The 55,956-nt window shown below is 58.9% G+C and carries 52 protein-coding genes and 1 pseudogene (1 of these 53 running past the window's edge); 28 read left to right on the top strand and 25 right to left on the bottom strand.

Annotation, left to right across the window (positions count from 1 at the left end; genetic code table 11):
• Positions 1 to 288: 288 nt before the first annotated feature.
• From ATY79_RS02775 to ATY79_RS02715, 13 genes and pseudogenes are all read right to left on the bottom strand, one after another.
• Positions 289 to 1,062: pseudogene (locus ATY79_RS02775) on the bottom strand (IS5 family transposase).
• A gap of 92 nt (positions 1,063 to 1,154) precedes the next feature.
• On the bottom strand, positions 1,155 to 2,177 hold the full coding sequence (locus ATY79_RS02770; RefSeq protein WP_088703029.1) for an LLM class flavin-dependent oxidoreductase: 1,023 nt from the start codon (positions 2,175 to 2,177) through the stop codon (positions 1,155 to 1,157).
• Positions 2,178 to 2,307: 130 nt separating this feature from the next.
• On the bottom strand, positions 2,308 to 3,852 hold the full coding sequence (locus ATY79_RS02765) for a DHA2 family efflux MFS transporter permease subunit (RefSeq protein ID WP_088702982.1): 1,545 nt from the start codon (positions 3,850 to 3,852) through the stop codon (positions 2,308 to 2,310).
• 47 nt (positions 3,853 to 3,899) lie between these two features.
• Positions 3,900 to 4,277 carry a VOC family protein gene (locus ATY79_RS02760; RefSeq protein WP_088702981.1) on the bottom strand — a complete coding sequence of 126 codons (378 nt, stop codon included), beginning with the start codon at positions 4,275 to 4,277 and terminating at the stop codon, positions 3,900 to 3,902.
• Between the two features lie 330 nt (positions 4,278 to 4,607).
• Positions 4,608 to 4,829: a hypothetical protein gene (locus ATY79_RS02755; RefSeq protein ID WP_088702980.1), complete on the bottom strand. Its 222-nt coding sequence runs from the start codon at positions 4,827 to 4,829 to the stop codon at positions 4,608 to 4,610.
• A gap of 422 nt (positions 4,830 to 5,251) precedes the next feature.
• Positions 5,252 to 6,346: a helix-turn-helix domain-containing protein gene (locus ATY79_RS02750; RefSeq protein WP_245312304.1), complete on the bottom strand. Its 1,095-nt coding sequence runs from the start codon at positions 6,344 to 6,346 to the stop codon at positions 5,252 to 5,254.
• A gap of 123 nt (positions 6,347 to 6,469) precedes the next feature.
• Positions 6,470 to 6,808, bottom strand: a complete 339-nt coding sequence (locus ATY79_RS02745) for a hypothetical protein (protein WP_088702979.1) — start codon at positions 6,806 to 6,808, stop codon at positions 6,470 to 6,472.
• 18 nt (positions 6,809 to 6,826) lie between these two features.
• Complete coding sequence (locus tag ATY79_RS02740) at positions 6,827 to 7,381, bottom strand: ATP-binding protein (protein ID WP_088702978.1); 555 nt, start codon at positions 7,379 to 7,381, stop codon at positions 6,827 to 6,829.
• A gap of 4 nt (positions 7,382 to 7,385) precedes the next feature.
• On the bottom strand, positions 7,386 to 9,743 hold the full coding sequence (locus ATY79_RS02735) for a SpoIIE family protein phosphatase (protein ID WP_088702977.1): 2,358 nt from the start codon (positions 9,741 to 9,743) through the stop codon (positions 7,386 to 7,388).
• The gene (locus ATY79_RS02730) at positions 9,740 to 10,918 is read right to left on the bottom strand and encodes a class I SAM-dependent methyltransferase (protein WP_088702976.1); all 1,179 of its coding nucleotides are present in this window, start codon (positions 10,916 to 10,918) and stop codon (positions 9,740 to 9,742) included. The genes ATY79_RS02735 and ATY79_RS02730 overlap by 4 nt, the downstream gene beginning before the upstream one ends.
• Positions 10,915 to 11,373, bottom strand: coding sequence for a ubiquinone biosynthesis methyltransferase UbiE (locus tag ATY79_RS02725; protein ID WP_189637949.1), 459 nt, complete (start codon positions 11,371 to 11,373; stop codon positions 10,915 to 10,917). Before ATY79_RS02725 ends, ATY79_RS02730 begins: the two co-directional genes overlap by 4 nt.
• 59 nt (positions 11,374 to 11,432) lie before the next feature.
• Complete coding sequence (locus ATY79_RS02720; protein WP_088702974.1) at positions 11,433 to 13,175, bottom strand: EAL domain-containing protein; 1,743 nt, start codon at positions 13,173 to 13,175, stop codon at positions 11,433 to 11,435.
• A 246-nt stretch (positions 13,176 to 13,421) separates the two neighbouring features.
• Positions 13,422 to 14,300 carry a LysR family transcriptional regulator gene (locus ATY79_RS02715; protein ID WP_088702973.1) on the bottom strand — a complete coding sequence of 293 codons (879 nt, stop codon included), beginning with the start codon at positions 14,298 to 14,300 and terminating at the stop codon, positions 13,422 to 13,424.
• A 112-nt stretch (positions 14,301 to 14,412) separates the two neighbouring features.
• Here ATY79_RS02715 and ATY79_RS02710 point away from each other — a divergent pair, with 112 nt between their 5' ends.
• On the top strand, positions 14,413 to 14,637 hold the full coding sequence (locus ATY79_RS02710; RefSeq protein ID WP_088702972.1) for a DUF1127 domain-containing protein: 225 nt from the start codon (positions 14,413 to 14,415) through the stop codon (positions 14,635 to 14,637).
• A gap of 168 nt (positions 14,638 to 14,805) precedes the next feature.
• Positions 14,806 to 15,048, top strand: a complete 243-nt coding sequence (locus ATY79_RS02705; protein WP_245312300.1) for a hypothetical protein — start codon at positions 14,806 to 14,808, stop codon at positions 15,046 to 15,048.
• A gap of 53 nt (positions 15,049 to 15,101) precedes the next feature.
• On the opposite strand, the gene ATY79_RS02700 is transcribed toward ATY79_RS02705, so the two are convergent.
• Both ATY79_RS02700 and ATY79_RS02695 read right to left on the bottom strand, forming a co-directional pair.
• Entirely contained in the window at positions 15,102 to 16,310 is a 1,209-nt protein-coding gene (locus ATY79_RS02700; protein WP_088702971.1) for a 2-oxo acid dehydrogenase subunit E2, read from the bottom strand.
• A gap of 3 nt (positions 16,311 to 16,313) precedes the next feature.
• Positions 16,314 to 18,398: a transketolase C-terminal domain-containing protein gene (locus ATY79_RS02695; protein WP_088702970.1), complete on the bottom strand. Its 2,085-nt coding sequence runs from the start codon at positions 18,396 to 18,398 to the stop codon at positions 16,314 to 16,316.
• Positions 18,399 to 18,763: 365 nt separating this feature from the next.
• Between ATY79_RS02695 and ATY79_RS02690 the strand changes: the two genes are divergently transcribed.
• From ATY79_RS02690 to minE, 4 genes are all read left to right on the top strand, one after another.
• Positions 18,764 to 18,901 carry a DUF1127 domain-containing protein gene (locus ATY79_RS02690; protein WP_007797120.1) on the top strand — a complete coding sequence of 46 codons (138 nt, stop codon included), beginning with the start codon at positions 18,764 to 18,766 and terminating at the stop codon, positions 18,899 to 18,901.
• 355 nt (positions 18,902 to 19,256) lie between these two features.
• Positions 19,257 to 19,979, top strand: coding sequence for a septum site-determining protein MinC (gene minC / locus ATY79_RS02685; protein ID WP_088702969.1), 723 nt, complete (start codon positions 19,257 to 19,259; stop codon positions 19,977 to 19,979).
• Positions 19,980 to 20,013: 34 nt separating this feature from the next.
• Positions 20,014 to 20,832, top strand: coding sequence for a septum site-determining protein MinD (minD, locus tag ATY79_RS02680; RefSeq protein WP_088702968.1), 819 nt, complete (start codon positions 20,014 to 20,016; stop codon positions 20,830 to 20,832).
• Positions 20,829 to 21,089: a cell division topological specificity factor MinE gene (minE, locus tag ATY79_RS02675; protein WP_088690900.1), complete on the top strand. Its 261-nt coding sequence runs from the start codon at positions 20,829 to 20,831 to the stop codon at positions 21,087 to 21,089. Before minD ends, minE begins: the two co-directional genes overlap by 4 nt.
• Positions 21,090 to 21,148: 59 nt before the next feature.
• On the opposite strand, the gene ATY79_RS02670 is transcribed toward minE, so the two are convergent.
• The gene (locus ATY79_RS02670) at positions 21,149 to 21,742 is read right to left on the bottom strand and encodes a TetR family transcriptional regulator (RefSeq protein ID WP_088703027.1); all 594 of its coding nucleotides are present in this window, start codon (positions 21,740 to 21,742) and stop codon (positions 21,149 to 21,151) included.
• Between the two features lie 232 nt (positions 21,743 to 21,974).
• Between ATY79_RS02670 and ATY79_RS02665 the strand changes: the two genes are divergently transcribed.
• The 3 genes from ATY79_RS02665 to ATY79_RS02655 are packed head-to-tail and all read left to right on the top strand — an operon-like array spanning position 21,975 to position 25,719.
• Positions 21,975 to 22,448 (top strand): (2Fe-2S)-binding protein, encoded by a 474-nt coding sequence (locus tag ATY79_RS02665; RefSeq protein ID WP_088702967.1) that lies wholly within the window; start codon positions 21,975 to 21,977, stop codon positions 22,446 to 22,448.
• A complete protein-coding gene (locus ATY79_RS02660; protein ID WP_088702966.1) occupies positions 22,448 to 23,431 on the top strand; it encodes a xanthine dehydrogenase family protein subunit M in 984 nt (327 codons plus the stop codon). Before ATY79_RS02665 ends, ATY79_RS02660 begins: the two co-directional genes overlap by 1 nt.
• The gene (locus ATY79_RS02655) at positions 23,428 to 25,719 is read left to right on the top strand and encodes a xanthine dehydrogenase family protein molybdopterin-binding subunit (RefSeq protein ID WP_088702965.1); all 2,292 of its coding nucleotides are present in this window, start codon (positions 23,428 to 23,430) and stop codon (positions 25,717 to 25,719) included. Before ATY79_RS02660 ends, ATY79_RS02655 begins: the two co-directional genes overlap by 4 nt.
• Before the next feature lie 254 nt (positions 25,720 to 25,973).
• Here ATY79_RS02655 and ATY79_RS02650 read toward each other — a convergent pair whose 3' ends face one another.
• The 4 genes from ATY79_RS02650 to ATY79_RS02635 all read right to left on the bottom strand — a co-directional run bounded on the left by ATY79_RS02650 (position 25,974) and on the right by ATY79_RS02635 (position 28,758).
• The gene (locus ATY79_RS02650; protein WP_088702964.1) at positions 25,974 to 26,216 is read right to left on the bottom strand and encodes a helix-turn-helix transcriptional regulator; all 243 of its coding nucleotides are present in this window, start codon (positions 26,214 to 26,216) and stop codon (positions 25,974 to 25,976) included.
• A 304-nt stretch (positions 26,217 to 26,520) separates the two neighbouring features.
• On the bottom strand, positions 26,521 to 26,826 hold the full coding sequence (locus ATY79_RS02645; RefSeq protein WP_088702963.1) for a hypothetical protein: 306 nt from the start codon (positions 26,824 to 26,826) through the stop codon (positions 26,521 to 26,523).
• 384 nt (positions 26,827 to 27,210) lie between these two features.
• Positions 27,211 to 28,374 carry an IS110 family transposase gene (locus ATY79_RS02640; RefSeq protein WP_088702962.1) on the bottom strand — a complete coding sequence of 388 codons (1,164 nt, stop codon included), beginning with the start codon at positions 28,372 to 28,374 and terminating at the stop codon, positions 27,211 to 27,213.
• 174 nt (positions 28,375 to 28,548) lie between these two features.
• Positions 28,549 to 28,758 (bottom strand): cold-shock protein, encoded by a 210-nt coding sequence (locus ATY79_RS02635; RefSeq protein ID WP_088703026.1) that lies wholly within the window; start codon positions 28,756 to 28,758, stop codon positions 28,549 to 28,551.
• Between the two features lie 551 nt (positions 28,759 to 29,309).
• Here ATY79_RS02635 and ATY79_RS02630 point away from each other — a divergent pair.
• The 9 genes from ATY79_RS02630 to ATY79_RS02580 all read left to right on the top strand — a co-directional run bounded on the left by ATY79_RS02630 (position 29,310) and on the right by ATY79_RS02580 (position 37,929).
• The gene (locus ATY79_RS02630) at positions 29,310 to 29,600 is read left to right on the top strand and encodes a DUF982 domain-containing protein (RefSeq protein ID WP_088702961.1); all 291 of its coding nucleotides are present in this window, start codon (positions 29,310 to 29,312) and stop codon (positions 29,598 to 29,600) included.
• A 1,777-nt stretch (positions 29,601 to 31,377) separates the two neighbouring features.
• On the top strand, positions 31,378 to 31,575 hold the full coding sequence (locus tag ATY79_RS02620; RefSeq protein ID WP_088702959.1) for a hypothetical protein: 198 nt from the start codon (positions 31,378 to 31,380) through the stop codon (positions 31,573 to 31,575).
• A 97-nt stretch (positions 31,576 to 31,672) separates the two neighbouring features.
• A complete protein-coding gene (locus ATY79_RS02615) occupies positions 31,673 to 31,972 on the top strand; it encodes a DUF982 domain-containing protein (RefSeq protein ID WP_088702958.1) in 300 nt (99 codons plus the stop codon).
• A 533-nt stretch (positions 31,973 to 32,505) separates the two neighbouring features.
• The gene (locus ATY79_RS02605; protein ID WP_088702957.1) at positions 32,506 to 32,973 is read left to right on the top strand and encodes an MEKHLA domain-containing protein; all 468 of its coding nucleotides are present in this window, start codon (positions 32,506 to 32,508) and stop codon (positions 32,971 to 32,973) included.
• A gap of 135 nt (positions 32,974 to 33,108) precedes the next feature.
• The gene (locus tag ATY79_RS02600; RefSeq protein ID WP_088702956.1) at positions 33,109 to 34,254 is read left to right on the top strand and encodes an extracellular solute-binding protein; all 1,146 of its coding nucleotides are present in this window, start codon (positions 33,109 to 33,111) and stop codon (positions 34,252 to 34,254) included.
• A gap of 11 nt (positions 34,255 to 34,265) precedes the next feature.
• The gene (locus ATY79_RS02595) at positions 34,266 to 35,144 is read left to right on the top strand and encodes an ABC transporter permease subunit (RefSeq protein WP_245312299.1); all 879 of its coding nucleotides are present in this window, start codon (positions 34,266 to 34,268) and stop codon (positions 35,142 to 35,144) included.
• A complete protein-coding gene (locus ATY79_RS02590; protein WP_088702954.1) occupies positions 35,144 to 35,968 on the top strand; it encodes an ABC transporter permease subunit in 825 nt (274 codons plus the stop codon). Before ATY79_RS02595 ends, ATY79_RS02590 begins: the two co-directional genes overlap by 1 nt.
• A 37-nt stretch (positions 35,969 to 36,005) precedes the next feature.
• Positions 36,006 to 37,085, top strand: coding sequence for an ABC transporter ATP-binding protein (locus tag ATY79_RS02585; protein ID WP_088702953.1), 1,080 nt, complete (start codon positions 36,006 to 36,008; stop codon positions 37,083 to 37,085).
• Positions 37,078 to 37,929 carry a glycerophosphodiester phosphodiesterase family protein gene (locus ATY79_RS02580; RefSeq protein ID WP_088702952.1) on the top strand — a complete coding sequence of 284 codons (852 nt, stop codon included), beginning with the start codon at positions 37,078 to 37,080 and terminating at the stop codon, positions 37,927 to 37,929. Before ATY79_RS02585 ends, ATY79_RS02580 begins: the two co-directional genes overlap by 8 nt.
• Here ATY79_RS02580 and ATY79_RS02575 read toward each other — a convergent pair.
• Both ATY79_RS02575 and ATY79_RS02570 read right to left on the bottom strand, forming a co-directional pair.
• A complete protein-coding gene (locus ATY79_RS02575) occupies positions 37,920 to 38,765 on the bottom strand; it encodes an inositol monophosphatase family protein (RefSeq protein ID WP_088703025.1) in 846 nt (281 codons plus the stop codon). The two genes, ATY79_RS02580 and ATY79_RS02575, sit on opposite strands and share 10 nt — an antisense overlap.
• Positions 38,766 to 38,858: 93 nt before the next feature.
• Positions 38,859 to 39,440 (bottom strand): L,D-transpeptidase, encoded by a 582-nt coding sequence (locus ATY79_RS02570; protein WP_088702951.1) that lies wholly within the window; start codon positions 39,438 to 39,440, stop codon positions 38,859 to 38,861.
• Positions 39,441 to 40,147: 707 nt separating this feature from the next.
• On the opposite strand from ATY79_RS02570, the gene ATY79_RS02565 reads away from it, so the two are divergent.
• Positions 40,148 to 40,834, top strand: coding sequence for a LuxR C-terminal-related transcriptional regulator (locus ATY79_RS02565; RefSeq protein ID WP_088702950.1), 687 nt, complete (start codon positions 40,148 to 40,150; stop codon positions 40,832 to 40,834).
• A gap of 76 nt (positions 40,835 to 40,910) precedes the next feature.
• Here the strand turns inward: ATY79_RS02565 and ATY79_RS02560 are convergent, their stop codons facing one another.
• Positions 40,911 to 41,603 carry a hypothetical protein gene (locus ATY79_RS02560; protein WP_088702949.1) on the bottom strand — a complete coding sequence of 231 codons (693 nt, stop codon included), beginning with the start codon at positions 41,601 to 41,603 and terminating at the stop codon, positions 40,911 to 40,913.
• A 606-nt stretch (positions 41,604 to 42,209) separates the two neighbouring features.
• Between ATY79_RS02560 and ATY79_RS02555 the strand changes: the two genes are divergently transcribed.
• The 3 genes from ATY79_RS02555 (at position 42,210) to ATY79_RS02545 (ending at position 46,643) form a co-directional block, all read left to right on the top strand.
• On the top strand, positions 42,210 to 43,436 hold the full coding sequence (locus ATY79_RS02555) for a hypothetical protein (protein WP_088702948.1): 1,227 nt from the start codon (positions 42,210 to 42,212) through the stop codon (positions 43,434 to 43,436).
• Positions 43,437 to 43,575: 139 nt separating this feature from the next.
• Positions 43,576 to 45,300 (top strand): type I secretion system permease/ATPase, encoded by a 1,725-nt coding sequence (locus ATY79_RS02550; protein WP_245312298.1) that lies wholly within the window; start codon positions 43,576 to 43,578, stop codon positions 45,298 to 45,300.
• Positions 45,297 to 46,643 (top strand): HlyD family type I secretion periplasmic adaptor subunit, encoded by a 1,347-nt coding sequence (locus ATY79_RS02545; protein WP_088702946.1) that lies wholly within the window; start codon positions 45,297 to 45,299, stop codon positions 46,641 to 46,643. The genes ATY79_RS02550 and ATY79_RS02545 overlap by 4 nt, the downstream gene beginning before the upstream one ends.
• Positions 46,644 to 47,299: 656 nt before the next feature.
• Here the strand turns inward: ATY79_RS02545 and ATY79_RS02540 are convergent.
• Positions 47,300 to 47,890: a sugar O-acetyltransferase gene (locus ATY79_RS02540; RefSeq protein WP_088702945.1), complete on the bottom strand. Its 591-nt coding sequence runs from the start codon at positions 47,888 to 47,890 to the stop codon at positions 47,300 to 47,302.
• A gap of 850 nt (positions 47,891 to 48,740) precedes the next feature.
• Here ATY79_RS02540 and ATY79_RS02535 point away from each other — a divergent pair.
• The 3 genes from ATY79_RS02535 to ATY79_RS02525 are packed head-to-tail and all read left to right on the top strand — an operon-like array spanning position 48,741 to position 53,290.
• Entirely contained in the window at positions 48,741 to 50,492 is a 1,752-nt protein-coding gene (locus ATY79_RS02535; protein ID WP_088702944.1) for a type I secretion system permease/ATPase, read from the top strand.
• On the top strand, positions 50,489 to 51,796 hold the full coding sequence (locus ATY79_RS02530; RefSeq protein WP_088702943.1) for an HlyD family type I secretion periplasmic adaptor subunit: 1,308 nt from the start codon (positions 50,489 to 50,491) through the stop codon (positions 51,794 to 51,796). Before ATY79_RS02535 ends, ATY79_RS02530 begins: the two co-directional genes overlap by 4 nt.
• Before the next feature lie 57 nt (positions 51,797 to 51,853).
• The gene (locus ATY79_RS02525) at positions 51,854 to 53,290 is read left to right on the top strand and encodes a family 16 glycosylhydrolase (RefSeq protein WP_088702942.1); all 1,437 of its coding nucleotides are present in this window, start codon (positions 51,854 to 51,856) and stop codon (positions 53,288 to 53,290) included.
• Positions 53,291 to 53,351: 61 nt separating this feature from the next.
• On the opposite strand, the gene ATY79_RS02520 is transcribed toward ATY79_RS02525, so the two are convergent.
• Positions 53,352 to 54,137, bottom strand: a complete 786-nt coding sequence (locus ATY79_RS02520) for a FadR/GntR family transcriptional regulator (RefSeq protein ID WP_088702941.1) — start codon at positions 54,135 to 54,137, stop codon at positions 53,352 to 53,354.
• A 227-nt stretch (positions 54,138 to 54,364) separates the two neighbouring features.
• Here ATY79_RS02520 and kduI point away from each other — a divergent pair, with 227 nt between their 5' ends.
• The 3 genes in view from kduI to kduD are tightly spaced (at most 9 nt apart) and all read left to right on the top strand, a layout consistent with a single transcriptional unit that may run on beyond the window.
• A complete protein-coding gene (gene kduI, locus ATY79_RS02515; RefSeq protein ID WP_088702940.1) occupies positions 54,365 to 55,207 on the top strand; it encodes a 5-dehydro-4-deoxy-D-glucuronate isomerase in 843 nt (280 codons plus the stop codon).
• Positions 55,208 to 55,216: 9 nt separating this feature from the next.
• On the top strand, positions 55,217 to 55,555 hold the full coding sequence (locus ATY79_RS02510; protein ID WP_088702939.1) for a cupin domain-containing protein: 339 nt from the start codon (positions 55,217 to 55,219) through the stop codon (positions 55,553 to 55,555).
• A gap of 7 nt (positions 55,556 to 55,562) precedes the next feature.
• Positions 55,563 to 55,956, top strand: partial view of a 2-dehydro-3-deoxy-D-gluconate 5-dehydrogenase KduD gene (kduD, locus tag ATY79_RS02505; RefSeq protein ID WP_088702938.1) — the 5' portion only. Its footprint extends 359 nt past the window's final position; 394 of the gene's 753 nt are visible here — the first part of the coding sequence; it begins with the start codon at positions 55,563 to 55,565; the stop codon falls past the right edge of the window.

Below are 55,956 nucleotides of genomic sequence, written 5' to 3'. Positions count from 1 at the left end.
GGTAGTAGCGGCGAAATAATTGACCATTCGTGGTCCGTGAGTTCGTAGCGGCGGCGCGTCATCATTGCTCCCAATTCGGAAGCCTTGAATCACGCCGAACGCAGTACGCCAAGAGAATTTATGAGTTTACGTCCTAGCCTGAAGGCTTGCCCGGAATACCTGAATGACGGTGACACCTGATCGTTTGGAATCGACCGCCTCGGCGATCCTCGGCTAATCTGCTGACCATTATCACCGACCTGAAAGACTGGAACGCGGCCTTCCGAGGCTGATTTGCGGCCGAGAGCTTTAGGGTGTCGACTCATAACTCTGACACCAGATCCTTGCGGCGACGAGTTTGACAGCAGCAAGATAGTTTTCCGGGCGCTTGTCGTAGCGCGTAGCGATACCTCGAAACTGTTTGATCTTGTTGAAGAATCGCTCCACGAGGTTTCGTTGCCTGTAAACCCAGCGTGAAAATGAGAAGGAGCCCTTGCGGTTTGCCTTCGGCGGGATGTTGGCCCAGGCCTTGCGTTCGGCCGCCTTGGCTCGGACGGCGTTGCTGTCATAGCCCTTATCGGCAAGGAGGATATCACCTTCGCCGAGGCCGTCTATTAGCGCATCGGCTTCAGTGCAGTCGGCAATCTGACCGCCGGTCAGACGGAGCGTGACTGGCCGACCTTCGGCATCGACGAGCGCGTGGATTTTGCTCGTAAGTCCGCCGCGGGAACGTCCCATGCCACCATCGTCTCGATCCCCCTTTTTTCCCGTGGCCGCATGCTGATGAACGCGAACACAGGTCGAGTCGATCATGACGATGTCGCCGTCATAAGCTTCGGACACCGCTTCAAGTAGACGATCCCAGACACCAGCCTTCCGCCAACGGACGAAGCGATTGTAACAGGTGGTGGACCATACCGGTCTGGAACTTCCGCCCATGGCGAGCCTGTTCGGAAGCGCCAAAGGATGCCATTCAGGACCCGCCGGTCATCGACCCGAGGAACGCCGCGAGGGCTTGTTCGGTAGTAGCGGCGAAATAATTGACCATTCGTGGTCCGTGAGTTCGTAGCGGCGGCGCGTCATCATTGCTCCAATTCGGAAGCCTTGAATCACGCCGAACGCCGTACGCCAGCAAATTTATGAGTTTACGGCCCAGGGCAGCGCGCGCCCTGAGCTTAACGCCAGCCGAGGGCAGGGGCGACGTGCTTGAGGATCGCCTCGATCACATGGGCGTTGTACTCGACGCCAAGCTGATTGGGGACCGTCAAGAGCAAGGTGTCGGCTTCAGCAATGGCTTCGTCTTCGGCAAGCTGTTTGACCAGCTCCTGGGGTTCGGCCGCGTAGGAACGCCCAAAGATGGCTTTGGTGTTTTCGTCGATATAGCCGATCGAATCCTGCTCTTTGCCGCCGCGACCGAAATAGGCGCGGTCGCGTTCGTCAACAAGGGCGAAGATGCTGCGGCTGACCGACACGCGTGGTGTGCGGCTATGGCCCGCTTCTTTCCATGCGTCCCTATAGGCACGGATTTGCGCGGCCTGCTGGACATGGAAGGGTTCGCCGGTTTCGTCATCTTTCAGCGTCGAACTCTGCAGGTTCATACCGAGCTTGGCTGCCCAGATCGCGGTCGCGTTGGATCCCGCGCCCCACCAGATGCGCTCGCGCAATCCTTCCGAATAGGGTTCAAGTCTGAGCAGGCCTGGTGGGTTCGGAAACATCGGACGCGGGTTTGGCTTTGCAAAGCCGTCCCCTTTGAGCGCTTCGAGGAACACTTCGGCATGGCCGCGCCCCATGTCGGCGTCTGTCGAGCCGTCCTTGGGCTGATAGCCGAAATAGCGCCAGCCATCGATGACCTGCTCCGGCGAACCGCGGCTGATGCCGAGCTGCAGACGCCCGTCGGCGATCAGATCCGCGGCTCCGGCGTCTTCAGCCATGTAAAGCGGGTTCTCGTAGCGCATGTCGATGACCGCGGTGCCGATTTCGATGCTCTTGGTTTTGGCACCGACTGCCGCCAGCAACGGGAAGGGGGAGGCAAGCTGCCGGGCAAAATGGTGGACGCGGAAATAGGCACCATCGGCACCAAGTTCCTCCGCTGCAACGGCGAGGTCGATCGACTGGAGCAGCGCGTCGCCTGCAGAGCGGGTCTGCGACTGGGGCGAAGGCGTCCAGTGGCCAAAGGAGAGAAAGCCGATTTTTTTCATGATTTTGCCCCGTTGGATATCACGATTTGCCGTGCGATTTGTGATCGACATAACATGGGAAGCGGCATGGGCGGTGAAAAGACGATTGAACGGTCTGTTCACCCTTTGGCGTTGATGCCACTGAATGAACTCACTGTGGCGCCGCCGCCGGTCTTGCCCACGGCAGAAAAAGTATTGCGCAGCCCGTCAGTATGGCGACGATCAGCCACGCCTCGTTGATCGCAAGGACGCTTGCTGCCGTCTGTACCAGCGGATCGAGCGCGGCGATCGTGTCGGGACTGAAACTGCCTGTGCTATCCGCGACCGTGCCGGCTGGAGCCCCGATAAACGCTGCCGTGGCGGCGTCGCCGGCGCGCAACTGATCCCATAGCGTCTGCCCAAGCGGCTCCGATCTCGTGTAGATGATCGTATCGATCATTGCGATGCCAATAGCGCCGCCAAGGTTGCGCATCAGATTGAACAGCCCGCTTGCGTCAGGTACTTGTGCCGGCGGCAGGGTTCCGAGCGCCAGGCGCGTCGGCGGGAGCAGGCAGAACATGATCGCTGCACCGCGCACGACCTGTGGCCAGAACATGGCGTCATAGTCTGAGCGTGGATCCTGAAATGCGCTCATCCCCAATCCAATTGCGAACAATGCGAAGCCTGCGGCCGAAAGCAGGCGCGGATCCGTTCGCTTTTCCAGCGCAACGGCGATCGGTGCGGCGATCAGTTGGGTGATGCCCGTGACCAGCATCGTAATCCCGATTTCCAAGGCGTTGTGCCCTCTGATGAAGGCAAGGAAAACCGGCATGAGATAGACCGAGCCGAAGAGGCCGATCCCCAGCACGAAGCTGAGGGCCGACCCGACCAGAAAATTCCGGTCGCGGAAATGATGGAGGTCGACGATCGGGCGCAGCCTGCGCAGCGATCGGGATGCAAACGCGCTCCCGGACACCAGGCTGACAGTCAGCAGGCTTAAAACATAAGACGAAATCCAGCCGTTCGTCGGCGCTTCCTTCAGTCCCAACTCGAGGCTCGTCAGCGCCAGTGCCATCATGACGAGCGACAGACCGTCGAGATGTCGAAGTTCGGACGAGTCGCCCTTTTGCCGTGGCAGAAACCGCCACGCCACAAACGCCGAGATAATCCCGGGAAGGATATTGATGAGAAACAGCCAGTGCCATGAGTAGGTCGCGGTCAGCCAGCCGCCGATGATGGGGCCGACCGTTGGGGCAAGGACGGCCAGCACGCCTGCAATGGTCGTGGCAATTGCCTGGCGCTCATTTGGAAACAGGATGAAAACAGCCGAAAATACCGCTGGAATCAAAGTGCCGCCGGAAAAGCCCTGAAGCACCCGCCAGGCAACCAGCTCGCTGAAGTCGCCGCTTGCCGCACAGCCGGCGGAAGCGACGACAAACAGGCCGATGGAGGCGACGAACAGCCATCGCATCGTCAAGACGCGCGTGAGCAGGCCGGTCAGCGGTATGGCGACCACCTCCGCGATGAGGTAGACGGTCTGGATCCAGCTCATCTGGTCAGGATCGATATTGATGGCCTCTTGGATCGTTGGCAGGGATGTGGCGACGACCTGCACATCCAGGATCGCCATGAACATGCCGACGCACATCGCAATAAAGCCCACCCAAATCACTGCCGCAGGCGAACGAAAGGAGGGGGGCTCAAGGTGTTGCGACATGCGGTTACCTTGCGATCAGGGGTATTCCAGTCACCCGGCGCGGGCCTTCATTCGGGGTGGTGGAAAAAGGCTTCCAGGCGATAGCCATCAGGATCGATGACGAATGCTGCATAGTAGAACGATGCGTATTCCGGACGTATGCCGGGTTCGCCATTATCCGTCCCACCATTGGCTATGCTTTTTGCATGAAAGCCTCTGACACCTTCCTCGCTGTCGGCAATAAAACAGAAATGCAGTCCGGACTCCATATCAGGCGAAACCGGTCGCTGCGCGAGCTTGATCCAAAGCTGGGGTTGTTCTGCGCCATAACCCAGCCACTTGTCACTCGTTGAAAGCCTCGTGTAGCCCAACGGCTCAAGTGCAGCATCGTAGAACCTGCGGGCGCGCTCGAGATCGGACACGCCGATAGAAACATGATGAAACATTATTCCTCCTACTGGGACGGCAGTCGTGAGCGTTCGAGCCGCTGCCGATTGGCTGCTCGGGGACTGTACAGCGTGATACCCGTAAAGCAAATGACCGCATCCGATTGTCGGTCTTGGCCGGTTCGACCAATGGGGCGATCCGGGTGGGTTGGAGTGCCAATCGCACAGATCGACAGTGCAGGGGAGCGCAAGTCGTCGGACCCTGCTAAGATGCCAAACGACCAAGGCCCACCGCTCGCATCATCTGCGAAGCGGCGGGCCTCGGCTGCGTTGAAGGGATTGGCATGTCCGCATTCGCCCCCAGCTGCGACACGCGGACGGTACTTAATACTAGTTTGCCGCAACCCTTCGAGCGAGAGCCATTACATAGTCGTCGGCTATATCGGCCAAGGTCAGAGCAACCTCTGATTCCTTCCAACCAGCAGATACGGCTCGCTGCACGAAAGCCCGAAAGGCCTGTGCAAGGACTTCTTCGCGCTCGACGACGCGGTATGGATCATTCGCAGGATATCGAGGATTGTTGATCCGGATCGTAGGATTGGTAGGTTCCATGATATTCCCCTGAAGTTGCTACATTTACAAAGGAACGCATTTGCGGGTGCGTTCCGTCCCACTGACTGCACTGCGATTATGCTTCTTTATTAAGGGCTTACGAGGCGCCTGTCGTTAGCTGCGCATCCTAAAACTTGCAGCAGCGTACATTTCTGCGGCGTTTTGAATTTCTCCAGCCGCTCTTGCCGTTGATCGATATTGGCGGGTGCGGCCTAACAAAAGTGGTCGAACAAAACGCACAGCGAGCCGGGGGGGCCGCAATTGCGGGAATTCACTTTATGTTGGGGCAGGTCGTGGATTCCATCGCCGTCGTGACATCGATTTTCGGGCTGAGCCGAACGTATCCGGTCAGATGGAGATCGCGGTCGCGCATGGCCGCGCTGCAGTGTTTGCTGATGGCGCCTTCAACGCGACCGACGCAGTCATGATCGGGGACTGTGCCCGAGCGTTCTCAACCATTTGTCGAAGGATTGCGCGCCCTCTGCCTCGGCCGCTGGCTCGATCGCGTAGGCGAGATAGGATGGCATGGCCACGGTTCTTGCCTCACGTGGGCTGTAGCCGAATTCCTTGCTGAAGGCGCGGCTGAAATGCGCGGGCGAGGAAAAGCCTGCTGCGAAGGCGATATCGACGATCTGTTGTCGCTTGGTCGTATCACTCAACGCTGCATGGGCCGAGAGCAGCCGTCGTCGCTGAATATAGTGGTGGACCCCGCCGTCCGCCTCGAACGCCTGGTAGAGCCGTGTGCGGGAGATGCCCAACTCCCGGCACAAACGATCGGTCGTGAGGTCAGATGACATCAAATTCTGCTGGACGAAGCGGTAGACACGCTCCTTCAGCGGCAGATTGCTGTGCGACTCTGGGGAGGAGAGGTGGGCTGGCGATGACGAAACCCAGGTCAGGATCATGTCGCGGATGGTCTGGACGACCTGCGGAAGTTCCAGCTCGGCCAGCTGCGCGAGCTTCGCCTCCACACCATCCAGATAGTCGATCAGCAGTTTGGCGCGCGTTCCAGAAAGCGCGATGTTGTTCTTGATCTCCGTGGAGGCCGAATGGAGCAGGTCCCGAGGCAGGTAGAGGGACAGGGTCTGGGCGTCCGTCGATCGACCGCGAAAGGGATGTCCCAGACTGCGCAATTCCACCTTTCCAGGCTCGCCCTCGCAAACATGTCCACCGACTTCCGTCCATGTCTGGCCGCTGCGCAACACGGCAATATGCCAGTGATCGATAGGGCTTGACCTCACCTTCGCTTCCGAGCGCATATAGCTGTGGGCCGGCGTATTTTGCTGCACGATGAGCATGCCGCCAAGGTTCCAGGCTGCGTGGTCGGCCGCAAAGCCCGTGGGAGAACCATCCGGGCGGCGGATATCGACAAGCGGGGCGACGTAAGATTGCCAAGCGGCAAATTGCTGTTCCGGTTCGAGTTCGCGCGTAGAAAACCGCAACGGCTTCAATGCTGGTGGTGGTGCCGGCTGCTCTTTGTGCGGTTTCGCTTCGCGAGGAAAGCGACGACGTTCCATCTGCGCAGACCTGTCGCCGACGCCGACATTGGCTTGTGCTGGGGTGGATCGAGATCGTTCATCGTCTGGCAATTCGGCCTCCATCATCGGTCAGGCGAGCACCGCTCTTTCTTTCGCTCCTCGTCAGGTCATCCTTAGATCAACGCCCGGGTGCAGCTTCTTCAAGTTGGGCAGCGACTTCGTCTGCCACGAAATCTGCGAGGACCCCAGCACGGTCAGGTGGATATCCGGGCGTTTGCGCGCTTCGATTGTCAGTTTGGCGAGAAGGTTTATACCGGAGGAATTGAGGAACTCCAGGCCCGTTAGGTCCAAGGTGGTTTTGCCGCCCCCATTTTCGAGCGCCTTCATCGCCAGTGCCTGGACGGGAGCATACTCATCAGGTCCAGACAGTCGCATCGTCCCATCAAAATAGACGGTGCTGCCTTCGGACCAGACACGGTAGGCTTCTTCTCTAATTTCCATGGCGCACCTCCTGCCGTTTCATGCCGGAATTGCCATCGCGGCATAGGTTTCAAGCCTTGTTCGTTCGTGAGGATTGTCCTCCTCGAAGCGCCAGGCAAACTGCACCTCGTAGTCGCTCATCAAGGTCAACAAACCCAAGCCGGACGCCTCACCGGTCACGGCCATGGCGTTTGCCTCGATCTGCCTGATCAGCAGATCGCCCGGATCATTGCTCGTTACCTTACCGAGCAGTTGCTTGAACCTGTCGGCCGTCTCGCTGTCGACGAAATTTGTTACCCTGAGTCGAAAATAATCAGGTTGTGCAATCGCTTCTATCACGACTTCTCCACGAACGCGAAACTTAATGGCGTTCTCGATCAATTCGTTGGCGAGATAGCCAATATCCTGCCTGAGTTGATTGTAGATCCGCTTCGAAGGACGAAACCTCGGCGCCATCATCTCGGCGATGAAATCGGACGTCATGCCGGAGTGCTTCCAGGCAAGATCAAGCGGACCGTCAAGCAAGCGGAGCCGGAAGGCGTGGGTCGTATCGGGAAAGGTGAGGTGTTCCTGTCCAAAGACCATGGTGGTCATGTCATCACCTATGCCGCATCACAACCAGTGTGATGTCATCATGTATCTTTTGCGTTCCGATATAGGCCATCAGCCCTTCGATGATACCGTCCTTTACCTCTTCGGCGGTTTGGCCGTGCAGGCGCCGCGCACTCTGACAAAGCCGATCGATGCCGAACAGCTCGCCACGTGTATTTTCGGCTTCCGTGACACCGTCGGTATGAAGCACGATCAGGTCGCCCTTCTCGAAGGATATCTCCCGAGTATCGACAAAAGGCGAGATATCCGATTCAAGTCCAACCGGCAGGCCGAGGTCACCGGTATCTATCCGCTCGACTTCGCCTGTCTGGCGAATGACGATGAGGTCCTCATGTTGTCCAGAGATCGTCAGTCGCTCACCATCGTAGTCAAGAAAAGACAAGCTGAGGTGCTTATCGGTCCTCGTTCGCTCGATATTCTTGAAGATCGCCCGGTTCAGGTGTGCAAGGAATTTCGAAGGGTCGGTTTCTCCCGCCTCCAGCAAGGCTCGGGCGACCGATTGTACCATCAGCATCAGGACGCCGCTTTCCAGGCCATGACCCGTAACGTCACCAATGCCGATCTTCAGGCTCCTGCCATTTTGCAGGACGTCATAGTAGTCGCCGCCAACCTCGTCGGCAGGACGCATGTAGGCGGCAATATCCAGATGCTCGACGGCGCCGAGCTCGGTCGCGCGCGGCAACACCATCATCTGGATATGTCTGGCCACATCGAGTTCTGCGCCAAGGCGCAGGTTCTCGCTCTTCAGCTGCCTATTCAACGCCGAGATTTCTTCCTTTGCCGCCTCGATCTCCTTTGTCCGCTCCTCGACCAGATTTTCGAGGTTCTCGGTGTGGAAGCTGATTTGTTCGGCCATGCGATTGAAGGCAATCCCGGCCTGGGCGACCTCATCCTTGCTGGTAATCGCCACCCGTACGGAATAGTCCTTCGCTTCAATGCGCTTTGCTGCGGCTGCCAAAGCACTGATGCCGCTGGTGATGCGCTTCGACGCCGCAAATACCGCGGCCGCAACGATGAGCAGTGACACCAGAACTGCGAGGATCTGATAGAGGAGGATACGGTTGGTTGCTCGCGCTATCTGCTCCCTGGCAGCAATGAGCGAGGCATAAATCTCCCGCTCCGGTACGACGATGCCAAGCGACATGACTTCGCGCTGAACCGGACCCTTGACCCACAGATTGGACGGGCGGAGCTGTTTGGTGACCACCAGATAGGGCACGTCTTCGCCATTTTCGCTCAGTGAAATGTGGTGAATGACGCCATCGGCATCGAGTGGAAGAGAGGCAATTGCCTTTTGCGAACTGTTTCGCAGCGAGCGGTCAACCCCTGTCACGCCCTGGTTGGTCGCGTCGCTTGCCGCGCGCAAGCCGATGATCTTTTCTCCGGTTCGGTTGATTGCAGCAACATTGCCGTTGGACATGGCAAGGAAGCCGAAACCGCTTTCCGCGACCTTCACGTGTTCAACAATTTCGGCCAGCTGGTCGAGCGTTATGTCGGCGCCGGCAATCCCGGCCACGTCGCGGTGGTCGGCCGTCCACAGAGGGTGGAAGAAGCTGACGATCAGCTTTCCTGTAATGGCGTCTGTGTAGGGCGCGGTCTGGGTAATGTTTTCAGGAACGGGGCGTGAGGCTGGATTTCGCGCCCATTGCTGCCATGACTCGTAGATGCCCGGAAAGAAGAAGTCCCAGAAGTTCGCCCCATTGTGGCCGGGATAGAGCTTGTCGAAGGTCTGCGCCTGGTCCGTATAGGGAGCCGTTCTAAAAATCGGCCGTTCCTTCGGGCCGATATAGTACATTTGAAGTTTGGAGGCTCCGTTTTGCAGGAGGTTCGGGGCAACGAGATCAAGAACGGCGCTGGTTTCGATGTCGGCCTGCACTTGCGGCAGCGGACGATGATTTTTGTCGAGAAGGTAACCCCAGACACTGACGACGGATGGTGAGCCGGGTGCGTTCTGCGCCCAGCCGCCGGTGCTGTCGAAGGTGACCGTCACAGCGTCGGGATCAGCTTTGGCCATTGCCGCCCCGACCTCATTGTTTCTCGTCGGTCGATCGATCTGCGCCTGCAGCACGCCGGCGAGCGCTTTGACGTCGGAATGCACCTGGTCGAGAAGCAGACCAACCTGCGCGACCGTGGAATCGGTAGAGGAGCGGATATAATCCTGGCTCGCCTTTTCAAGGCCCTCGCCGACCTGAGTGGTCGCATCGCGCGATAGCCGCTGTACATTCCAGAGCGCAAGGCTGCCGCTGACAAGAAGATCGAAAAGCACGGCGCCGCCAACGACAATGATGAATTTCGTCCGAAACGAGCGTAATCCGAGGCTTGGCTTCTTTAATCGACCGGTCATAGCGGCTTCTGTCCCGACGCCGCCCAGATCGGCCAGCCTGCATAGCCCCTCGGGTGAAGCGCGGCAAAGATATGATCTCTGAAACCCTGCCTGAACCGCGCGATGAACTCAGGAGAGTCCCCGCGTCTGACGGACATCTCGCCTGCGTAGACATCCTCCCAGGCTTCGATGACATCGGCGAACTCCTGCGGGTCGCCGTCGAGGTTGGTGACCATGAAACTTTCGATCCTTACATCCTCGAAACCAGTATCCAGCAACAGGCGAGAGCCCTTTGGCCCCATTTCGACATCCATGTCGAAATGGCGAAAGAGCTTGGCAACCTCGTTATAGGTCCACTGGATGCTGTCGGCGCGCGGCTCGCCCAGGCAGTGGGAGTTCTTTTCATTGGTGATATAAACCCTGCCGCCGGGCTTGCAGATCCGATAAAGCTCCCGCAAGAGGAGTTCGGGCCGGTCGAAGATCTGCAGGGAGTGCCGGCACGTCACAAAATCGAACTGGTCGCTTTCGTATAGCGTCTGCGATGCATCGCCATAGGTGTACTCGATATCGCGGACACAGAAGTCTTCCGCAACGGTGCGCGCATAGTCGAGGCTTGCCATGGAATGGTCGAGCGCAACGATTCTGGCCGGGTCGAATTCCTTCCTGACAAGCATCGCGAAATCACCGATGCCGCAGCAAATGTCCGCGATCGCCATGCCGCAGCGCAGTCCGTGCCGTGGCAAAATCTCCCGTTCGTGACGCCAGGTCATTTTCGTCTGGGTCCGGAGAATAGGGATGAAGCTCTTGTCCTCGACAAATGTCTGGCCGGGATAAAAGGCCGAGTCATAGATCTCCATGGAGATATTGGGCGAGAGTTCGCTCAGATGCCGAAACATTTGCGTCGCCCAGGTGACAACACTCGACGTGAGAACGACAATCTTCAACTCCGGCCGTGAACGTGAGGCGTCGACCAGGACCCGCGCCAGGGCGCGGAATGCAGTGCTGTTCATGTGGGTGACGCGTTTCAGATTGACGTAGAACACCCCTTGGACCGTTTCAATCTTGTCTCGCAGCAGCAATAGATCATCCGCGATGTCGGCGACCGAACGGGGCCGAAGAACGCCTGTTGCTGCAAACTCCTGATTGCCGGTGTCGAACTTCGTCGTGAAGACAGGTGAAGAGCTGTTCGGGGTCAATTGAGGAGCCTCGCGAGCGGCAGGTCGACAACGAAGGTGAGGGCGTCGGCAGTCGAAACGCGCAGCTCTATGTCCGCGTCATAGTTGACCGCCAATCCCAACAGGATCGCTTGCTCCAGGGGAGCCGTCTCGTCGGCGATGACCTCCACGTAGTTTGCCAGTTTTCCACTGTGTTTCAGACCCTGGACGAGTTCAGCGTAAAAACGGTGCTGTTGCGACGGGCACGGAAAACTCAGCTCGATCCGCTCGATTTGTTGATGGCGATAGAAGACGCATATCAGTTCACCCTGCTGCGCCTGCGAGCGAAACGACATCTCCAGGAGCTCGTTGAGCGCCGAGGACAGAAGGTTGGAATGGCGCAGCGGATCACGGCGGTCATGGCTGACCATTCGGGCGACATAGTTCGAGAGCTGGTCGCAATGCAGCCAGTCGGACGTGAACGTTGCCATCTCCATTTCCAGATTGAGGAGTTGCTCGAAAGCCGCGTCTGTCGTCGCCGTCGCCTCCTGCCTTTTCAACCTGCACCTCCCTGGCCAATCGCCATCCCGGCTGCCTCCGGACCCGTCGTGCTCCTGGTCCCGCCGCCGTTCCCCCGCCGTCCTTTGCGGGGGGCGATGAATTGGCGAATGTGATCCACATGCATCGGCGGGCTCAGGAAATGCCCCTGCAATCTGTCGCAGCCTTCCTCCAAGAGCCACGCGGCCTGTTCGGCAGTCTCCACGCCTTCGGCAGTGACGCGCATGCCGAGCCCATGCGACAGCGAAATAACAGAGCGCACGATCGTCCGGCTCTTTTCGTCGCTCAGGAGGTCGTTGACGAAGTACTTGTCGATCTTGATGTTATCGAAGGGGAAATTCTTCAGATAACTCAAGGATGAATACTCCGTCCCGAAATCATCGAGGGAAATCTGGATGCCAAGCACGTTCAGAATGTTCAAAGTATCGAGATTGTTGATCGTGCGCTCCAGAAGAACGGTTTCGGTAATCTCGAGTTCCAGGCGTTCGGCGGGAAAGCCGACAAGATCGAGAGTTTGCGACACGCGGTCGGTGAAGCCTGCCGTCAGGAACTCCGCCGGGGATAGATTGACGGCAACGGTGTAGTGGTCTGGCCAGTTCAGAGCCTGCCGACAGGCCTCCTCGAGCGCCCATTGGCCGATTTCGCTCATCAGCCCATCGGCCTCTGCCATCGGGATGAACGCGATCGGGGGGATCACGCCGAGCCTTGGATGGCGCCAGCGCAGGAGGGCCTCGAAGCCCGTTACGATGCGCGAGCGGTCGACAAGAGGCTGATATTCGAGGAAGAACTCGCCATGCTGGAGCGCGACCCTGAGGCTGCGCCTTAGCAATTCGCGTTGTTCCAGCACCACCAACATGCTGGGGTCAAAGGTTCGCGCGCGACGGCGTCCTTCCTTTTTGGCAGCATAAAGGGCGACGTCTGCCGCTTTCATCAATTGCTCGCCCTCATCGCCATCGCGGGGCGCAATCGCAATACCGATACTGGCTCCCACAAAGACAGTGATGCCGTCTACCACGAATGGCTTTTTGAATTCGCCAACCAGCGCGTCAGCCAGGCGCTCGGCCTTGCCCGGCTGCCCTTGCGCAGTCTGTATGATCGCGAATTCGTCTCCGGCAAGACGGAAGGCTGTCTCGTCCGTGCCGAGCACACTGCGGATCCTGCCGGCAGCAAGCTTCAGAACAATGTCTCCAGCGCCGTGCCCCAGTGTGTCGTTGACTGGCTTGAAGTCGTCGAGGTCGAGCTGCATCAGCGCAAGACCGCTCCTGTCGTTGGTCGGAAGAAGCCGCCCCAATTCATCGCTGAACTGCCTGCGGTTGGGCAGCCCGGTCAGGACGTCATGGGTTGCCTGGTGCAGGAGCAGCGCTCGTTCCTGCTCGTGCGCAGTTGTCGTCTCGTTGCGATCGGCTGCGCCGATTTCGACGATTGCCAATCCCTCCTTGGCCGGCAGCAGCAGCAGGTCATACCTGTCGTCGGTTGATACACCCAGCCGGATGGATTGTGGCCGGCCGGTCTTGATGACGCGTTGTACGAGGTCTGCAGAGGGAGGGTTTGCCAGCGCTGGGTAGATATCACCCAACTTCGTTGGCGGCTGTTCACCGAAGCCCAAGCGCGCCGCGAGTTTTTCGGACCAATCGACGAGAACGAGGTCGAGATCCCAAAGCGAGAAGACTGCCTCGGCGCGGCGGAAGAACTCGGATCCTTGTGGAACCAGCTTAGGCCAATTCGCACGATTTTCCGGCATATGGGGTGGGCCTCCTCGTTGCGCCTGCGCCTAAGTGCGATTTATCCCAGCAATACAGAATCAGCTCTTTATACAAGAGCTAGCGCATGCAGTGTTGTAGTCAATCGAAAACGCTACCATAAGGCACCATTGTGGTTCTTCACCTGAATGGCAGATGCGCGATATACGCAAAGAGTGCGCTGGCCGGATCATTTGAGCCACACATGAGGGCAACGGCTGTCGCCGCCAAGAGTGTTCGCGTTAACACTAGCGGCGGAATTCGCGCAGACACTTGACGACCTCCCGGAGTCCTTTGGTGAGGTGCTTGTCCCGTCGCAAAACAATGCCGAGCTGGCGGACCAGGCGCGGCCTGACAGGCGACGTCGCGAGAAAACCTGCGCGCTCTTGCTTCAACGCGAGTGCAGGCAGCAGCGACCAGCCCAATCCTGCCGCGACAAGCTCCTTTATTGCTTCAACACTTCCGAACTCCATCGCAGGCTCAACCAGCAAGCCGGCCTTCGAGAACCACTCATTCGTGGCAGCGCGCGTGTTGCCGCCCTCATAAAGCATGAGAACCTTGTCCTTGAGAAACGCGGCGTCGGGTCCTCCTGCGGGCATTTCGCTGTTTTTGGGCGCCACTGCCAGCAACTCGTCCTCGTAGAAGGGCTCGACTTCCAGCGACCGGCCCGAGGCCGGAAGGGTGACAACGGCGAGGTCGAGCGTGTTGGCCTCGAGATCACGCAAGACCTCTTCGGTGTTGCCGATCCGGACGGTGATCTCAAGCCCTGGCATTCGCCTTTTCGCGGACGCGATTGCACGAGGAAGCAGGTGTATTGAGGCCGTCCCGCCGCTGCCGATCCTCACTCGGCCGGCCGAACCCTCTCGATGTGGCGTCATTGCATCGGCCGCCGCTCCGCATTCGTCCAGGATGCGCCTGGCGTGAATGAGGAGATCCGCGCCGGCGGGCGATGGCAGAGCGCGTCGCCCGACGCGCTCGATCAGCCGAACCCCAAGTCGCTGCTCGAGCAGTTTGACCTGCAGACTGACGGCCGGCTGGGTCAGGCCAACCTTGTCGGCTGCCGCCGTGAAACTCCCCAGATCGATGACGGTGACAAAGGCCAAGAGTTGATCAAGGCTGAATATCATAAAAAATCCTTATGCTTTGCATGAGCATCATAATCTTCATTCGATGTGTTCGCCAGGCTTATCCTTGGCGTTCCGCTGTTTACCTGGCGGATTGCTGTGACAGGAGAGCGAAATGTCGACCGACCTCAGGAAAGAACTGGATTGGAAAAGTGATGCCGCTTCGCTGCGAAGCGCTTTCAGAGGCGCGCTGGCATCTCTATCCTGGCACTTAGAGAAACGTCGCAGCCGACGGGCGATCGCGGAACTGACCAGGGATCAGCTTGAAGATATCGGGATCACGCCGCAAGAGGCTTCGGCCGAGATCGGCAAGTCCTGGTTCTGGAGCCTATGGCCGTAGGTGTCTCTGCCTGTCCGCCATGTGTAATCCTTGAAGGCATCGGTGCGCATCGAGTGCGATGTTGCACTAATGTTTGCGGCATGATGATCCATGGCGATGTTGCCTACGGCCCGTTCGACTTTGCCAAGGACCCGCCGATGAGGCGGAACGCCTAAGCGAGTATTCGGTGTGGATCATCAATATGCGGGCGGCAAATATGTGATGCAGAGCGAAGGCTCGGATACGCTGTCGCAATCGGTCAAGGCAAACAAGCCGCTGGTGGGCAAGGATATCGTGACCTGGTTCGCGGCCGGCTTCCACCATATCCCACGCATCGAGGATTGGCCTGTGATCTCGACCGAATGGAAGACGATCCATATCGAGCCGCACAACGTCTTTGCGCACAATCCGGCCTTGACGATAGCCAAATGACTGCAAAGGGGCGCGCCGCCATGCGCCCCTTTATTTTCCGCGCAGTGCCGGTGCTATCCGCGCCAACCTTCAAGGGTTTCGACGAAGCGTGTCAGCCAGGCGTTTGTCTGATGCGCGTCAAGCGCGCGATGGTCGATCGTCAGCGACACATAGGCCATCGGTCGGATCTGGATGGTATCGACGCCGTCGACCTCGCGAACAACGACACGCTTTTCCACTTTCCCGACGCCGAGGATCGCCGATTGCGGCTGATTGATGATGATGGGGGCAGCGACCAAAGAGCCCGACACACCATGGTTCGAGATGGTAAACGTGCCGTCGCGCATATCCGTGTTGGTAAGGCCGCCCGCCCTTCCACGGTTCGTCAATTCCTGAAGTTTGGTTGCGACCGCAGACAGTGATAGATCTTGCGCCTGCCGGATCACCGGAACCACCAAACCCTTGTCGCCGAGCGCCATTCCGACGCCAATGTTGATATCGTTGAAGATCTCCAGATGGTCATCATGCCAACGGCTGTTGACCTCAGGCACGGCCTGCATGGCAGCTACGCAGGCGCCGACGATATAGGCGGTGTAGGAAAGGTTGACCCCCTTTGCGGCAAACGCTGTCCGGTTGCTTTCCCGATGCTTGATGACTGCGGTGAAATCCGCCTCGAAGATTGAGGTGACATGCGGGGCCGTCGTGACCGATTGCTGCATGTGCCGGGCGATCGAGAGCCGCATGGGTGTATGGGTAATCATGTGCGAGCGAGGGCCGATCGGATCGCGCGCCAGGATACGAGATCGGGAGCTGGATGGCTCTTCATCGCTCACCATTTGCTGCGTTGCCTTGAACGCTGCGTCCATGTCTGAGCGCGTCACGCGGCCGTCCTTACCAGTGCCGGCCACCTTGGCTGGATCGATACCGTATTGCTGGCCGGCGCTTCGAACTGCCGGCGAGAAGCGTTCGCTGTCAGCAGCGCCCGTGTCGCCACAAGCCAGGGGCCGAGCCTCCGGCTGACGACCAGCCCCGGCGGGCGCTTCGGTCAGACGAATACGACCGAGAACCGACCCTGGCACGACATCCGCGCCTGACACCATGACAATCTCGTCAAGGATTCCTGCTGCGGGCGCAGAGATCTCCTGTGTGACCTTGTCGGTTTCCAGCTCGACGAGCGGGTCGTCCAGAGCGACGGTCTCTCCGGGTTGTTTCAACCAGTTGCGGACAACTGCCTTCGTGCCTTCCTGCTCTGCGGGGACCAGGACTTCCGCGAAATCGACCATGTTTCAGTACTCCACGAGCGCCATGATTTTCTGTCTGATGCGGTCGACCGATGGGACCGCCCAGTCGAGCAGGGCAGGGTTATGGGGGCTTGGAATATCCGGCATCGTCAACCGCGATACCGGCGCGTCGAGATCCATGAAGGCCTCATCGGCAACAACGGCGGCAATCTCCGCGCCGAAGCCGGCCGTTCCAAGATCCTCGTGGACGATCAGGCAACGTCGTGTGCGGCGAACGGATGAGATGACGCTTTCGCGGTCCCATGGCATCAAGGTGCGAAGGTCAATGACATCGGCAGCGATAGCGTCAGCCGCCTCCTCGCAACGAGGAACCATTGCGCCCCAGGTCACGATCGTGAGCGCATCCCCCTTGCGTGTGAAGCGCGCCTTCCCGAAGGGAAGGGCGTAATCGTCACCGGGGTAGGGACGGCGTGCCCACGGATGATCGAGCATGGCGCGGTGCTCGAAGAAGATTACCGGATCGTTGCCACGCAATGCGGTGCGCAAGAGCCCGACGGCGTCGTCTGCGTTCGAGGGGACAGCGACCTTCCAGCCCGGTTGATGGACGAAGGCAACTTCGTTCGTCTGGCTGTGCCAAGGGTCGCCGCACTTGAAGAAGCCGCCAGGCATGCGCAGGACGATCGGCGCGGCGAAGCGATTGTTGGTACGCCACCGTATCGTGCCGCAATCGTTGATCTGTTCCGTCGCGGGCTCGGCATATTTCCGGAACTGAATTTCCGGAACCGGAACAAGCCCCGCAAGCGCCATCCCGACGGCGCGCCCGACGATGCCTTCCTCCGAGAGCGACGTGTCGAAGACGCGTTCCTTGCCGAACTTGTCCTGCAGCCCCAGCGTGACCGCATGGACCCCACCCTTCGGACCGATGTCCTCGCCAAACAGCACCACACGCTCGTTGATCGTCAATTCGTGGTCGAGCGTCCGCCTGATCGCCGTGACCATGTTGATGCGCTGGCCGTCCGGTATCGCCTCGTCGCTGCATTCAGGGGGCTGGTAGCCGTCGCCATGCTGGCCACCCATCGTCTGCATTGCGCCCTCGAAGAATACATGCTGCGTGACGGTTCCGACCGGTGCAACGCCACGGCCTTCCGCCTCGAGGCGGGCTCGTTCAGCAACATCGCCTGCCTCCAGCCTGCAGGTTTCCCAATCATCAGCACTCATCACCGATGGAACCAGGTAGTCTCGCAGGCGCGGCAGCGGATCGCGAGCCCATTCCGCTTTGACGACAGCCTCGCTCTTGTAGGACTGCGTGTCCTGGAAGCTGTGCCCCTCCAGGCGAGGGACGGTCAGCCGCAAGAGGGCGGGCATTCGATGTTCGCGTACGAAGCCGACGGCGTGCTGGGTGAGGCGAGCCACATCGGCGGGATTGCAGCCGTCACCTTCGAAGATCGCAAGGTCGCGCCAGCTCGCGAGATTGGATGCGATGTTTCCGCCCGGCGTCTGCAGATCGGAGGGGACCGAGATTCCGTAGCCGTTATCTTCGACGTAAAAAAGCATCGGCAGCTTCTGCGTCGTGGCGATCGTCAGGGCCGACCAGAAGCCGTTTGATGCGACCGACCCATCACCACCAAGAACGACCGCGATCGCCTCACTGAATTCGGGATTCCCCAGCACGGTCGCGTGGTACTGCAGCGCCTGCGCCCAGCCCGCGGTTGGCGTGTATTGGGCGCCGACGCCGCCGCACATCGGCAATGCCGAGGCGCCGTTGCGGTTTGGATAGTTGAAGACCACGCCGATATCGCGGCCATCGGAATAGCCGCCAGCGCGGCCCATTGCAGAACCGAGCGCGTCGGCTGGATCGACCCCCAGCGAGAGAAGCAACGGGCGCGAGCGATAGTAGCCGCAGGTGGCGTCGTGGCGGTTCTTCAGTTGCAGGCCGAGGATGATCTGCGCCATGTCATGGCCACGGGCGGAGAATTGATAGAGGACCTTCTTCTCGGGGACGAGCCGCGTCTCCTCCATCTCGTCAAGAATGCGCGAAAGGTGCAGAAGGTGTGCAACGCGTTGCCAGTCCATTTTCTCATCGGGTGCGTTGCGGCCATGCAATAAAACCGCCGCTGTTGCCTGCGCCATCCTCGATCCTCCCAAATCTCTGATCTCTGAAAAGTTTAGTGCGATCTAGCAGGGACTGCGTTTCAGTTTTGAGACGAAAATGCATCGTGGTGAAACGTTCATTTCACCGAAACGCGAAATTGCGAAGATGCAATTCGGAACGTTGGTTTTGGTTCGCTGATTGGGTCGCGTCGCTGCGACGGGGCGCTGCGTCGGGCGGCAAGAGTGATGGCCAGTCGGGGCGCGAGGCGCCGAGTGGTTCGCCCCGATTTCTTCTCGGCTGCATGCCGAGATTGCAAATTCGAGATGCCTCTTATGCGGTTTTCGAAGTGCTCATTGAGGAAGCAATGAGATATATAATTGTGCAACGCACAAGGAGATATGATATGAAAATCGGCAACAGGATCGGAGAGTTCCTTCAGCTCCGTAAGGCATACCGGGATCTTTCCAGATTGGACGACGCAGCACTGAAGGACATCGGCGTTACCCGCGGCGATATCAAGCGCCTGGTTTACGGTCGCTAAGGCCTCCGGAAGACCAAGAGATCAAGGTCCGCGCGAGCGGGCCTTTCTTGTTTTGGGGGGTAACATCATCTTTGGCGAGGATTGTTGGACGTCCCTCGTTCGTCATTTCAGCTCAAATCTTGCCGGCGACAGGCAATTATTGGAGAGCTTTGTCTGGCTGCTTCACGCGCGCCTCGACCTTTAATTTCACCTGAAGACATGGCTGCGCGCGATGATGTGTCGAGCCCGCATCAGACGCGCGCTTGCGAGTTCTAGCAGTGCGCGAATTGAGACGTGTTAACGATCTGGGCGCCAGAAATTAACTATTTATTAACCAAATCAGAATTAGAAATTGGTCAACGATTTCTTAACCTAGATGACCAAAGTGCTAACAGACGCTCGCTCGATCCGCATCAAGGGCCGCTCCTTCCTGGCGGTCATGCTTTCGCCAGATCTTCCCTTCGATGACTGGCTGGTAAGACTAGACGATCTTGCCGCCCGCTCCGCCGGCTTCTTCCTGGGGCGACCGGTTGTGCTCGATGTCAGCGACCTGGAGATCGACCGGGCGCAGCTCAAGGGCTTGATCGCGGAATTGGCGCAACGCAACGTCAGCATCATGGGTATCGAGGGCTGCCGGCCTTCGCTGATCGGGCCTGGTATGCCGCCGGCACTCAAGGGCGGGCGCCCGGTCTCGGACTTCGAGGTTCCGCAGCAGGAGCCGGTCATCGATGTGCGTACGCAGCCAGCGGCCGTCGAAACCCGGCCAGCGCTGCAATCGATCGTCATTCGCGAGCCGATCCGCTCCGGTCAGTCGCTGATTTTTCCGGAAGGCGACGTCACGATCATCGGTTCGGTCGCATCCGGTTCGGAAATTATTGCCGGGGGTTCGGTTCATGTCTACGGGACGCTCAGGGGGCGCGCGATGGCGGGATCGGTCGGGAATACGTCGGCACGCATCTTCTGCCGCAAACTTGAGGCCGAACTGGTCGCGATCGACGGCATCTACAAGATGGCGGAAGACATAGCGCCGAGCCTTCGCGGGCAGGCCGTTCAGCTCTGGCTGGAAGGCGACTCGATCAAGGCAGAGAAACTTATCTAGGGGCCCGAAGCTGGCTATCACACAGGAGAGAAAGATGGGGAAAGTCATCGTCGTCACTTCGGGCAAGGGCGGAGTGGGCAAGACCACATCCACCGCAGCCCTCGGAGCGGCCTTAGCGCAGAGGAACGAGAAGGTCGTCGTGGTCGACTTTGATGTCGGTCTGCGCAATCTCGATCTTGTCATGGGCGCTGAGCGCAGGGTCGTCTACGACCTCATCAATGTCATCCAGGGCGACGCCAAGCTCTCTCAGGCGCTGATCCGCGACAAGCGGCTGGAGACGCTCTTCCTGTTGCCGGCCTCGCAGACGCGGGACAAGGACAACCTCACCGCCGAGGGCGTCGAGCGTGTCATCAACGATCTGAAGCGCCATTTCGACTGGATTATCTGCGACAGCCCAGCGGGGATCGAGCGCGGTGCGACACTTGCGATGCGTCACGCCGACGTGGCCGTGGTCGTTACGAACCCCGAGGTCTCGTCCGTTCGCGACTCCGATCGCATCATCGGCCTGCTGGACTCCAAAACGGCCAAGGCCGAGCGCGGCGAGCGGATGGAAAAGCACCTGTTGTTGACGCGCTATGATGCCAGCCGCGCTGACCGCGGCGACATGCTGAAGGTCGATGACGTACTGGAGATCCTCTCCATTCCGCTGCTTGGCATTATTCCGGAAAGCAGCGATGTGCTGCGCGCATCCAATATCGGTGCCCCAGTCACCCTGGCCGATAGCCGCAGCGCACCAGCCATGGCCTATTTCGATGCTGCGCGCAGACTGGCCGGCGAGGAACTGCCGGTCGTCGTCCCGGGAGAGAAGCGGGGCATCTTCGGCAAGATCTTTGGACGGAGGGCCGCTGCATGAGCATCTTCAGCTTCTTTGGCAAACAAAGGACCGCCCCGGCGGCCCGCGAACGCCTACAGGTACTCCTCGCGCATGAGCGCGTTTCGGCCGGATCCGATCTCATATCGCTGTTGCGCGAGGAAATCCTCGCCGTCATCGCCAAGCATGTGCAGGTCGATAGTGAAAGGGTTCGCGTGACGATGGATCGCGACGAGCACATGTCGATCCTCGAAATCGATGTGGAGATTCCGCTGGGCTCGAGCGTTCGGGCGGCGTGAACTGAAGGCGGCGCCAAGAGCGCCGCTTTCCTTTTGGGCATGGGAGCTCGACGATGGCGTTATTTCTGCGTCCGCAGTCCGTCCATCAACAGGCCGATCAGCCGGTTCGAGCGATCTCGCCACTCCGGCGACGCCGGTAAGGAATAGATGCTCGAAAGGGCGTGCAGAAGGTCCGTCGTATCGATATCGTTTCGAATGAAGCCCTGATCGGCCGCCGCTTTGAGTAGCCCGTCGGCGGCTCCTCGCAGGATGCCGCTGCCCTCTGCGAACAACGAGGCATTTGAGTCCATCAGGATTTTCAGGCTGCCTGCCATCCCCCGCTTGGCGGCGATGTATCCCACAAAACGATGCATCCATTCTTCCAGCGCAACGTCTGCTGCGTGGCTCGCCGCCAGTTGTCTTGCCGCTGTCGCAAGGCCCTCAAGCTCCCGGCGATAGACCACCTCGACCAAATGTTCGCGTGTCGGAAAGTGCCGATAAAGTGTGCCGATGCCAACACCGGCCCTCCGGGCGATGTCCTCCAAGGAGGTTTCAACGCCGCTTTCAGCGAAGGCGGCTGCGGCGACTTCGATGAGTTTATCGCGATTGCGCCGTGCGTCCGCGCGCAGCGGCTGCAGTATGGGCGGTGCTGTCTTCGGCGGGGCCGAGGCCAAAATGAGCTCCAAGCACTTTCGGGACTTGACGCGGGGCGGCAAGCCACTAACTTAAACGGAGGCGCCTCCGTTTATCCGGGGGGCCTTTTACCTCTTAATCCAGAAGGAGGCAGGATGCCATGTTGAAACGTGCCCAGACTTGCTTCCCACGCATCTAGGTAGCGCGCTCTTCGATGGCGACCAGCCTCGTTCTGGATATACCCTCATCTCGTGACGATGGCAGGAGCTTATCATGACACGAACGGTTCATCTCTTTCTTGACATCAACGGACGGCGGCATGAGCTCGATGTCGAACCGCGCACGATGTTGCTAGATGCACTGCGTGAGAAACTTGGTCTCACCGGTACGAAGAAGGGCTGCGATCAGGGGCAATGCGGCGCATGCACCGTGCACGTCGATGGCAAGCGCGTGCTTGCCTGTCTGACGCTTGCAGCTCAGGTGGAGGGGCGCAGCATCACGACCATTGAAGGGCTTGCGGCCGAAAGCGGCGACCTGCACCCGGTGCAGGCCGCCTTCCTGGAGCATGATGCCTTCCAGTGCGGCTATTGCACACCTGGTCAGATCATGTCGGCTGTGGCCTGTATCCGTGAGGGACGGGCCGGATCCGACGAAGAGATCCGGGAATTCATGGCCGGCAATCTCTGTCGCTGCGGTGCCTATAACCACATCGTGGCGGCCGTGCGCGAAGCGGCGGAGATAGCGTGATGAGAGATTTCAGCTATTTCCGAGCCAACTCGCCCGACGACGCGCGCCAGCGTGCCGCGCAATCAGGCGCGATGTTGCTCGCAGGCGGTACGACGCTTCTCGATCTCGCCAAATGTGGTGTTGCCGAACCTCAATCAGTCATCGACATCAGCCACCTCGCCAGCTTGTCACAGATCAAGGCCGATGCCGATGGTGTCACAATTGGCGCGCTTGCGAAAATGGAGGATGTGGCCGGCAGTCCAGGGATCCGGGCAAATTATCCGGCCATTTCACAATCGCTTTTGCTGGCGGCTTCTCCGCAGTTGCGCAACATGGCGACGATCGGTGGCAACCTTCTGCAGCGCACGCGCTGTCCCTACTTTCGCGATCCCGGAACCTTTTTTGCCTGTAACAAGCGCAATCCCGGCTCCGGCTGCTCGGCGATCGGCGGTGTGACCCGCAATCACGCGGTGCTTGGCACCAGCCAAGCCTGCATTGCCGCCTATCCGGGTGATCTTGCCGTTGCGCTGGTTGCCCTGGAGGCAACGATCGATCTAGGAGACCGCAAAGTCACTGCGGATGATTTCTTCGTCGTTCCCGGCAACACGCCCGAACGTGAAACGCTCCTTGAACGCGGCGAGATGGTGATGGCCGTCAACGTTCCCGCGTCACCTGTTGCCAGGAACTCGACCTACCTCAAGGTTCGGGATCGGCAGTCTTACGAGTTTGCTGCCGCAAGTGCAGCCGTCGGGCTGGAACTCGAGGCGGACGGAAAAACGGTCCGCGACATTCGCGTTGCATTGGGTGGCGTTGCCACCAAGCCGTGGCGGGTGCGGTCGATCGAGAAAGCGCTGATCGGGAAGGTTCTCGATGCCGGCACGGTCGATGCCGCAAGCCGACTGGCGATCGACGGTGCCGTCGCTCATGGCGGCAATCGTTACAAGATCGAACTTGCGCCGCGTGTCGTGGCGCGCGCCATTTTGACGATGGGAGGTCTCGCATGACCATAATGGAACCCCGTAAACGCGGCGACGCCTCAGACGGTACGATCGGCGGTCGCCTCTCGCGTTTCGACGGCCGGCTGAAGATCACTGGTGGGGCAACATATGCTTTGGAACAACCGGTCGAGGGGCTGGCCTATGCGGTCCTCGTGCAGAGCCGGATCGCTGCCGGTCGGGTTGTGACAGTCGACGCCAGAAAGGCGCAGGCGGCGCCTGGCACACTGTTGGTGCTGACGCCCGATATCGATCTTGGCCTGAAAATGGCCTCCGACTGGTATGGAAACCGGCCGGAAAACCAGCCTTACCATCCTCTGTCCAACGATGTCGCTTTCAACGGCCAGGCGGTCGCTGCCGTGATCGGTGAAACGCTGGAACAAGCCGCCGAAGCTGCCCGGCTGGTCGATGTCACCTATGAAGAGACGTCGGCTATTGTCGACTTCGACGATCCCAAAGCCGATGAAGGAAGGCTGATCGATGCGCTGACGGTGGCTTGGGGCGACGCGGAGGCCGCGCTTGCCACCTCACCGGTGCATATCGAGGCTGAGTACCGAACGCCGCGCGAATATCACGTGGCGATCGAGCCGCATGGCCTCGTGGCAAAGTGGGACGGCGATCAACTGACGGTCTGGGAACCCAGCCAGTGGACGCACGGGATGGCCCGCACCTATGCGGAATGGTACGGACTGCCAAATGAGAGCGTGCGTATTGTCTCACCGTTCATCGGTGGAGGCTTCGGTTCCAAGGCAACTGCCTACGCCTATGGCGCCATCGCAACGGCTGCGGCCCGCAAGCTCGGCCGGCCGGTGAAGCTTGCTGTCACGCGCCCACAGACATTCACCGCCTACGGCGGCCGTGCAGCGACCAGGCAGACAATCGCACTCGGTGCCAACGCCGATGGCGTGCTGCAGTCGATCGTACACAAAGGGTCGAGCGAAACCGCTATCTATGCGGATTTTCCCGAACAGACAAACGCGGCAACCCCACTGATGTATGCGGTGGATAATTTCAGGGCGAAACACGCTCTCGTGCCCGTGAACACGGTCATGCCTGGAGCGCTGCGCGCCCCTGGCAAGAACCCCAGCACCTTCGGTCTGGAATGCGCCATGGACGAGCTTGCCTATGCCGTCGGCGTCGATCCCATCGAACTCAGGCTTCGCAACTATGCTGAGCGTGATCCCCAGTCCGGCAAGCCGTGGTCGACCCGGCGGCTGCGCGAAGCGCTCTCGGAGGGCAGCGAGGCGTTCGGTTGGTCGCGCCGCAGCTTTGCTCCGCGCTCGATGCGGGACGGCAGGCAACTTATCGGCTGGGGTATGGCGTGCGGCACATTCCCCGTTCTGCGCGCATCGAGCGAGGCACTGATCCGGATCCTTTCCGACGGCTCCGTGGAAGTCGTCAGCGGCGCGATCGACATGGGGCAGGGTACTTATACGATCCTGGCCCAGACCGCTGCGGAAGTGCTCGGCGTTCCGCCTGAAAGCATCAATGTCCGGCTTGGCGATTCATCGCTCCCTGGCGCCACGGTCGCTGGCGGCTCGATGCTTGCCGGCGCCATCACAGGGGCCGTGCACAAGGCCGCGTTGGCCGCCCGCGACGAACTGATCGAACTTGCTCTCAACGACGGCGCCTCACCCTTCCGCGATACTGGCGCCAATATGCTTATGGTTGCCGATGGCCGGATCTTTGTACCGCGCGACGGGGGCTTGTCCGTGTCCATTTCGGAACTCATGACAGCCCTTGGCCGCGACGGCATCGAGATGCGGCGAAACACCCTTCCAGAGGAAGAGCAGGGACCGGAGGGGCACAAGAAGGCCTGGACGACCATGGGAAGCATCCAGGGACCGACGGCGGGCGAGTTCTCCATGCACAGTTGGTGCGCGCATTTCGTCGAGGTCAAAGTGGACGAGGATTTTGGCACGATCCGCGTTTCCCGCATGGTCTCGGCATTCGATTGCGGCAGGATCTACAACCCCAAGCTCGCCGAGAGCCAGTGGCGCGGCGGCATCATCATGGGCATCGGTCAGGCGCTTCTCGAGGAAGGCCTGGTCGATCCGCGCAACGGGCGGATCATCAACAATAATCTCGGCGACTACCTGGTTGCGACCAATGCCGATATCCCGCCGATCCAGGTGATCTCGGTCGGCGTCCCCGATCGCAATGCCTCGGTACTGGGAGGCAAAGGCGTCGGCGAGGTCGGTATCGTCGGTGTCGCCCCGGCAATCGCCAATGCTGTCTTTCATGCAACCGGCAAGCGCGTCCGCGGCCTGCCGATAACGCTCGAAAAGCTGCTGTGACTTTGAGGTGATCGTCGCTTGCGTGGGTGACAGACGGGGAAGTATAGGGTTCGTGCCCAACCGGGTTCTCGCGCACCGGAGTGCGCGGGAGCAAATTCGCAGGGGAAACTATCCGCCCGTCCTCGAGTGGGAGAATGGTGAACGACCGGATAATAGCAGTTCATAAGAAGTGGCTGGAACTGGATGTCCCACTAGTTCTCGCTTCGAGCCTTCAAGGTCGAGTACGACCTTCATTTCTTTGACGGAAACAAACCTTATTTCTTGCGCACTCTCTGCCTGACTGGACGCCCAATGATGTCCTGCAGTGTCTTCGCCGGCCGAGGAGGAAACAAGGCCTCGAACTCTGATTCCGCCTCTAGGGCGAACGCGATCTTGACGACGGCTTCGAAGGACGCCTTGCCCTTCTCCTCGAACAGTCGGAGCGATGCATAGGGCACGCCGGACCGCTCCGCGAGATCGCGTTGCGTAAGGTTGAAGTCGATGCGGCGGCGCTTCATACGAGCTGCGACGCCCGCTATTATTTCGGCTGGCGACGTCAGTTTAAACGCTAACCTATTGGCAACAATCCGGACTTAACAATTTAAATGCTAAGATATTATAAATAAACATCAGCATCAATGATCATGACAATGGCCCGTGGTGGAAAGTTGGAAGCACTATCAAGCCGCCACCTGTCAGAGGTGACGTTGGCCAACGACCTTGCCAACTCGCCGTACCCGGTTTGACTTGGCAAGCTGATCGAGCACCTGGGAGCGATTCCCGATCTTTCCCATTCTGTGGTCGTCCTGCTCCAGCCCGACTTTACGGGCGAACGCTACGGCGCATTCCGCTGTTGTGATTGGCCGCCCGGCCTGACGGGGCGTGCGAAGCGTGAACTTCGACGATCGAAATCCTTGAACAGGGCGGAGATGCCGTCGCCGCCTTCACCTTCCGGCGGCGAGAAACACCGGGGGAAGTAGCGGCGGCATAGGTTGGTTCATATGTGCTGATGACGACATCGAAGGCGGCTTTCTGCTGTTCGAGCATCGCGATCCGCTTTCGCAGATCATCGATCTCAGCGCCGATCTCGGCACTCGTCCGCTTCAACTCACCCAAAACATCGACCATCCGCAACCACTCCCTCTAGGATTGCATCGATCCTAAGAGTCTAGCGGCTGGGTGTCTGGTGGCAGTTGCTTATATGAGGAGGGTCAATACGGAACTGTCGTCAGGGTGACACTTTTTTCACTCCGTCGGTTATTTCGGTATCCACGGTCTGAGCCCCGATTGCGCGACGCGGCTCGTTGCCAAGCCAGATCCAACTTATATACGGTCGCTGTTCGAAACAGCGGCACCAACATCCCGCTTGCGGGCGGATAGGGCTCAGGAGGACGATACCCTTCTACACCAGCGGCCCATTTTCTGGGCCATGCAACTGCTCGGCTCGTCCACCTGGATCCGCCAGGACTGATCGGGTCCTGGAAGATTGCAGAATTCAGTTCGGGTAACCGATCAGCCGGTCTTTATGACCGCGCCCTCGATAACGACGCCGGCATTGACGTATTTCCACAGCGCGACGAGCAGCTTGCGGGCGAGCGCGACAATCGTCGTCTTCTTGAGGCGACCGCCGTTTAGCTTGACCCGGTCCCTAAACCACAAGGTCAGCGCCGCGTGCGGTTGGTGACGCACCCATAGCCACGCCATCTGGATCATTGTCGTTCGTAACCTTGGATTGCCCGATTTTGAGACCCCTTGGTCTTGATCGACCGAGCCACTCTGCCAGGGTGTCGGCGCAAGGCCGGCATAGGCGGCAACCTGTCGTCGGTTGTCGAAGTGACGCGACAGCCCCTCCGACCAGAGCACGGCGGTAAATTCCGGCCCGATGCCTTTCAAGGTGAGCAACATCGCCGGTGCTGGCGAGACGACCGTTGTGGCGGAGAGCATGGCGTCGCGGGCGGCCTCGACAGCCTTGATCTGCTCGAGCAGTAGTTCCAGCCGATCGAGTTCGCGTTCGATCTGCGCATTCAAATGTGCCGGCAGCGGACGGCCATCGCCGGTCTTACACTCCTCCAGTCGCTTGCGTCGATCGCGGCGCAACGGCTCGTAGTCGGATACGCCCTGGCTGAACAGCAGGCCCTTGATGCGGTTGACGTGTCGTATCCGCTCGTTCGTCAAGGCCTGGCGCTCACGCGAGAGGCGGCGGCGGTCCTCTTCCTCTGGTGTCGGCACCCGGACCATCGCACACACCCGCGGCTCGCCCCGCTTATAAGCGAGCAACGCCCGGACCAGCGCTTCGCCGTCGATCCTGTCGGTCTTGGCCCGACGCCGCCGGCGCGAGGTTGCAATCGAGGCCGGATCGACGACATGGCTTTCGATCCCCTCGGCCTCCAACACCCGATGGATCCAGAAGCCGTCGAGCCCAGCCTCCTGGACGACAATGATCGGAAGGCACCGCCCGGTTCGCGCCCGCGCCTTCCTCTTGAGTTCGGCAAAACGCGCCAGCATGCCGGCGACGTCGCCGGCCAGCACCGCATTCTTCGACAGCTTCTCGCCGCCACCCGGCGACAGCGAGGTGATCAGCCATTTCGATTGGCTGAGTTCCAATGAGACGAAGATTGCGCCAAGATCAGTCCGGATAGCGGTCAGCGCTTCGGATCGGTGAGCTGCAACGGGCATGCTTGCCTCCAAGGTAGGGTGTTTGTGTTTAGCGACCTCACTTTGCCACAGTGCTGATCGCTATCCACCCTCCTCATAGGATCTACCAAATTGCACGGATTTAAACCCGAGCAAGACAAGGGCAGCGACTTAAAGGCGCCTCGCAAGCTCAGCGCTCGCCTTGTCCTCGCCCCTCTATAGAATTTTTATATTTTCGGCTGCCGACTTGCCGGATCGGCGATCTTGCACAATTTCGTAACTCACCTTTTGCCCTTCGCGAAGGCTCTCCAGGCCAGATCGCTGGACCGCGGAGATGTGGACAAACGTGTCTCCTGATCCATCCTCCGGCTGAATGAAGCCGAATCCCTTGTCTTGATTGAAAAACTTGACGGTCCCTTTAGGCAAATTCTCATCCTCGGTTCGAGCCCCAGCGTCGCTGAGCATAGTTCGGATTGGGTCAACGGCAATAGTGGTTTGCGATTTGAATTATGGGCCGCTGCAATCCGGTTTAGCAGACCCCATTTCTAGCAAGCCCCATTGCATGAATAGTTGTCTGCAGCGCTGTCACATCCATCATTGCGCATGGCCCGTCAGTCCAGTTCGTGCCACCGACTCCGGTCGCTTGTCCGAAAGTCCCTTTCGAGACAGCCGAGGTCACTAAAGATCAAGCGTGAATAGCTGGCCCGTATCGGCAGCAGGTGGCCGCCATCAGGCTTTCCGAAAACCAGCTTTCGCTTTTCGCCATCTCGCTTCCGTTCGGACCGGATGGTGGCAGCAAGGGTCAGGGATTCACAATGACTTGCTCCGTATGGGACTTGGAACCTCCACCCTGAAAGAATGTTCTTGTGTTGTTCCTGTCTTAGCGAGTCGTCGAGGGTGACATTACGCAATGACACTGGACGAAACGAGTCGCTTTTCCATTTATCGGATTCTCTAATGTCAAGAGGGTTCAGGAGATGGCTGGCGAGATTCCCGTTTTTATCAGTCCGATGGACGTTGGATTTCAAGGCAATTCCGGCCGCTATCGTCATGCGGATACAGTCGAGGACCTCGCCGCCATTCTCCTGAGCAACAAATGGGATTGGTCTAACGTGCCATCCTTTCATCACGCGCTCGTGTCGGCGCTGGAGGCTCTGGAGTTCTATGCGGACGCGGCAAGTGCTCGAGCCGCCTTCGTTGTAGCCGCACACGAGGCGGGCCTTCAGGTTTTGCCGGATGACGCTGCAGATGTGCGCAAGGCCAGCTAAAAAAGAGAGCCCTGCAGAGCGCAGGGCTCAAGAAATGATGAGCAGTGCCCTAGAGCGGGCAACAGGCGGACGATACGCCTCACATTCGAGGCCTTCAAGGCAAGTAGTTCTCATCTTTGTTTGGTGACAAGCATCAACGATCCAATCTCGGTTGCTCAGCCACCTGTATGAGCAGGAGCTTTGCGCTGCCCGTCGCCCGTTGTGCAAGGTGAAGGACGGAAATTCCACTCAATCGTGCCTAACAGATGACCGCTGCAGTTTAGTGACGCCTAAATAAAAACGTTGCAGTATACGCGATATCGCGTCATGGTTGCTGGTGCTGCAGGCGATTTGACAATTAGGCTGCAGGCACGGGCATTCCATTTTTGAGGGAATGCGTCAATTGAAGGTCGGTGCGACATTCGACTGTGCCAAAAGGCTGGGCTTGGAGGAGTGGCGAGAGCCGACATGACATCCCGAATTCGAGCTGCGAGCGCGGGACGTTGAATGGCGAAATGAACACGTCTTGGTGGAGTGGACGTGGTTGGAAGGCCATCTGAGGAGGGGCATCAATGAGTGATCGTGTGATTGGTTACTTGGTGGCGGCAGAAGTGTGCGCGCTGTTCTGGATAGCCATTGCGATGTTGGTGATTGGGAATATCTAACCCCTGACGCCTCGAACCCACCAGCCCTCGCTGCACGCTGCTGGTTGCTGTTCCGACGTCGCAGAAGCTGGGCCGCGTACGGGCACCTAGCGACCGCTGCCGTTTGGGACACCAGCGGATGCGCTATACAGCTGCAGGGGTCGCTGCGTTTTGTGGCAGACGCGCGCTTGCCTCGCGAATGACCGGCAGCCCCTCCGCAAACAGCCTCTGCTTTCCAAGAACAGTAATAGCGCCAGAGCGTGGATCGGCTGCAATCGGGTGAAGCACTCAAAGTTGTGAGACGAGGTAGCCAGTGCATGTCAGGACATTTCACGTCTTCGGTGCAGTCACTATCCCCTCAGATCCGGTGGCCGCCGTCGCGGTCAAAAGAGTTGCTTGATTGTCCCAGCTGGAGCATGCGTCTCGGATTCGATGCCAGAGGCAGGAAGCCGTATCCAGTATAGAGAGCGGTCCGACGCTTGGTTTTCTCGAGGTCACCGCAATCAAGCACGCCAACAAGACGCTCAGATCTGCTCTGCGATACCGGCGATTTGCTTGAGGCAGTCGACACAAACGTCTCCACCATACCGCCGCCTATGTAGTTTCATCCCGTCCCGTCATCGAGATGTGGGCGGCTGTTCGGTGCATCAGACAGGCCCGCATTTCGGCCATCTGTTCAGCAAGCTTGCGAGGGAAATCAGTAGCATCATCACCACCAACTTCAGCTTCGGCGGCGCCAAGGTGGCGACCGCATCACTCGAGCGACTTACTTATTTTCCTCGCTGATCCAGCCTTGCGAACACAAAATCGGACGAACGTACGTCATTCTTCACTTCGCACCTGCGGTAATTGTCATACGATTTGAAATGCTAAATAAGTACAAAAATCAGTTGCTTGCTCGAAGTTTCTCGACTACGTTTTTTGACGAAAAGTTCCGAAATATCGGTCCTTGACGGCGTACTCCAGCGGTCCTGTGAACTCGCTTGAGGGAGGATGATAACGTTGTTTGTTCGACTTCGTTTCTTCACAATGATGCGGCGAGTGCATGGTCTCGTCTCGATCCGATACCGACCTACGATCGCAATCTGACGCGTCGTAAATCCTTCTTTACACTTGCGAGATGGCGCCCCGGTGTGGCGTGCCTGAGGTTTGTTATGCAAAAGCAAGCTGTCGTATTCAACGGTCAGGAAGTTGGGATCGCGGTTCCTGTCGAAAACCGCCTCAAGTTCATCGCTGTCCGCTTCAATGTCATCGATCTGGACAACAGGCTTTTCGACACGGTTACCGAAATCCGGCGCGCCATTATAGATCACCTCGCGTCCGATGTCCCACGTGCGATCGCTTCGCGCTGAATGCCGAAACGCCTTCCGCTGCCAGCAAGGACATTGAGCTCCGCACGGAGCCAGCAACTCCTGTTTGTCAGATAGGCCCAACCAGGGATGAGATATAATGGCACTCGATTTGTTCAACGCGCCGATTTTTGCGCAGCGAAAGCACTTTATCCAGGAGATAGCAGGCCTGGATGACGTGTTTGATTTTCTCGATGAATGGCCGGACGGCAAGCGAGATTCAACCTACGAAACAGTCGTCAGCATTGTCCGGGAAGCCGCCTGCAGGCAAAGACCGGTCGCTGCCGCGGAGGAGCGTTTCAGGCAATTTTTGAAGAGCCACGACCAGTTTGTCAGCGTCGAAGATGTGCCCATGCATTTCCAGTGGTTGTCCGCTGGTAATCTCGGCGGTTCCAGCTGACAGCGCACGATCGTCGCCTCCGCTTGGTCTGCCTGTTTGCGCGAACCGGATCTTGAAAGCCATATCAGCTGAGAATGATCCCGACCAAGGTGCGCTGTTTGCTCGTGCCAGTTTCGTACGCTGTCTCCAGAGCGCGTTAATTGGATATTCAGCATGTCTGCACGCGCACTAAGCGCAGCCTCAGCGCTCGCTGTAACTTCATGGCCAAGTGAGTCTTCAAACAATCTTTTGGTCGTGAGCACGTGAACCCACCTTTCGATGAAACCGCCCTGGGAAGGGAGTTTGATCTTTTCGCGGCTGAATTGGCAATGCTGCCAAGGTCACCGGAGATCACCGCCTTGGAGCTGCGGTTTGCCCTATTGCGGGAAGCTGTTGCAATCCGTCTCGCAGGGCCGAGCCGAATAACAGCTGGGTTGCCTTCGTCGCTGTTTGACGCCTAGATTTGTTGTCGGATCACGCTTTGGCGTGTGGCGGTCGACAATTCATTCGGCGACGATGTGCGCCGATTGCTCAGAATAGACATGGAATGACGCATGAAAAATAAGCTGCCTGAGCCAGGCGATCTCGCCACGGACTTGGAGTTCTTCAACCTGTTGACCGGCAGCTTCCAGCGGATCGTCGGCAAGGCGCTTGTTCAACCGGGGCAGGGGCCAGGCTGGCTCTATCGTGAAGCGTCCTGCGTCGTTGTGGCCCACAACACGGATCCTGATCCGCGTTTCATTTATGCCAATGTCGCTGCCCAGATGCGCTTCGAATATACGTGGGAGGAGTTCACGAAGCTGCCGTCACGTTTGTCCGCCGAGGCTCCGGATCGACAAGCACGCCAATTGCTTCTCGATGCCGTTGAGCGTCAGGGCTATATCGCCGACTGTCGGGGGTTACGCGTCACCAAGTCCGGAAAACACTTCTGGATGGAAAATGGAATTGTCTGGCAGCTGCTTGATGAGCGCGGCAGGACGCGGGGCCAGGCAGCAGCTTTCTCCAACTGGACCGATGTCTAGTCGGCCTCACCACGCCGGCCATCGCGACAGGGATTGCACAGCTGTGCAAATTTTCACGGAGATCACTATGCTGTCATGACCCTGTTACGCTCGAGGCGTAGCACGGCCTTCTACATTCGAGCAATGGAGAGGGCTATGAACAGACGCGATTTCCTTGTCACCGCCACCGCAGCCGCGGGTATGCTGATGCTGCCGCGCTTTGCATCGGCCGCGGCAACGACGATCGATCTCTACAGCGGATCGGACGCGAACATCATCGACTTCTGGAACAACATCGTCCGCCCGGCCTTCGAAAAGGCTCATCCGGATGTGGCTGTGAAGATCACCGACGCCGGTGACAACACCGGTTTGCGCGCGATTGCAGACCGCGCCCTGGCGGCTCTGAAGACGAAGACGGATCCGCAGGCCGATATCTTCGAAACCTTCGATTCCCGCCTTCCGGCCGGTGGTGCGGACGCTGGCCTTTGGGTGGAATTCTCGGCGCAGTACATCGACGGCTTCGATCATGTCAATCCGCTGGCCTTCGACGGCAAGTATTCGCTGCCCTACCGTGGCTCGCAGGTCCTGCTTGCCTACGACAAGACGAAGCTCGATCCGAAAGATGCCCCCAAGAGCTGGGAACAGCTGACGGTTTGGATCAAGGCCAATCCGGGCCAGTTCATCTATAACCGTCCTGACAAGGGCGGTTCGGGCGGAAACTTTGTTCGCCGCGCTATTCATGAAGCCAACGGCCGGGACCCGAAGAAGTTCACAATCGACAACTTTACAGCCGACTACGCCAATCGGGCGTTGACGCCGGCCTGGGCACTTCTCAACGATCTGGCGTCGTCACTCTACGAAAAGGGCGCCTATACGGCTGGAAACACGCAGTCGATCCAGCTGCTTGCGCAAGGTGTCGTAACAATGACGCCCGTATGGTCCGACCAGGTCTTGCAGGCGATTGCGCAGGGTGTCCTGCCGGAGACGACCGGCCTCGTCCAGCTGGGTGACCTGGCGCTTTGCGGCGGCTTTTCTCGCATGACGGTCTTTTCGAACGGCGCAAACAAGGACGCGGCGATGAAGCTGGCAGCCTTCCTGCTGACAAAGGAGATGCAGGAAGCGATCATCACCGAAATTGGCGGCTTCCCCGGCGTCTCCTGGGATCACATTTCGGATGAGCTGCGCCGGAAATATGCAGACGTCATTCCCGCGACGATACCCACCTTCCCGGCCGGTGACTGGGAAACCACCATCAATGACGGTTGGTACCGCAACGTCGCGCCGGGCATTAGCCGCACGTAATGCGCAGGTCGATGACATTTGCGCTGCCGGCGCGAGGCTTTGCGCTGGCGAGCAATCAAGGCTGGGTGGGGCTTGCGCTGGTGGCCCTGCCCGTTCTTCTCCTGGCTTGGCTGATCATCTACCCGATCGTGTCGGCAGTGACTGACACGCTTTTCGTTGCTCAGCCGGACGGCAGCTCGGCGCTGTCGTTCGCCTCCTATCGCTTCTTCTTCAGCGACCAATATAGTCGTGCCAATCTTTGGATCACGCTCTGGACCACATTGGTGTGCGGCGCGTTGCTTCTTGCAATCGGGCTTCCGATCGCGCTCTACCTCCGATTTTCTCGCGGACCGCTTTCAGCCTATGTGCAAGGACTTGCCATCTTCCCGATGTTCGTGCCGTCGATCATCCTGTCCTTTGCTCTGATCCGCACCATTGGTCCAAACGGTGCCGTCGACGTGCTCCTCAATGCCGTCGGATTGCCAAAGCTGCCATCACCTTATCTGACCCCATGGGGCCCGGTCATTGGCCTCGTCTGGGACAATCTGCCGCTTACCGTCCTGATGCTTACGGCCGGTCTCGGAAATGTTCCGAAAACCTCGATCGAGGCTGCGCGCGATGTCGGCGCCTCTCCGCTGCGCGTCCTCTGGTCGATCATCATGCCGCGCATGGTCAATTCGCTGCTCGTGACCACCTCTTTCGCGATCCTTGGGATATTCTCGTCCTTCACGCTACCTTACCTTCTCGGGCCGGCCTCACCGGAGATGATGGGTCCTTTCATGCAGCGGACGTTCTCGGACATGAACGACCCCGTCAACGCCCTGACGCAGGCTGTTATCGCCTTCGGCTTCTGTCTCGGATTCGGGATCTTCTACGTGCGCTCTGTCGCCCGAAACAGGGGAGGCGTGTGATGATGCCCGGAAAGCCTGCTGTCGCAGACGCAGATTGGATCGGCGTCGTGCTGGCATTGCTTTTGACGCTGTTCATCGCTTTGCCGCTCGTTGTTGTTGGAACCTGGGCCTTCAGCGAAATCTGGCGCTACCCGGCCGTGATCCCGCAGCAATTCGGGCTTCGCTACTGGTCGCTGACACTGTCGCGAACCGATGTGTGGGAGGCCCTTTTCCTTAGCCTGCGCTTGGCGACAACGGTAACCATTCTTTCGGCTGTCATCTGTCTTCCCGCCGCCTATGCCTTCGCGCGCATGACGTTTCCGGGCCGGAATATCCTTTTCCTGTCGTTCCTTGCCTCGCATGCATTTCCGAAATTTGGGCTCTTGGTCGCGATTGCCGGCATCTTTCTGCAAATCGGGTTGATCAGCACGTTCTGGGGCGTGGTTCTCATTCAGTTGGTCGGCACGTTGATGCTGATGATCTGGATCCCGGTCGCAGCCTTCCAGAACGTCGATCGTCGGATGGAGGAGGCCGCGCGTGATGCCGGAGCGGCCCCATTGCGTGTCTTCTGGTCGATCACCCTGCCGCAGGCGGCGCCGACGATCGTGGCGGCCGTCTTGCTGACCTTCGTCGCGACATTCTACGAAACAGAAGGGGCGTGGCTGATCGGTGCGCCGGAAATCCGCACGATGCCGGTGCTGATGGTTACCTTCATCAATAACCAGATTGTCGTTCAATACGGCGCCGTGCTCTCCGTCATGCTGTGGGTTCCCTCCTTCATCGCACTCATGTTTGCGGGCAGGGTGGTCGGTACGGGAACCTTCGCAAAGGGGTTGGGAGCATGATGTCCGTTGTGGGGATTGACACTACGAAGGGATCCAGATGGCACGCTTGACCATAAAGGGCGTTTCGAAGAGCTTCGGCGCCTCGCACGCGGTGCGCAATGTTTCGCTCGATGTCGAAGACGGAGAACTGGTTTGCCTGCTTGGTCCTTCCGGCTCAGGCAAGTCGACGTTGCTGCGAATGATTGGCGGCTTCGAGGCGCCGACCGCAGGAAACATCCTGATCGATGCAAAGGATGTCACGTCAATGCCGCCGGAAAAGCGGCCGACAGGCATGGTCTTCCAGAGCCATGCGCTGTGGACCCACATGGACGTCTTCAACAACGTCGCATTCGGCCTCAAGCTTCGCAGCCTTCCGAAAGCCCAGATCCGCGAACGCGCCGAACAGGCGCTGGCGCTCGTCGGTCTTGCCGACTACGGCAAACGCATGACCACGCAGCTTTCCGGTGGCCAGCAGCAACGTGTAGCGCTTGCCCGCTCGCTTGTGCTCGAACCAAAGATCCTTCTGCTCGACGAACCGTTCGCCAGCCTCGACCAGCATTTGCGGGAGCGGTTGCGCGAAGAGGTGCGCGATATCCAGCAGCGACTTGGCATCACCACGCTCTTCGTCACCCACGGACAGGATGAAGCGCTGGCGCTCGCCGACCGGATCGTCGTCATGCGCGACGGCCGCACCGAGCAGATCGGACCGCCCGATCGTATCTATCGGGAGCCAGAGACGGAATTCGTCGCGGGGTTCATCGGTTCGATGAACTTCGTCCGCACGACCGTGAAGGATGGTTTGAGCCAGCATGCAGCCTTTGCGGTCCCGGTTCCTGTCGCAGATGGCGACGTCGTGCTTGCCGTTCGGCCGGAAGCCCTCTCGCTTGCGGTGACGAGGGATAAAGCGACCGCCATCGTTCATCGCAGCATCGATTTTGGCACCCATAAGGTCGTTGACATCGACCTTGCCGACGGAGCAAGGGTGAAAGTCATGACATCGAGCGACAGCGACTGGATCAAAGGTATGCCGGTGGAGCCAGCCGCCACGGCCTTCAGAGTGTTTCGGGACAATCGGCTTGTCTACGAGTTCGCCGCGACATCAAGGCGACAGAACGATCGGGTATTTGGGCATGCTTGAGGGGCGCGGAGTTGCAATTGAGCGATGCGGGCATCGCACCTGGCTGAAATGGCATAGAGGACACCGTTTTGCTGGTGACATTTCCTTTACAGCCGAGCGCCTCATCGAGGGTATGGAACTCGGTGCGAGCGTCGAGATCGATCTCGTACGTTTTGCCGGGGATGGCTTTGCCGTTTTGCATGACGAGACCCTTGAGACGGCGACAACCGGATCCGGTCCGGTTCGCCAGGCATCCGAGGCCTACTTGCGTACCCTTTATCTAAGGGACCCGTTCGGAGCGCCAAGTAAGCACAAGGTGATGATGCTTGACGATCTTGCGCAACTGTTGGCTAAGATCAGCCGAGATCCTCGAGCTGGACTGCAGCTTGACCTCAAGGAGACTTCGCACACCATTCGCGACACCGACATTGCCGCCTTTGCGGCGGCCATTTCGCCGGTGTCGGACGCCGTCATCCTTTCAGGCGGCGACTCGGTTGCTGTCGAGCGGCTTTCACGAGCCGTGCCTGGCATGGCAATCGGCTACGACCCGTGTCACAACGGCGCTATCGAACGGTTGATGGAAACGTGCAATTTCGCAGGCTTTGTTGCCGATACTCAACGCGCCGTGCCGCGCGCGCAGATGATTTACCTCGACCGCCGGCTGGTGCTTTTCGCCGATCAGGCCGGTTATGACCTGATCGGCGCCTTTCACGATGCGGGCCGCGTCGTTGACGCCTACACGATCAACTCAGCGGTGCCGCAGGCTCTGCCGGGCGTCAGGCGCCTGCTCGAGCTGAAGGCCGACCAGATCACGACCGATGACCCGGTTGGTCTGGAGCGGCTTCTGATGGAAGATCAGGCCTGAAAGCCTGTAACCAACCAGGGATGGAGGGCCCGGTTTCCGGCAAGAATGTCGCCGTTTGTTGTAACAGGCCCACCATTGAAAGCGGAAACCACGCCACCTGCCTCGCGCACCAGCAAGGCAGAAGCGCCGTAATCGTGCAACGACAGACCATCCTCGAAAAAGCCGTCCAGGCGACCGCAGGCGACATAGGCGATCGACAACGCCGCCGAACCAAGCCGGCGCACGCCTGCGGTGGTGGCCATCAAGCGCTTCAGCGCGCTGAAATAAAGGTCCTCCGACACGGCCCTAAGCTGCCCGGGCACTGGCAAACCGGCGCCGACGAGCACGTCCTCAGTTCCCTTGGAACTCAAACACTCGATCCGCTGCCCGTCGAGATACGCCCCGCCGCCAAGTTCGGCGCTGAACAGCTCGTCCAACATGGCATCGTAGACGACGCCAGCTACGAGCTGACCGTCCTCCAAGATCGAGATCGTCATGCCGAAATGCGGAATGCCCCAGGCGAAATTCGTCGTCCCGTCGATTGGATCGATGTAGATCACCGGCACTCCATCCCCGGCGTTTCGGTTGCCAACCGCTTCTTCACCCTTGATCGCGTAGGTGGGAAAGGACCTGTTCAATTCGTCGACGATAATTTGCTCGACTGCGACATCGATCTCGGTCTGATAATCTCTCGGCGCTTTTGCCAGCAACTCGACCCCCATTCGACGGCGCAAAGATGAGCGCGCTTTGGCACCTCCGACAAGAACGGCTTGCGCCAACGCGGCAAGGCGCGGCGAAGCGGTTGGTGAGATGCGCGATGACACTGAGGAAAGTTCGCTAGGATTTGAATTCGACATGGTCAGGATGACATGGCAGAGCCAGATGAAGCTTTGATGATGAAGACGCCGGACCCCCAAGGCTATAATTCCGGATACGCAGATCCGGCAATATCATCGCTGGACGATCACACGGGTTCCGGTTCGGACCATCTCGTAAAGCTCCTCGACATCGTCTCGGTACATACGAAAACAGCCGCTTGATGCGTTGGTGCCAATGGAGGATGGATCGTTGGTGCCGTGGATGCGCAATAAGCCGTCGGCAAGATAAATGGCACGTGTCCCAAGCGGATTGGAAGGACCCGGCTTCACGACGTCGGGCAGCCTCGGGTTCTTCCGGCGCATGCTCGCCGTCGGCCGCCACTCGGGATGCTTGCGCTTGGAGACGACATGTGTGGTGCCATACCATTGCTTGCCCTCGCGCCCGACGGCAATCGGATAGGCAAGCTGCTCGCCCCGAGGCGTTATAAAGACAAGCGTGTGCTCTCGTGTGGCAATGACAATCGTTCCCCCGCCGCTCCTCGTTCGGGGGCGGTGCTCCGGCATCGGCTCGCCATAGTCGGGCGGCGGTTCATATGACCCATAGGGATCACCGTAGCCATAATCGCCGTAATCGTCATATGGTCCGTAAATCTGGGCCTGAGCCTGAAAGGTGAAGAGCAAAAGCGCGGTTGCAAATAGAGCCAGGAGTTTCATTTTTCGCTATCCGCTTGTTTTGCAAGCCAGATAGCCTCGAAATCTGTGGCGCCATTGTGGCGGCTTTTGTTCCAACACAGCTGTTCGCGTGGAGAGATTGTTTGTGACGTCGCACGCTATCTGAATCAATTCGCAACCATCCGAAACAACAACGCTACGAGCCGCACCATGACGACGCCACAGAGGCCATTCCCCAATGTGAGACCCAGTTGCGCTGTGGGTAGCACTTATATGCCGTAAACATTCAGACGCCCACCAGAACAAGCGGGACTTAGTTGTAAGCCGTATTCATGCTGCCCTTACGGCCCTAAGCCCGAAGCATGCCCGCTGCCGTCTCACCGTAGGTAATTGGTCAGGGTGACCACTGTACCAGCAAACGATGGAAGCCATCCTAGCGATCCTCCTGTTGTGAACGTCACTCACGCAAGTGGGGAAATGCCGAAACGGTCGGCTCGGGGCACGCTCTTGCCATTGTAGGAATTGCCCTGATGAGCGCGAGTTAAGATGTCACCCCTCGCACGGTCAAAACCAACTTCCAACACATTCTGCGCCCACCCTATCTGAAGAACTGTGACAGACGAACTTTCTGATATGCCTCGTGCCGCGAAGTCGCAATTTAGGCAACATCACAGGTTGTCGTCGTGTAATTAGTGCAATTGTAAGAACTTAGGAGTTATAGCAAGTATAACGAGTATCGGACGCACGCTATGGCTCAAAAGTCGAAACGAGACTTCAATTCCCTCGCCCTGATCTTGTTCGACAATTGGGTCAAATCGCAATCGCCTATCGTCGATCCCAAACTGCTGTACGCCGATATCGAAGGCCTCATCACGATCAAGATGTCGATCAATTTCGTTGATACTCGCGCCGATGATCCGCGTGATTGGCTGTTCCGACGTATCAAGAACTACGGCGTGAGGTCGCGCCTGATTAACATAAACAAGGTCTTTCCAGACTGCAGAATTGGCGATCTTCCAGATCAAGCCTACGTTGCCGACGCCATCATTCCGCAGTTTCAGCGCGTTCTCGAAGCCCGCACGCCTCAAATGGATCTCGTGCAGACAAGAATAGTGGGCTTGAGCCTCGGCTATGATCGCATAATCCTTCCGCAGAAACGCACGGGCAAACCTGACTGGTGCATCACCTTCACGGAAGGGCGCTTCCTGCTTTCAACATCCCAGTCTCCGACACTCGATACCGTTGATGAGCATATTATCCAACTGCTTATGGAGGGCCAGACGGCGAAGGACGCTGCCGAGATCCTGGGATTGTCTTCGAGGACAATTGAACATCGGATCGAAAAGTTGAAGCGGGAGCACGATGCTCGCAACGCAACGCAGCTCGTGGCAAAGCTTATCTCGTCTCATGTGGATCGACACGTCAGTCGGGCGTAGAAGGCCCCAGAAAGGCTCGGCACCACTTATCAAATACCAGGCGGCAATCCGCCGCCTGGTTACCGCAAGGGCGGGACTAGCCTTTGCGCACAGCTCCCAACCGCTGATGTAACTCGCCTTTCGAAAGACCGCTGCTAACAGACGCAATCTGATAAAGCGCTTCGGTGAGATCCTTAGTCTTGAACGCTACGCCTTCGCTGCCGCGGCTGCGGTTAATGCCGAGCGGCTTGCCGAAGCGGTCGACGATGAGATGGACACCATAGATCATCTGGTCAAAGTCGCGGCCCTTGGGCTTGAGGTACGAGTTGGCGCACCTTGTGTCGAGGTCCCCATCGAAGTTCGCGATGAATATCTGTGCTACGCCGTACTTGTCGTGGCCACGATCTGTCACGATCTCCCCGAACTTGCATGTGCCAAGATACGGAACGCCGGGCATAATGCTCGATCTGATAGCCTTGCGCATCTTGTGTCCCACGGGTAGCCGCGGCGTGAAGATATCGCTGGCATCATTACCAAGTATCGTAAGGTTCTCGAGGGTTGCGGCCGCAACGTCCGCCGCCGCCATGTAGGGCGTAATTTTGCGAAACTTTCGGCTTGATGTCGCCATTGGTTCGGTCTGGCCGTCATTGTCGTGAAACCATTTCGAGTAGCGAGCCGTAGCAACTTCGGCGTCGGAAGAACTGGTAGCAACCGACAATTTTGAATTCGCGAGCTTGATAACCTGATCACCGAAGCGATCGCCGTACTGGAGTTTGTTAGCGACGTTCATTATCCCTGCCTCACTGGTTGTTATGGGCAGACGCTATCGAGAATTTCTAAAGGCAATTCGTTATCGGGACAGGTATAAATACCGTATTTCTTCGGCAGCCTTGGTTCCACCTCCATGACCCGTAACTGCGTGCTTTTGTTGTGGCAGTGATCAGTCTCCGTGAGGATCTGTTGGTTGTCTAGGTGCTTTTTCAAGCCTTTGGAATATCTCACGTCGAGCGGAAATGGATCTCTGTGCAGCGGCAGCGCTATACGCACGTATAATGGAATTTCCGTCCGCGCGGGTTCACCCAACGAGGCTTAATGCATCTTGGGGGAGCCATGAACAAGAACTCGCTGGCCAGGACGTTTAGGCAAGGCGCTTGGGACGCCGGGTCGGGCAATCAATGGTCGCACATCCGCTCCAGCGCCTTGAAGGCACCCCCGTCGGGGTCTTGGGTGCATTGTAGAATATAGCGCGGTTCAAATATTCCTCGATGTGATCCTGTATAATTAAGTATACCAAAATAAAGATGTTGACGACAAGGATGTGAAAAATATAGTTGCCAAGTGGTTAACGTGGCTGCGCGAATAACTTGGGGGTGCAGTCAACTTTGGGGGCTATAAATTGGATTTCTTTACTACAGATTTTGCAAATGAAGGATACAATGCGAATAACAAGGCGTCGTTCCAGGGGCAATTATCATCCACCTACGAAGCCGCTCTTGCCGCCGAAGTGAAGGATTTGGCGGACTATGTCGGCTTCATCTATTCCAAGCAGCCTGGCGTGTCTATCGACGCTGCGAAGGCCATTGTCGACGCGATCTCGTCCGGCAATTTCCAGCTGACCGACCTGCAAGGCTCTGCGCAGAGCAAGACCGGGCCCGTGGCCGGTTCCGCGATTCAAGATCCGAATCCGACGGTCATCGTCAACGGCGTGTCCATTTCGATCAAGGACATGCTCGGCGGTCTCGACACCGAAACATGGAAGGATTCCGGGAAGAACGGACAGTATCACACCCGGGAGTTCTACACTTCGACCCACGAGCCGGACGGCTACCACGCCGACTGGGCGAACCCGCCGAAGCCGAACGAGGCACCGACCGCTTCCGAAATCCATGTCACGGCCACCGAAACGCAGTCGACCTACGACGCGGCCCACGCCCTCAGCAACGGGAGCGTCGACGACCACAAGGTCGTAAATCTGCTCGAAAGCGCGTCCGATCCTGACGGCGATACGCTGACGACGGGCGGCTATCATTTCTTCGACAAGGATCACAACGAAATCACCCAGCCGAGCTACATCTCGATCGTCGACGGCAATCTGGTCATCGATCAGAACCATCGCGATCTGGACGACCTGAAGGCAGGTGATCACCTTGGCCTGTCGGTCACCTACGACATCAATGACGGCCACGGCCATACGATCTCTAATACCGCCTACATCGATATCGAAGGGACCGCCGATATCTATCAGGCGAGCAGCAGCGGCCATGTGGAAGAGACCATTAATCCGGCGCAGGATACCGGGGGTGGAAACAACAACGCCCATGTGCTGAACCTGACATTCGCCGAGCAGCAGACTGGCGGGTTTGACTTCAATGTCACTGGCGGCACCTTGAGCGCGACATCGGCGGGGCTGACGAACAAGGAGAAAATCAACGTTGTGGACGCAGGCTCGGTCGACGGGTTCGACCCACTGCATCTCAGCTCCACCACCACCACGGCAGGTGATGGTTTGTCGGGAACGGCCCTGAACGACAAGCAGGTGGACTACAACCTCACTTTCGTTCAGACCACCGACCCTGTGACAGTCGCCGTCGATTACAACTACGACTATTGGCACTGGGCCTAATCACATCGAACCGACGGAGGGGGCAGACTCCCTCCGTTTTCCCGACGGCAGCGTGCCATCAAGGATGACACGGGTCTTTCCTGTATGTGGCCGATCTCCACAAGTGTACGGAGCATCGGCTCGAGCGTAGCGGGCGATGATGATCAGGAATCCGGAGTTAAGGGCGGTCGCCCATCAGTTGCGGCAGTATTACTACGTCGCGGGCTTTTTCAGCTTGGCGGTCAACCTGCTGTATCTGGCCGGGCCAATCTACATGCTTCAGGTCTATGACCGTGTCATGTCGAGCGGCAGCGTCACCACGCTCGTCATGCTGAGCCTCATACTCCTTCTCGCCTATCTCTGTCTTGTCGGGTTGGACATGGTGCGCGGGCGCGTTCTCAGCCGCGCGGGCATCCGAATGGACACGCTGCTGTCGCAGCGGCTCCTGCTTGCCTCGCTGGAACGCCCGGAAAGCCGGAGCCAACCGCTGCGCGATCTGGACACGATCCGGCAATTCGCCACCGGAGGAGGCGTCACCGCGCTTTTCGACCTTCCATGGGTGCCGATCTACTTCTTCGTCCTGTTCCTCCTTCATCCGCTGCTTGGCGTGTTCGCGCTTTGCGGAGGGGTGGTGATAGGCTCATTGGCGCTCGTCAACGAGTTGGTCCTCCGCAAGTCCCTCAGTGAAGCAGGCGATGCCTCGAACCGGAACTACGCGTTCACCGACATGAGCTTGCGCAACGCCGAAACCGTCAACGCCATGGGGATGGCCCGCAATCTCATCGTCCGCTGGTCCGACGACCGCAACCTCATGCTGCATGGTCAATTGAAGGCAGGCGATCGGGGTGGCTTCATCAGCGGGATCATCAAATTCGTCAGGATGTCGATGCAGTCACTCGTGCTTGGACTGGGTGCCTTCCTCGTCATAGAGCGACTGGCGACGGCAGGCATCATGTTTGCAGGCTCCATGCTGCTCGGGCGCGCGCTCCAGCCGATCGAACAGGTCGTGGCTCACTGGCGCAGCTTCGTCTCCGCCCGCGACGCCTACGCCCGGATCGACCGACTGCTGGCCGCCGTCCCGCCTGAACGGCAGGGAATGTCGCTGCCGCGGCCCAGTGGTGCGTTGAGCGTCGAAAACGCAGTGTTTGCGGCGGGCGGCCAGAAGCCGATCCTCAAAGGACTGTCTTTCCGGGTGGACGCCGGCGAGTCGCTCGGCGTGATCGGCCCGTCCGGGGCGGGGAAATCGACGCTGGCACGTCTCCTCATCGGCGCAATGCCACCCACCGCCGGCTTTGTCCGGCTGGACGGAGCCAATATCGCTCAATGGCCGAAATCGCAGCTCGGACGCTATCTCGGCTATATGCCGCAGGACATCGAACTTTTTCCTGACACGGTCGCGGCGAATATCTGTCGCTTCGAGGCTGGCGACGACCGTTTGATCGTCGAAGCCGCCATGATGGCAGGTGTGCACGAACTAATCCTGCAACTCCCGCAGGGCTACGATACCCGCGTCGGCCCCGCCGGAGCCACACTGTCAGGCGGCACCCGGCAGCGCATCGGACTGGCACGCGCGGTGTACGGATTGCCGAACCTCGTAATCCTCGACGAACCGAGCTCGAACCTGGATACCGCCGGCGATCTGGCGCTGAAGGAATGCATGCTACGCCTCAAGGATCACGGCCGCACCGTCGTTGTCATCTCTCACAGAAGCGCGACGGTCACCGCGGTCGACAAGCTATTGGTGGTGAAGGATGGCCTCGTCGAGGCGTTCGGAGAGCGGGAGGAGCTTATGCGGCGCTTCCTCAGCCCGCAGGCGAATTCCAGACCGAACATCAAGGTGATCCACGCCAGCCAGCCGGCACTGCCGTTGAGGGGTGCCGAATGACTGGTGCAGCTCTCACCCCCTCCGCAATGCGGGCCGCTCCACAGCCGAAAACCGCCAGACCTGACGACGATTTCCGGCCAGTGGCCCGGATCGGCTGGTTCGTCATCCTTGGCTTCTTCGGATGCCTCGGCACGTGGGCAGCGCTTGCGCCATTGAATGCCGCCGTCATGGGCGACGGGTTGGTCAAGGTTCAAGGCAATCGCAAGAGCATCCAGCATCTCGAGGGCGGCACCATCCGGCGGCTCGGGATCCGTGAGGGAAGCCACGTCCGCCAAGGGGACTTGCTCGTGGAGTTCGACGACACGCAGGCGGGAGCGCAGGTCGAGATACTCGAAAAGCAGCAGATCCAGTATCTCGCCGTGGAGGCGCGGCTTGTCGCGGAGGCGACGAACGCGGACACGTTGGTTCTGCCTGCCAGCCTTTCCGGATCGAGGAACTCGGCCGTGGCCGACATCCTCCAGGAGCAGGTCAACGAGTTCAGCGTCAGGCGCTCGGCGCTCGCGGGCGAACGCGAGGTACTGACGAAGAAGATGCTCCAGTTCCAGATGCAGCTCGACGGCGTCGAGGCGCAGAAACGCGCCCTCAACGAGCGCCTGCAAAGCTATGCGACCGACAGCGAGATACAGGAGCGCCTCGTCAAGAAGGGTATCGCGACAAGGACTCGTCTCAACGAGCTCGAGCGGGCCGAAAGCGGGATTCGTGGCGATCTGGACGCGCAACTGACGTCAGCCGAAGTGACGCGCCAATCCATCGCCGAGGTGAAGGCCCAGATCGAGAACCTCTCCAGCGAGCGCCAGGGCGACATCGCGAAAGAGGTGCGGGATGTCCGCACACGCCTTGCCGAGATCACGCCCCGCCTGGAGGCCTCGCGTGCGACGCTGGAACACGCGGAGATTCGCTCTCCCGCCGACGGAACCGTGGTCGACCTCAAGTTCTTCAACGAAGGGCAGGTGGTTCGGCCCGGCGAGACACTGCTTGAGATCGTTCCCGACAACTCGCCTTTGACCGTCGAGGCCAGGATCAGGGTCGAGGATATCGCCGACGTGAAACCTGACATGGACGCTGAAGTGCATTTCACGTCGTACAAGCAGAAGACGCTTCCCATCATTCACGGGAAGGTCGCCCGCATATCGGCGGACCGGCTGACCGATGAACGGAGCCAAGTGCCGTATTATTCGGTGACGGTCGATGTCGATCCAAAGGAGATGGCTGAAAGCCCGAATGTCCAACTCTATCCCGGCATGCCCGCAAGCGTGATGATCACGACAGAAGGGCGATCGGCGCTCAAATATCTGCTCGGACCCTTAGTCTCGAATTTACACACCTCGTTCCGGGAGCGGTAAGGTCGTGGCACATTCGCGACCTGCGAAGTGATTCTTCTCGCCATCGCCTTGTTCCAACGTATCAGAGGCGGTGATGGCAACCACCGGCCACCCCGCGAGCACACCCCATGAGGCGAGAAACCTTGTCCCATAGCAGCGAGGGCCACTGGCCAAGAAGCTGCGACTGGCCAGTGCGACGCGCGGCTTTCGCTCTTCATTTGAGGGTGTCCGGACTTGGCGATCGTTTTGGTTCTAACGATTCCATGGGATAACCGACATGTTGCATCAAAGCCGTCGTGTCGAGGATCAAGCGTTGACCGCCAACAGAGAAGTCTCGCAAGCGGCCGCAATTTGCCTGGCTATCCGCGAGGATGCGGACCCCAATCACCGACGCCATTGAGTTGTTGAGACGATCAGAAACGAGCCACATGTGTGTCGAGGTGCTTGAACGCTTCCGGCTTGTTAGCACCGCCTAGAGAGATGCTTTTGAACGCTGTCCACACGTCGGAAATAAGCAAGCTGCTTCTCTCACACATTGACCACGGCACGGTGCGTCGTGCCATGTTGAGTCCCGCCACAGCGCCGGGGATGGCGGAAATGTCAACGGCGGAGGTCTGCAATAGCTCCGTCAAAGTGGCAACGAGCGGACGCGGCGAGTACGAAAGGCCAGCAGTCTATCAAGGCATGAACCCAGTCTTATCCGCGTCGGTAATTGACCTGAGCACCTTGCATGGAACGCCTGCAGCGATGACGCCTGCCGGTATATCCTTCGTTACGACGCTACCTGAGCCAATGATGGCTCCGTCACCAATGGAGACACCCTGGTTGATGTGCACTCCAGCGCCGATCCAAACACGGTTCCCGATCTTCACGGGTTTAGCGTAGCAGGCTCCCGCAGCGCGTTCGTCAGCATCCAGGGCATGGTTGGATGTGTAGATACCCACTCGTGGCCCGAACAGAACGTTGTCACCGATCTCGATGCCGCCACCGTCGAGCATGACGCAATCGAAGTTGGCATAGAAATTGTTGCCGATGCGGATGTTGCGACCGAATTCGCAGCGGAAGGTGGGCTCGAAATGAGCCTGATTACCCACAGCACCTAGCAATTTTCGAAGGATTGCCTCTCTGACATCAGCCGCTTTTCCGAAACTAGCGTTATACTCATTCGACAGGAAGACGGCCTTCTCGCGGGCGGAGACAAGTTCCGGCGTAAGGTCGTTATACATCTTCCCGGAACGGATAAGTTCAAACTGCTGATCGAGCGTCATGTAGCCTCCTTCAAGGTTGCGTGCTGTTCTAATGTGGGGCCATGAAGCAAACAGGGAATCAAACAGGTCGCAACGACCGCAATCGGGGCGGAGAGCGGCCTTCATCGACGCTCGGAAGGATCTCTCCTTTTGACGCAGAGCGGTCACCTGCCGATGACTGCAGTCGGTCCGTTGCGGCCAGTCATTGAGTGAGCAATATGCAAGTATTAACTTGGCTCAGTTTCGTTCTTCAGGAGGTCATGAGGTGGTTGTTGAACCATTCTGGTTCAGCTCATTTCCATACCTAAATGCGTAACCGGCAGTTCGTTTCCCGTCAACAGCGACCTTTGCTTCGGATTTTGTCACTTCAGTTTCGGCATGTAACTCGCTCAATTGCGCTAGTCGAAGGCTTCGCGATCCAGTGCGATACTTGGTTCAATGCTGCTGGACGCGTCCGGTCGCTTGGGCGTTGGCGTTTGTTGCTCGCCGATCCGCTGCATCGCGAAGATCATTTGTGCGAGATCGCTCCAAGCGAAACTTGCGAGGCCCCGAAACCTCGGTTTGAAACGCATATCCAAGCGCAAATGCAACCGCAATTTTATTCGCTTCCTGAAGCGCGCTCCTAAGTACTGATCGGCTGGGCGGCAATCACATCTTGCACTCGGAAGAAGACAGTTGATTAACGACGTGACTGGAACATCACTTCGCGCTTAACGCCTGGTTTGGCGGTTTAGCACTAAGTGGAACAGATGCTGCTGTTTGCGGTCGTCATCCGACCCCTTTTGGCCCAGTCTAGGCAAAAGATCTCGATTTTGCGGACCACCGGCGCTTCTTCAACGGTGTGTCTGAGACATGACCCAAAGGAGCCCATTTGTCTGAAACCGGCCCCCTTTCACAGCCTCGACCTCTCTTTGGTCTCTTCTCGTCGTTGCGTGTCGGTGCTTTGGGACTTGGCGTGACCAGTTGCCTCGTCAACGTCCTGGCGCTCACCGGTTCGTTCTTCATGCTGCAGGTCTATGATCGCGTCATTCCCAGCCGCAGCATGCCCACTCTTGTCGGTTTGATCGTAATCGTTGTGGCCCTTTTTGCCTTCCAGTGGCTGCTTGATCTTACGCGATCCCTGCTTTTGGGACAGATTGGACGGGCAGTCGACGAGCGGTACTCGGGGCGTGCCTTTCTCTCGGTCGCCCTGTCAGCATCGCGCAAGCCGTCACACGGAGATGGTCTGCAGACGATCCGCGATGTCGACACCGTTCGTGGGTTTCTGTCTGGCCCGGGACCAGGAGCGCTGTTCGATCTGCCATGGATGCCGTTCTATCTTGGGCTCTGCTTCCTGTTTCACCACTGGATTGGCGTCACGGCGGCGGCTGGCGCCCTGATCCTAACGGGCCTGGCGCTGCTTGCCGAGCTCAAGTCGCGCCAGCCGACGAGGGAGACGGTCACGATCCTGGCCGAGCGAATGGCATTTGCCGAAACCGCGAGGCGCAACTCCGAAGCGGTGGTCGGAATGGGCTTTGCGGGGGCGCTTTCGACGCGTTGGGACGAGGTCAACCGACGCCACCTCGACAGTCACTTACGCACTGCCGCTGTTGTCAACTCGCTTTCGACGCTATCGCGCTCCGCGCGCATGTTGCTGCAATCCGCCGTGCTGGCGGTGGGCGCCATACTGGTCATTCGCCAGGAGGCAACCGGCGGCATCATGATTGCAAGCTCCATTCTCGTTAGCCGCGCGCTCGCCCCGATCGAGCTTGCCATCGCACATTGGCGAGGTTTTGCAGCTGCGCGCCAGGCCTGGTCCAGGCTCGACCGCGAGGCCAGCCTCTCTGACAAAAGGCCGCGTGAGGTCGCGCTGCCTGCACCTTCGCAGTCGCTGATCGTGGATAACCTTCACCTCGGAGCTCCGGGCTCGAAAACGCCGATCATTCGCGGCGTGTCTTTCGAGGTCAAAGCGGGTGAAGCCGTAGGCGTCATCGGTCCGAGCGCCTCGGGCAAGTCTTCGCTGGCGCGGGGTGTCGTCGGGCTTTGGTCGGCCTTTGGCGGAGACATCAGGCTGGACGGAGCGTCGCTTTCACAATGGGCGCCGGCAGCGCTCGGGCGCCACGTTGGTTATCTGCCGCAGGACGTATCGTTGTTCGAGGGGACAATCGCCGACAACATCGCCCGCTTCGATCCGCAAGCGTCTTCGGAGTTGGTCATTGCGGCTGCCCGGGCCGCAGGCGTCTATGAAATGATTGTGGGCTTTCCTGATGGTTTCGACACACTGATCGGCGCGCAAGGAGCGGCCCTATCGGCGGGCCAAAGACAGCGCATCGGGTTGGCCAGGGCACTCTACGGCAATCCGTTCCTCGTCGTACTCGACGAACCGAATTCCAATCTCGATGTTCAAGGTGAGCTGGCACTCGCCCAGGCGATCGAGAGTGTTCGCTCGCGTCAAGGGGTCGTGTTGATCATTGCCCACCGGGCGAGCGCACTCTCTGTCGTCGACAAGGTGCTGGTTCTCGAAGGCGGTCGCGCCAAAGCGTTCGGTCCAAAGGGCGATGTTCTCAAGACGGGACCAAAGCCGGTGGCCGCCACTGGTTCCTTCGTCCGACTGTTGCGCGCTGGCGAGGGGGCGTCGTCATGATCAGAGCTGCCGTAACAACGACAGAAAGGGCGATCCGCCGCCTCACTCTGCTTGCCGTTGCCACCGGGATCCTTCTTGTCGGCGTGCTTGGCGGACTTGCCTCGGCGATCCGCATCAACGGCGCGGTAATTGCGCAGGGCACGCTGGTCGTCGACAGCTATGTCAAGCCGGTAAAGCACCAGAAGGGTGGCACGGTGGGGCAGGTCTTCGTCGCCAATGGCGATCGCGTCAGGGCTGGCCAGATCCTGGTCCATCTCGACGACACCCAGGCGAAGGCGAATCTGGCGATCATATCGCGGCGGTTGAGGGAGCTTGCGGCACGATCCGCAAGGCTTTCGGCAGAGCGCGACGGGCGTGATGCCATCCTGTTTCCGCCCGTGGTAAACGGCACCGATGCGACGCAGGCTGCGGCCCTCGTGAGTGCCGAGCAGCGGCTGTTCGACGACCGTCGGGCCTCGCTGAGGGGAAAGACGGCGCAGCTGCGCGAGCGGGTTCATCAGCTTGACCAACAGGCAGAAGGCCTGACGGCGCAGCAGGAGGGCAAGCGCCGCGCGATCGCCATCATCAACAAGGAACTTGCAAGTCTCGAGCCCTTGCTTCGAGACGGCGTCATCCCGGCGACACGGGTCTATTCTCTGCAACGCGATGCGGCCGACTTGACCGGAGAGCTTGGCAGTCTCCTTGCCTCCACAGCCGAAATCAAGGGAAAGATCGCCGAAACGGAGCTGCAGATCATCCAGGTGGGTGACGATAACCGAAGCGAGGTGTCCGAGCAGCTCAGGCAGGCCGAGGGCGACAGTGGAGAATATCAAGAGCGGCGCGTTGCGATGGAGGACGAGTTGCGGCACGTCGACATCAGGGCACCGCAGGACGGTGTCGTCCATCAACTCGCCGTCCATGCATCGGGGGCCGTGGTCGCGCCGGCTGAGGCGATCATGCAGATCGTCCCCGATCACGACCTGCTCACACCCGAACTGAAGCTGTCGCCACAGGATGTCGACCAGGTCGCGATCGGCAAGGACGTCAGTTTGCGGTTTACCGCCTTCAGCTATCGCACCACGCCCGAACTGCAGGGGCGCGTTGCATCCATCTCGGCCGACCTGACGACGGACGCACGGTCCGGTCAATCCTACTACACGCTTCGCGTCGCGGTGCCCGAGAAAGAATGGCAAAGACTTGGCGCATTGGCGCCGGTCGCCGGAATGCCCGTCGAAGCCTTCATCGAAACCGGCGAGCGCACGGCGCTTGGCTATCTTGCAAAGCCGTTCACGGATCAGTTGGCTCGTGCATTTCGGGAGGAGTAGCGACAGCAGCAGGAGGAGGAAGACATTGAGACGCATTAAAACCCGAAGGAGTTGATAATGGCAAAGTCAATACAAAACGCCGTCGGCCAACCGCTGTTTTACAGCGGCGCCTCAACCGCATGGTTCTCCGCGACCGGTTCAGGACCCGTGCTCAACGGCACATCGGGCAACGATTCCATATGGGGTGACAGCTCCGTCAACGTGACGATGCACGGGGGAACAGGCGACGACATCTACTATCTCTATTCCAGCATCAACCGTGCGGTGGAAGAACCCGGTGCCGGCGTCGATACGATCAGCACCTGGATGAGCTATACGCTTCCGGAGAATTTCGAGAATCTGACCGTGACAGGCAACGGGCGCTATGCCTTCGGTAACGCGCAAGACAACATCATCTCCGGAGCCTCGGGAAGCCAGACGATCGACGGCGGTGCCGGCAACGACGTGCTGATCGGCGCAGGCGGGGCGGACACGTTCATCTTCACCCGCGGTCACGGGAGCGATCTGATCGTCGATTTCAGCAGTGACGACACTGTCCGGCTGAACAGTTACGGGCTTTCGTCCTTCGAACAGGTTCTGGCTCATACCACTCAGGAGGGTGCCAATCTGCGGCTGGATCTCGGTGGTGGCGAGAGCCTGGTCTTCGCCAACACCGAGGCTTCGGATCTGCATGCCAGCCAATTTCAATTGACCCTCGACCGTTCCAATCTGGCGCTGACCTTCGACGACGAATTCAATAGCCTCTCCTTGCGTAGCGGCGATCAAGGGACATGGGATGCGAAATTCTGGTGGGCGCCGGAACGCGGCAGCTCGTTGACGGGCAATGGCGAGCTTCAATGGTATATCAATCCGTCCTACGCGCCGACCGCAGCGGCAAATCCGTTCTCGGTCAGCAATGGCGTACTGACGATTTCTGCTGAGCCTGCCTCGCAGGCGATCCAATCGCAGATAGACGGCTATGACTACACATCCGGTCTTTTGAACACACATTCATCCTTTGCCCAGACCTATGGCTACTTCGAAATTCGCGCTGACATGCCGACAGAGCAGGGTGTTTGGCCAGCCTTCTGGCTCCTCCCGGAAGACGGCTCCTGGCCGCCAGAACTCGATGTCGTGGAGATGCGCGGGCAGGACCCGAACACCGTCAATGTCACCGTACACAGCGATCATGGCGGCGCCCACACGATGACGTCCTTTCCTGTCAAGGTGGCGAGCACGGAAGGGTTCCACAACTATGGCGTCCTCTGGGACGAGGATCACATCACCTGGTACTTCGACGATGTCGCCGTTGCGCAGACGGACACACCCGCCGACATGCACGATCCCATGTACATGCTGGTCAACCTTGCTGTCGGCGGGTCGGCGGGAACGCCGTCGAACGGTCTGGTGAATGGTTCGGAAATGCACATCGACTACATCAGGGCCTATGCGCTCGCCGACAGTCCGGTGCAGGCGACCGCCGAAGCCAGTGCGGGCACTGATTGGCACATTTGACGGGCGGTTCCCAGCCGTAGGATCAGGGCAAGTTGACGGAAACCGTTTCACCGGGCGTCTGTCAGATTGCCTCGACAGCGCTTTGATATCGCGTTCGCCGATCACGCAGGCGTTCGCGATATCGCTCCTGGCTTGCCGACAGATGAGCGCGCATGGCATCACGCGCGCCCGCAGCATCGCTTGCAGAAATTGCGTTCAATATTGCGAGATGCTCTTTCTGCAATCCGGCCTGATAGCCAAACGAGAGCACGTCTTCGGCGGCGTACGGCGAATTGACGTCGCATGGAATCGTACGCTCCCCGAGTGCGTCGAGAACTTCGACGTAGAAAGGATTGTTGGTCGCCTCGGCAATGGACCGGTGGAAGGCGAAGTCGGCCTGGCCCGTCGGCTTGCCAAGCTTAAGGAGGCGATCGAATTCGAAAAAGCTCTCCTGGATCTGCGCTTCCTGTGACGCATTTCTGCGGGCCGCAGCCAGCGCCGCACTTTCTGTTTCAAGCGCGATGCGAACCTCCAGCACGTTCAGCGCGTGCGATATGTTGCTTGATCGGTCCTGCCTTAAGATTGGGCCGCCAAGCGGCTGATGGCCATGATGGCCGATCACGAAGATGCCCGCGCCCTGTCTCGTCTCCAGCAATCCATCGGCCACGAGGGCAGCGATTGCTTCGCGAATGACGGTTCTGCTGACATCGAAAGTCGAGGCAAGCTGGCTTTCTGTCGGCAACTTCTGGCCAAGGACGATCTGGCCCGAGAGAAAATCCTGGCGAAGTGAACCGGCAATCCGTTCGGAAAGCTTCTGTCTTCGGGATGAATTAGGATCGACCGAAACGGTGTTCAAGAGCGTCGTCATGTCCGTGAATGATGCCTGAGCATATCCCGATCGAGGGATTAAGACAACTGTGCAAAAGTCATCATACAAAAATTGCCTAAGGTAATAGGAAGTGATGGAAATACTTAATATAATCAATAATTTAATGAAATGAACGTCGGTCTGCTTCGAGCGCGATTTGAACCATATATTGCCAAGTTTCGATCAATATGTATGATGAATTTAACCAAGGGTTCTGGGAGGGCACAATGAACCACACCGATTTTACCAGCCGCTTCGCGATCGACCCGAAGACGGCTGCAAGGTTCAGCACGGCCGAGTTGCGCGACAATTTCCTGTTGTCACCGCTCTTTGTGCCAGGGCGCATTCAACTACACTACACCAACTACGACCGGATGATTGTCGGTGGCGCGATGCCGACGTCTGCTCCACTGGCACTGGAAACGATCAAGCCAGCCGGCACCGACGCGCTTCTTGCCCGGCGCGAGCTGATTGCAGTCAACATTGGCGGTGCGGGTATTGTTGCCGTTGACGGCGAGGCATTTCGGGCCGGCACCCGCGACATGGTCTATGCCGGCATGGGGAGTTCGGTGACGTTCCAGTCGGTTGCCGCCGAGCAGCCCGCAAAATTCTACCTTTTGAGCGCCCCGGCCCATGTCCGCCACCCTGCCAAACACATCGGCATCGCCGCTGCCAAGCGGGTCGATCTGGGCTCTCAGGCGACCAGCAACGAGCGCTCGATCTTTCAGTTCATCCATCCGGAGGGCGCCAGAACCTGCCAGCTCGTCGTCGGCATGACGACGCTTGCGGCGGGATCGGTGTGGAACACCATGCCCTGCCATGTGCATGACCGACGCATGGAGGCCTATCTCTATTTCGATCTGCCGGAAAAGGCCCGCGTCCTGCATCTGATGGGCGAGCCTGAGGAGACGCGCCACCTCATCGTCAAGAACGAGGAGGCGATCCTGTCGCCGGGCTGGTCGATCCACTCCGGGGCCGGCACGTCGAGCTATGCGTTCATTTGGGCAATGGCCGGCGACAATGTCGATTATACCGATGTCGATCTCGTCGCCATCGAAGATCTGAAGTGAGGATGAGCGATGACAACAAGTGATCTGTTCGTATCGGCCGAGGGTGCCAGGTGGGTTAATCCGGAACCGGGCGTAACCCGCCGCGTCATGACCTATCTGCCAGAGATGATGATGGTGGAGGTCGCCTTCGAAAAGGATGCCGTCGGGGCACAGCATTCGCATCCGCATATTCAGGCAAGCTATGTGGCGGAAGGCAGTTTCGAGGTGACGATCGATGGCCGCACCGAAGTCCTGGATCAGGGTGGGAGCTTCATCGTTCCTCCTAACCTGGTGCATGGGGTCAAGGCGCTGGAGAAGGGCCGGCTGATCGACACCTTCACGCCACATCGCGCCGAATTCCTGACGTGAGGCTCAGATGATCATGTTCGACCTTTCCGGCCAGGTGGCCGTGGTCACCGGTGCCAATACCGGTCTTGGCCAGGCGATCGCCATCGCGCTGGCTGCAGCCGGTGCTTCGATCGTTGCCGTCGGCCGCTCGTCGATGGACGAAACTGAGGCTGCGGTTCGCAAAACCGGCGCAGGCTTTCACGCCATCAAGGCCGATCTCGGTTCGATCGAGCCGATAAGGGCCATCGTCGACGAAACGGTGGCGACCTTCGGCAAGCTCGACATCCTGGTCAACAATGCCGGCATTATCCGCCGCGCCGATGCCATCGACTTCACGGAGGCCGATTGGGATGCGGTCATCGACATCAACCTGAAGAGCGTCTTCTTCCTGTCGCAGGCTGCTGCCCGGCATATGCTGGAAA

Origin of the sequence: Rhizobium sp. R693 (assembly GCF_002211315.1) — a bacterium.
Taxonomy (GTDB): Bacteria; Pseudomonadota; Alphaproteobacteria; order Rhizobiales; family Rhizobiaceae; genus Rhizobium.
Note: the sequence above shows the minus strand (reverse complement) of the source record. Positions and strands in the feature narration are given on the sequence as shown.

Bases quoted from the DNA above. Each gene is read 5' to 3' on its own strand.
- ATY79_RS02575 (WP_088703025.1), bottom strand. From the start codon at position 38,765: ATGTCGAATTCAAATCCTAGCGAACTTTCCTCAGTGTCATCGCGCATC.
- ATY79_RS02690 (WP_007797120.1), top strand. From the start codon at position 18,764: ATGAAAATCGGCAACAGGATCGGAGAGTTCCTTCAGCTCCGTAAGGCA.
- ATY79_RS02700 (WP_088702971.1), bottom strand. From the start codon at position 16,310: ATGGTCGATTTCGCGGAAGTCCTGGTCCCCGCAGAGCAGGAAGGCACG.
- ATY79_RS02770 (WP_088703029.1), bottom strand. From the start codon at position 2,177: ATGAAAAAAATCGGCTTTCTCTCCTTTGGCCACTGGACGCCTTCGCCC.
- ATY79_RS02605 (WP_088702957.1), top strand. From the start codon at position 32,506: ATGAAAAATAAGCTGCCTGAGCCAGGCGATCTCGCCACGGACTTGGAG.
- ATY79_RS02530 (WP_088702943.1), top strand. From the start codon at position 50,489: ATGATCAGAGCTGCCGTAACAACGACAGAAAGGGCGATCCGCCGCCTC.
- ATY79_RS02520 (WP_088702941.1), bottom strand. From the start codon at position 54,137: ATGACGACGCTCTTGAACACCGTTTCGGTCGATCCTAATTCATCCCGA.
- minC (WP_088702969.1), top strand. From the start codon at position 19,257: ATGACCAAAGTGCTAACAGACGCTCGCTCGATCCGCATCAAGGGCCGC.
- ATY79_RS02600 (WP_088702956.1), top strand. From the start codon at position 33,109: ATGAACAGACGCGATTTCCTTGTCACCGCCACCGCAGCCGCGGGTATG.
- minE (WP_088690900.1), top strand. From the start codon at position 20,829: ATGAGCATCTTCAGCTTCTTTGGCAAACAAAGGACCGCCCCGGCGGCC.
- minD (WP_088702968.1), top strand. From the start codon at position 20,014: ATGGGGAAAGTCATCGTCGTCACTTCGGGCAAGGGCGGAGTGGGCAAG.
- ATY79_RS02735 (WP_088702977.1), bottom strand. From the start codon at position 9,743: ATGACCGGTCGATTAAAGAAGCCAAGCCTCGGATTACGCTCGTTTCGG.
- ATY79_RS02510 (WP_088702939.1), top strand. From the start codon at position 55,217: ATGACAACAAGTGATCTGTTCGTATCGGCCGAGGGTGCCAGGTGGGTT.
- ATY79_RS02740 (WP_088702978.1), bottom strand. From the start codon at position 7,381: ATGACCACCATGGTCTTTGGACAGGAACACCTCACCTTTCCCGATACG.
- ATY79_RS02725 (WP_189637949.1), bottom strand. From the start codon at position 11,373: ATGGAGATGGCAACGTTCACGTCCGACTGGCTGCATTGCGACCAGCTC.
- kduI (WP_088702940.1), top strand. From the start codon at position 54,365: ATGAACCACACCGATTTTACCAGCCGCTTCGCGATCGACCCGAAGACG.
- ATY79_RS02710 (WP_088702972.1), top strand. From the start codon at position 14,413: ATGTCGACCGACCTCAGGAAAGAACTGGATTGGAAAAGTGATGCCGCT.
- ATY79_RS02630 (WP_088702961.1), top strand. From the start codon at position 29,310: ATGGCTGGCGAGATTCCCGTTTTTATCAGTCCGATGGACGTTGGATTT.
- ATY79_RS02580 (WP_088702952.1), top strand. From the start codon at position 37,078: ATGCTTGAGGGGCGCGGAGTTGCAATTGAGCGATGCGGGCATCGCACC.
- ATY79_RS02545 (WP_088702946.1), top strand. From the start codon at position 45,297: ATGACTGGTGCAGCTCTCACCCCCTCCGCAATGCGGGCCGCTCCACAG.
- ATY79_RS02525 (WP_088702942.1), top strand. From the start codon at position 51,854: ATGGCAAAGTCAATACAAAACGCCGTCGGCCAACCGCTGTTTTACAGC.
- ATY79_RS02645 (WP_088702963.1), bottom strand. From the start codon at position 26,826: ATGGTCGATGTTTTGGGTGAGTTGAAGCGGACGAGTGCCGAGATCGGC.
- ATY79_RS02640 (WP_088702962.1), bottom strand. From the start codon at position 28,374: ATGCCCGTTGCAGCTCACCGATCCGAAGCGCTGACCGCTATCCGGACT.
- ATY79_RS02695 (WP_088702970.1), bottom strand. From the start codon at position 18,398: ATGGCGCAGGCAACAGCGGCGGTTTTATTGCATGGCCGCAACGCACCC.
- ATY79_RS02565 (WP_088702950.1), top strand. From the start codon at position 40,148: ATGGCTCAAAAGTCGAAACGAGACTTCAATTCCCTCGCCCTGATCTTG.
- ATY79_RS02760 (WP_088702981.1), bottom strand. From the start codon at position 4,277: ATGTTTCATCATGTTTCTATCGGCGTGTCCGATCTCGAGCGCGCCCGC.
- ATY79_RS02655 (WP_088702965.1), top strand. From the start codon at position 23,428: ATGACCATAATGGAACCCCGTAAACGCGGCGACGCCTCAGACGGTACG.
- ATY79_RS02715 (WP_088702973.1), bottom strand. From the start codon at position 14,300: ATGATATTCAGCCTTGATCAACTCTTGGCCTTTGTCACCGTCATCGAT.
- ATY79_RS02590 (WP_088702954.1), top strand. From the start codon at position 35,144: ATGATGCCCGGAAAGCCTGCTGTCGCAGACGCAGATTGGATCGGCGTC.
- ATY79_RS02570 (WP_088702951.1), bottom strand. From the start codon at position 39,440: ATGAAACTCCTGGCTCTATTTGCAACCGCGCTTTTGCTCTTCACCTTT.
- ATY79_RS02660 (WP_088702966.1), top strand. From the start codon at position 22,448: ATGAGAGATTTCAGCTATTTCCGAGCCAACTCGCCCGACGACGCGCGC.
- ATY79_RS02720 (WP_088702974.1), bottom strand. From the start codon at position 13,175: ATGCCGGAAAATCGTGCGAATTGGCCTAAGCTGGTTCCACAAGGATCC.
- ATY79_RS02745 (WP_088702979.1), bottom strand. From the start codon at position 6,808: ATGGAAATTAGAGAAGAAGCCTACCGTGTCTGGTCCGAAGGCAGCACC.
- ATY79_RS02595 (WP_245312299.1), top strand. From the start codon at position 34,266: ATGACATTTGCGCTGCCGGCGCGAGGCTTTGCGCTGGCGAGCAATCAA.
- ATY79_RS02615 (WP_088702958.1), top strand. From the start codon at position 31,673: ATGGCACTCGATTTGTTCAACGCGCCGATTTTTGCGCAGCGAAAGCAC.
- ATY79_RS02585 (WP_088702953.1), top strand. From the start codon at position 36,006: ATGGCACGCTTGACCATAAAGGGCGTTTCGAAGAGCTTCGGCGCCTCG.
- ATY79_RS02550 (WP_245312298.1), top strand. From the start codon at position 43,576: ATGATCAGGAATCCGGAGTTAAGGGCGGTCGCCCATCAGTTGCGGCAG.
- ATY79_RS02765 (WP_088702982.1), bottom strand. From the start codon at position 3,852: ATGTCGCAACACCTTGAGCCCCCCTCCTTTCGTTCGCCTGCGGCAGTG.
- ATY79_RS02665 (WP_088702967.1), top strand. From the start codon at position 21,975: ATGACACGAACGGTTCATCTCTTTCTTGACATCAACGGACGGCGGCAT.
- ATY79_RS02620 (WP_088702959.1), top strand. From the start codon at position 31,378: ATGCAAAAGCAAGCTGTCGTATTCAACGGTCAGGAAGTTGGGATCGCG.
- ATY79_RS02755 (WP_088702980.1), bottom strand. From the start codon at position 4,829: ATGGAACCTACCAATCCTACGATCCGGATCAACAATCCTCGATATCCT.
- ATY79_RS02540 (WP_088702945.1), bottom strand. From the start codon at position 47,890: ATGACGCTCGATCAGCAGTTTGAACTTATCCGTTCCGGGAAGATGTAT.
- ATY79_RS02650 (WP_088702964.1), bottom strand. From the start codon at position 26,216: ATGAAGCGCCGCCGCATCGACTTCAACCTTACGCAACGCGATCTCGCG.
- ATY79_RS02560 (WP_088702949.1), bottom strand. From the start codon at position 41,603: ATGAACGTCGCTAACAAACTCCAGTACGGCGATCGCTTCGGTGATCAG.
- ATY79_RS02750 (WP_245312304.1), bottom strand. From the start codon at position 6,346: ATGGAACGTCGTCGCTTTCCTCGCGAAGCGAAACCGCACAAAGAGCAG.